The following is a 57,671-nucleotide window of genomic DNA, read 5'->3' as shown; positions in this document are numbered from 1 at the left end:
ATATTCTATAGAGATTATTTAAATCAATTTTTACCTGAAAATACTAACTTAGTAGATGGAAATATTGGAACTTGTAGACATCTAAAAGAAGTATTAGAAGACAAGAACGAATTAAATACAAGAGATAATATTGGAAAGATAGAAATTTACAACTCAAGTAAAGATCAAAAATATATGAGACTTTCTAATAAGTTATTAGCTAGATAGATTTGAATTTATTTTCAAATCTATTTTTTTTCTAAAAAATGTTAAAAATCATGGTATTATAAAATTATCTAAAAAAAGTAAATTTAAACTATTGAGGTGAAAGTTTTTCGAAAAAGTGTAGATAATACAAATATTAAACTAAAAGATATAGAAGTAAATTACAATAATAGGAGGAATTATAATGCAAGATTTAATAAATAGATTTATAAAATATGCAAAAGTACATACAACAAGTAGCGAGTATTCAGAAAGTGTCCCAACTACAGAAATTCAAAAGGATTTAGGAAAGATATTAGTAGAGGATTTAAAGGAAATAGGACTAGAAGATGCTCATATGGATGAAAAAGGATATGTTTATGCAACCTTAAAATCCAATACAGATAAAAATCTTAATAAAATAGGATTTATAGCTCATATGGATACATCACCAGCAGCTAGTGGCGAAAATGTAAATCCACAAATACATAAAAATTATGATGGAAATGATATAGTAATAAATAGCGAAAAAAATATAATACTATCACCAAAAGAGTTTAATCTCTTAAAAGATAAAGTCGGAAAAACTATAATAACTTCTGATGGAACGACATTACTTGGTGCTGACGACAAGGCTGGAATAGCTGAAATAATGGAGTCATTAAAATACATAGCCAAACACCAAGAAATAGAGCATAGTGATATATATGTATGCTTTACACCAGATGAAGAAGTAGGAAAAGGTGCAGATTTCTTTGATGTTGATAAATTTAAAGCTGATTTTGCATATACAGTAGATGGTGGAGAAATTGGAGAATTAGAATATGAAAACTTCAACGCTGCTAGTGCAAATATAAAAATAATAGGAAAGAGCGTACACCCAGGTTATGCATATAACGTTATGATAAATGCTGCTAGTGTAGCATCAGAATTTAACTCTATGGTTCCAAACGAAGTGCCTGAAAATACACAAGGATACGAAGGGTTCTACATGCTTAATTCAATTAGTGGAGAAGTAGATAAGGCTGAAATATCTTATATACTTAGAGATTTTGATTTAAATGGATTAGAAAAAAGAAAATCTAAAATAAGAGAAATAGCGAAAACTTTACAGCAAAAATATGGTGAAGATAGAATAATTGTCGATATAAAAGATAGCTACTATAATATGAAAGAAAAGATAGAACCTGTAATGTATATAATTGATCTAGCAAAAAAAGCAATGGATGATGCTGATGTAGAAGCGAGAATAGTTCCTATTAGAGGTGGGACTGATGGTGCGAGAATTTCATATATGGGAATACCAACTCCAAACTTATTTACAGGAGGGTATAATTTCCACGGATATTATGAGTATGCAGTAGTTGAAGAAATGGAAAAAGCTAAATCAGTAATAATCAATATAGTTAAAAATAATAAAAATTATTAAATAATAATATAAAAATAAACTCCTTTTCACAAGGCATAAAAGCTTAGTTAAAGGGAGTTTATTTTTTTTAGAAAATTAAAAAAATAAAAAGTTACAAAAAAGTTACAGAAAATACTTGAAAAATAGTTACAAAAATGTAACAATATAACTATAAAATAAAAAAAAGTAAAAACGTGTCTAATTATCGGGAGGAATAGATATTATGAGTATAAATAAATCTTATGTATTAGCGGGAGCAGCGATTGCAGCGACCTCAATTGTGTCAATGACAAATATATCGACAGTAGAGGCTGCAAGTCAAATAGCAACAGTAACAGAAAATGTAAACTTTAGAACAGGACCATCGACAAGTTATTCTTCAATAACTGTAATCTCAAAGGGAAGTTCTATTGAAGTTTTAAGTACAAGTGGGAACTGGGTAAATGCAAAATATAACGGAAAAACAGGATATATATATAAAGATTATGTATCAAATTCAACTTCAACTTCAAATTCGGAAACTACTCAAACTACAAAATATGTAAATACAACAGCAGGACTAAATGTAAGAACAGGACCATCGACAAGTTATGCGAAGATAGCAACATTGTCATATGGACAAAGTGTAAACGTGCTATCTACATCAAATGGATGGTCAAAAATAAACTACAACGGAAGTACAGGATATGTAAGCAGTCAGTATTTACAATCTACAAAACCATCTTCAAGTTCAAGTTCGGAAACTAGCCAAACAGTAAAATATGTAAATACAACATCTGGATTAAATATGAGAACAGGGCCAGCTACAAGCTATGCAAAAATAACGACAATAGCATATGGGCAAAGTGTAAATGTGCTATCTACATCAAATGGATGGTCAAAAATAAACTACAGCGGAAGTACAGGATATGTAAGTAGTCAATATTTACAATCTACAAAACCGTCTTCAAGCTCATCATCAAATAGTGGAAGTACTTCAGTATCGTCAAGTGCAAGCTCAGTAATAGCATATGCAAAGACATTATTAGGAAAACCATATGTGTGGGGAGCTCAAGGGCCAAACAGTTTTGACTGTTCAGGTTTTACATATTATGTATTTAAAAATAAAGCGGGAATAGTTTTACCTAGAACTTCAAGTGCTCAAAGTAAATATGGAACATCTGTAAGTTGGAGCAACTTAAAAGCTGGGGATTTAATGTTTTTCGATACTAATGGTGCTAATAATGGACAAGTATCTCATGTTGGACTTTATATAGGTAATGGACAGATGATACATGCATCTTCTAGTCAACGTAAAATAGTAATAACAAGTGTAAATACAAGTTATTATAAAAATGCATTTGTAAATGCAAGAAGAGTTTTATAAATAATAAAATAAAAGCCAGAAGATAAGTTAGAACTTGTTTTCTGGCTTTTGAATAAATTCACTATTCTAAGCATAAAAATATAATAAGTGCTATTTATGTTTAGATCATTTCTAATATCAATTTATACGTATGAAAATATTAATAAACTTATCAAACTAAATCTTAATAAATTTTATTTCATATTAAAAAACAAGCTAATTTATAATTTTGAATCAATAATAGTCGAAAATGTTAAAATTTTGTAAAAAAACTAAATATAAGAAGGGTTTTTAAGAAAATAAATGGAATTATAAATTAAGTAGACAAAATATAGTGTATTTAAAAATACAAAATAAATTTAAGCAAAATCAACTAAAACAACTTATTATTTTATTAAATAAGAAAAGGGGGATAATAATGACAAGTAGCAGTAAAAATAAAACGTTATTAAATAATTTCCTTTCTTTCTTACTTATCACAGTTGGAGCTACACTTGCTGCAATAGCTCTAGAAATATTTTTGGTACCAAACAATATAATTGATGGTGGAATAATAGGTATATCCATTATGGTCAGTTATATAACTAAAATTAAATTAAGTGTTCTTACCTTTGTCTTAAATATACCGTTTTTAATTTTAGGATATAAACAATTAGGAAAGAGTTTTTTGATAAAAGCAGCTTATGCAATGATTGTATTATCTCTTTTATTAGAAGAACTTAAACCTGTACCTGAGCTAACGAATGATGTTCTTTTGGCAACAGTATTCGGTGGATTACTTCTAGGAATAGGTGTTGGATTTGTTATAAAATTTGGCGCGTGCTTAGATGGAACAGAAGTAGTTGCCATATTAATAAATAAAAAGACATCATTTTCTGTAGGGCAAGTAGTAATGTTTTTAAATTTCTTCATATATTCAACTGCAGGATTTTTATTTGGATGGGATAGAGCTCTTTACTCAATATTGACATATTTTATTACTTTTAAGATTATCGATATGGTATCTGAGGGATTTGAACAAGCAAAGGCGGCTATGATTATAACTAATCATGGAGAAGAAATAGCAAATAGTATATATAAACATTTGGGAAGAACAGTTACAATGCTAGAAGGCGAAGGATTGATAAGTGGGAAAAAGGTTGTATTATATGCAGTAGTAACAAGAATAGAAATACCTGAGCTTAAAAGAATAGTAGCAGCTGATGATTATTCTGCTTTTGTTACAATAACTGATGTAAATGAGATAGTTGGAAAACATATTAAAAAGAAAAAAGAAGAAACACAAACAAGTTAAATATATAAGGCTGTCGAATTAAAATAAATCGACAGCCTTTTTATGTTTATTCATTATATACAAAACTTATGATAAAATAGTAATTACATTTTTAGTAATTAGGAGGTAGTAATACATGGATGCAAATAATTTATTAATGACCGGATTTGTACTTACTGTAGGTGCAATGGCAATTTTAATAAGCATAATAAGTTTTGGATTTATGATAATGTATCAAGTTAGAAATAAAGTTAAAGTTAACAATTATGTAAAAATGATAATTTTAATAGCTTTTATAATAGGAGTTGTATTAGTTCTTGTATCAGCTAGTAAATTAGACTTAAAATCTTTGGGATTTTAAGTAAATACAGAATATATTATATTTATACATATAAATAAGATATTTAAAGTAAAATATTAAAATTTGGAGGAGAAATGGATAAAAAAATTGATTTGACAGAAGGTGGGATAGTCGAAAAACTAGTGAAAATAGCTATCCCTATAATGGCTACATCATTTATTCAAATTGCATACAATTTAATCGATATGATGTGGGTTGGAAAAAATGGTAGTAACTCGGTAGCAGCAGTTGGAACAGCAGGGTTTTATCCTTGGCTTGCAATGGCATTTGTTATGTTTTCAAAAATTGGTGGAGAAGTAAAAGTAGCTCAAAGTATGGGAGAGAAAAATACAAAGGAAGTTAAATCTTACATAAAATCATCTATAGAGTTAAATGTATTTTTATCAATAACTTATACTTTAGTATTAATTCTATTTAATAAGCAATTAATAGATATATTTAATTTAGGCGATTTAGAAGTAATCACAATGTCTAGACAGTATTTAGTTATACTTGCTATAGGAATGATTTTTTATTTTATAAATCCTGTATTCACATCGATCTTTATAGGTCTTGGAAATAGTTCTATACCATTTAGGATTAACACAATAGGACTTATAGCTAATATTATTTTAGACCCACTGCTAATTTTCGGATTTGGACCTATTGATGCTTTAGGAACAAATGGAGCAGGTATTGCTACAATAACAGCACAAATAATCGTTACTTGTGTATTTGTAGGGTATATAATAAAAAATAAAATAGAGTATTTTAAAGTTAAATACTTTAGAAATATAGAGTTAGAATACTTTAAAACTTTATATAAGCTAGGTTTGCCAGTAGCTATTCAAAATGCATTATTCACTCTTATATCTATGGCTATGGGAGTAATTGTTGCATCTTTTGGACCAGTAGCAGTAGCTGTTCAAAAGGTAGGTTCACAAATAGAATCTATATCTTGGATGAGTGCTGATGGATTTGCCTCAGCATTGTCTACTTTTACAGGACAAAATTATGGAGCATATAAATTTGACAGAATAAATAAAGGAAGTAAAATCGGATTAATAGGCGCTTTAATATGGGGAAGTATAACTACATTAGTTTTAGTATTTTTAGGCGATATAATATTTAGAGCATTTATAAATGAGCCAGATGCAATAATAAAAGGTGTAGATTATTTAAAAATCCTTGGATATTCTCAACTATTCATGTGTATAGAAATAACTATTACAGGAATACTTAAGGGGTTAGGAAGGACATATATACCTTCAGTAACAAGTATAGTATTAAATTTAGCTAGGATACCTATGGCAATTGTACTTAGTAAACCAGATATACTTGGAATAAACGGTATATGGTGGAGTATAAGCATAAGTAGTATTTTTAAAGGTATAATACTGCTTTCAATTTTTGTTATTTTAAATAAAAGTAAAAAACTTTATAAATCAAATAATAAAAATAATTTAGGTGTAAAAGACGAGTTATGTTCTTAATATAAATATTAAAAAAAGTAAGGATGATCATAAAATTGTGATTATCCTTACTTTTTTTGTTTATATATAGATAATATGGAAATTACGACTTAGGTAAATGATGGAATTAGTTATTTCCTATTGAATTAGTAGGAAATTTTGATATAATCTAACCATAGGGATTGAGAATTATTATCAATCTCCATTCATCACTAATTTAATCATCATGGAGGGAAAAATGAGAAAACTTAAATCATTAGTGTTAATGTTAGTAGCAATACTATCATTATCAGTATTAACAGGTTGTTCAAGTAACAACGAATCAGCAGACAAAGCTGAAACAAGAGTTGTAAAAACTGAAAAAGGAGATGTAGAAATACCTGCAAATCCAAAACGTATAGTTGATATTTCAGGAAGTAGTGAAGAATTAGCTATATTAGGATACGTTCCAGTGGCAACTGCTAACGTAGATTCTTACGATACAGAAAATGTACCATCATACATGAAAGAAACTTTCAAAGATACAAAAGTAGTTGGACATTCAATGATGGATACTATGGATATAGAAGCTATAATAGAAGCTAATCCAGACTTAATAATAATGGCGCCAAGACAAGAAAAAATGTACGATGAATTAAAAGAAATAGCGCCAGTTGTAATGCTTAAAGATTGTTCAAATGATTGGGAAGCAAACTTAAAACAAGTAGCTGCATTATTTGATAAAGAAGATGAAGCACAAACTTGGTTAGATAACTATTATGCAGAAGCTAAAAAAATAGGAGATGAAATAAAGAAAGCAAAAGGTGACGAATCTTATGTAGTAGCTTTAGCATCTTCTGGACAATTTATGATATTCTCTGAAGGTGGAATGGGAACTATCTTAAAAGACGATATGGGGCTTAAACAACCAGCAAATATGCCAGAACAAGATAGTATAACACTTCCAACTGTAAGTATAGAAGGACTTTCAGAAATAGATGCAGATAACATAATAGTGATAGGTATGGCATCTGACAAACAAGATTTAGCTAAAAACAGCGTATTTAATGAAATAAGAGCTGTAAAAGATGGAAACTATGTATTCTTAGATGCAAGTCCATTCTTCTCACAAGCTTATAATCCAATGGGAAGAAAATTATTATTAGACGAAGTAAAAAATGCTTTAATGTAGCATAAAATAAAGATTATTTTTAGATTAGGTGGATAAATTATATTTATTCACCTAATTTGATTTTAAGATATAAATTAGAAAATTCAAAAAAAGGAGGGTTGAATTTGGCTAATTCAAATAGAAGAAATTCATATATTTTAATTATTTGTGGATTATTGTTATTGTCTCTAGGAATATTTTTATCAGTATCAATAGGGGCAAAAGATATAGATTTTTCAACTATGATAAATAGTTTATTTGGACAAGGAAACGATATAAATTCAAAAATTATACGAGATGTAAGAATACCAAGAGCACTTGCTGGTGTATTAGTTGGAGGATTTTTAGCAGTATCAGGTGCGATTATGCAGGGGATTACTCGAAATCCTATAGCTGAACCATCAGTTATAGGTATAACTCAAGGTGCTACATTTATGGTAGCAATAGCTCTAGTATTACAACAAGTAAATTCAAATATAGTTATAGGTGGATTTTCACTTATGATATTTGCATTTTTAGGAGCTAGTATAAGTGGGTTATTTGTTTATTTTGTAAGTTCGAGATCTATGGGGAAAACTGACCCAGTAAAACTTACATTAGCAGGGACAGCACTTGGAACATTATTAATATCACTAGCTACAGGTGCAGCGATGTACTTTAACTTATCTCAACAATTAAGTTTCTGGATAAATGGTGGATTTATCGGTGTTAATTGGGAAGGTGTTAAATTATTATTTATCGTCGGCATAATCGGTATGGTATGTGCGATGGTTATGGCAAAGAGAATAACAATCCTTAGCTTAGGAGAGGATGTTGCCATTGGTCTTGGAGAAAATACAAATCGCACAAGATTTATATCACTTGTAATAGTAATATTACTTACAGGAGCGTCAGTTTCTGTAGCTGGAAATATAATATTTGTAGGTCTTATAATACCTCAAATAGCTAAAAAATTAGTAGGTGTTGATTTTAAATATATAATACCATGTTCATTTGTACTTGGTTCTGTATTAATAGTCTACAGTGACGTAATATCAAGACTTATAAATCCACCTTATGAAACACCAATAGGATCACTAACTGCTTTATTAGGTGTGCCAGTATTTATATATCTTATTAGAAAGGAAGTGAAATAATATGAAAAAAAATAAAAAATTTGCGATTATATCACTAGTTCTAATAGGTCTTATATTTGCAACATTTGTAATAAGTTTAAACATGGGTTCTTCAAGTTTAACTCCAATGGACGTAATTAAAACATTAGTCGGACTTGGAACAAAAAATCAAGAGATAGTAATATTTAGACTTAGACTGCCAAGAATACTTATGGCTTTACTAATAGGTATAGCATTAGCAATTGCAGGTACTATATTACAAGGTGTCACTAAAAATGATTTAGCTGATGCAGGTATATTAGGGATAAATTCAGGTGCTGCATTATTTGTAGTTATGTATATATATTTCTTAAACGGAAATGTATATGACGGAATAAGCAATTTTACGATATATACAATGCCATTTGTTGCACTTTGTGGTGCATTATTTGGCGCATTTTTAATATATGCATTGGCGTGGAATAAAGGTATAAATTCATCTCGTTTATTATTAATCGGGATTGGAATAAATACTGCATTTCTAGCATTACTTACAGTTTTCCAATTAAAATTTACTACACAAGAATTTAATAGAGTTGTAGCGTGGACAAACGGTAGTATATGGGGAGCAACATGGAAATACGTTTATATAATTGCTCCATTTGTAATTTTATTTGGTTCTTTTGCATTTTATAAGTCAAGAGATTTAGATGTATTAAATCTAGGAGATGAAATGTCGACAGGTCTTGGACTTGAAGTTGAAAAAGAAAGAAGAATAATGATAGTAGTTGCAGTTGTTTTAGCAGGTGTTGCTACATCAGTTGCAGGAAGTATAGCATTTTTAGGGCTAGTATCTCCACATATTGCACGTAAATTAGTTGGACCAGCTCATAAAAAGTTAATACCTGTTGCATCATTAGTAGGTGCGTTTATTTTATTAGCATCAGATACAATTGCTAGAAATATATTTGCCCCACTTGAAATACCAGTTGGACTAGTTGTTTCAGTAATTGGTGTACCTTATTTCATCTACTTAATGTTAAAAGCTGATTAAGTAAATGAATATTTAGAAGGAGGAATATAACTATGAATTCAATAGAAACTAAAAATGTAAATATAGCTTATGGCAATGTAAATATAGTTGAAGATTTAAATTTAGAAATACCAAAAGGAAAGATTACTACAATCATTGGAGCAAATGGATGTGGTAAATCTACAATTCTTAAAACAATAGCTAGAATTTTAAAAGCAAAGAGCGGAGACATATATATAAATTCTAAAAATATAAATGAACAAAGTTCAAAAGAAATAGCAAAAAATATGGCTGTTTTACCTCAAAGCCCACAAGCACCAGGAGGACTTACTGTTGAGGAGTTAATAGCTTACGGAAGATTTCCACATCAAAGTGGATTTAAAAACAACAAACAAGAAGATAAAGAGATAGTAGACTGGGCTTTAAAAGCGACAGGAATATCAGAATTTAGAGATAGAAAAATAGAAGATTTATCTGGTGGCCAAAGACAAAGAGCGTGGATTGCTATGGCTTTAGCACAACAAACAGATATACTTCTTTTAGATGAGCCTACAACTTACTTAGACTTAGCTCATCAATTAGAAGTATTAGAAGTGTTAGATGAATTAAACAAAAAATACAACACGACAATAGTTATGGTTATACATGAGCTTAATAATGCTGCTAGATTTGCAGACCATATGATAGGTGTTAAAAAAGGTAAAATATGCTGTAAGGGTACGGCTGAAGAAGTTATGACAAAAGAAAATCTTAGAGAATTATTCAATATAGATAGTGAGATTGTTACAGATCCTAGAACTAAAAAACCAGTTTGTATAACTTATGATATGGTTAGATAGGAGATAAGATGGAGAATTTAGCAAAAGACAATATAAGTAAATTATTAGTTAAATACTCAATTCCTGCTATCTTGGCTATGCTTGTAACTTGTTTATACAATACAGTCGATAGAGCATTTATAGGCTCTATGGATGGAGTTGGAGCATATGCAATATCAGGTTTAGGGGTGACAATGCCGCTATTTACATTAATCGGTGCATTTGGTGTGGCTGTATCTGTCGGAGGAAGCACTAATATATCGATAAAATTGGGAGCAAAGGACAAAGAAGAAGCTGAAATACTTCTTGGAAATACATTTGCGCTAGAGCTTTTAGGTGGATTTGTAATTATGGTCTTAGGTTTAGTCTTTATAGACCAAATTTTATATGCATTTGGCGCTAGTGCAAAAACTCTACCATATGCAAAAGACTACATGGGCGTAATTTTATTAGGTGCTGTAGTAAATTTATCTGGATTTAGTTTAAATGGAGCGATAAGAGCAGATGGCAGACCAAAACTAGCTGCTACAATTATGATAGTCTGTTCTTTATTAAATTTAGTATTTGATCCATTATTTATATTCTATTTTGGATTTGGAATAAAAGGAGCGGCAATTGGAACAGTTATATGCCAGCTTATAAACTTTATATGGACAACTTATTACTTTACAAAAGGTAATTCAAATCTAAAACTTAGACTTAAAAATATAAGATTAAAAAAAGAAGCGGTAATTGCAATATTAACTATATCAATAACTCCATTTTGTATGGAAGTTGTAACAGGTTCTATACACCTTGTTACAAATAAATTCTTACAAAGTTATGGTGGAGATTTGGCAATAGGAGCAATGACTACAATAACTTCTATAAACTTAATGTTTTTAATGCCTATATACGGACTTAGTCAAGGTATACAAACTTTAATCGCGTATAATTTTGGAGCAAAAGAATACGAAAGGACGAAGAAAATACTACTTCAAGGAATGTTTGCAGCATTTGTATTTTTATTTGGAGGATTTTTACTTACTAGATTTTTCCCAAATATGTTTGTAAATATCTTTACTAAAGATGCAGTATTAGAAAAAATATGTTTAGATGGAATGAAAATATATCTTATGACATTACCACTTCTAGGAGTATGTGTGCTAGGACCAATATATTTCCAATCTATCGGAAAAATAAAACAATCAATGTTCCTTACATTACTTAGACAAGTTATACTGTTTATACCTATAATAAGCGTAGTTCCTAGATTTATGGAGATGAAAGGTGTATGGATGAGTCAACCTATAGCTGATATTTTGGCGGCTATAATTATAACTGTATTTTTAGTTAGAGAGATAAAGTCTAGTACTAAAAATAATGAAATTCAAAAAGAAATAGCGTAAAAGTAAAAAAATACGAATAAAAATTTTATTACAATATAAAAATAAAATATAATAAAAATAAGAAATTATCCTAATAAGTAGTAATAATACATATTAGGATAATTTTTTTAGGGATTATAAATTATAAAGTTTGTAGGAGGGTATATGAAATTAAGAATTATTGACAAAGAATTTGCAATATGCAAGGTAAAAGATTTTTCACAAATTAACTTAGAAGATGAATTTTTATTTATAGGAAAAACGGATGACGAACATTCAATAGTTTGTGAAATGCAATCTATACCAAATAATTGTACCGATATTGATGAGGGGTGGATTGCATTTAAAATAGAGGGACAAATTGATTTTTCACTTATAGGGATAATATCTAAATTATCTACAATACTTGCAGAAACTAAAGTCGGCATTTGTGCATTGTCTACATACGATACTGATTATATACTAGTAAAAAAAGAAAATTTAGAAGATGCAAAAAATGCATTAAGAGAACATGAGTATATTGTAGAGTAAAATATTAGAAATTAAGGTTAATTTAAGTTTTTTATTATACTATTATCTCATAGTAAATAATAAGAGCTAGTTAATTTGTAAAAAGTTATTTGAATTTAAATAACTAATACTTAAAATAATTTTTTTGATGATTTTTTTAGTAATAACTCCCCGAAAAAAGGATGTGGCGGCGCATCCTTTTTTCATGTTTAAATTTACTTTTAAGAAAATTTTAATGAATATATATATACAATAGTTTATAATTAAGAAGAAGTTAGACAATGGAGGAAGAGTTATGAGACTTTTACAAGTAATTAACTTAGCTAGAGATTATTTGGGGTTAGGCGTAATAGGCTTAATTTTTATAGGGATAATATATATTTTATTTTTTAGAAAATTTTTAAAAAATCATGTTAAAGCTAACATAAAAAAAGTAATAGTATTTTGCATTTTATTTTGCTACATAGTAATCGTAATCGGTGCAACTATTTTTATAAGAGCAGGAGTATATGAACATGCAAATTTACATTTATTTAGCTCATATATAGAAGCGTGGAATAATTATTCAAAATCATATTGGAGAAATATAATTTTAAATATTTTAATGTTTGTTCCATTTGGATTTTTACTCCCACTTTTTAGCGAAAAATTTAAAAAATGCTACATAACTCTTAGTTTAGGATTTTTGTTTACTTTAGGAATAGAGACAACTCAATATATAACAAAAAGAGGAATTTTTGAAGTGGATGATATAATGAATAATTTTATAGGAGCTCTTATTGGATATAGTTTAGTAATGTTTATTTTATTAATTATATCTAAAGAAAAGACAAAACTTAAATCATTAAAATTAATCATATATATCTTACCAACACTGATAGCTATATTTGCTGGATATAAAATAAATAATGCTTATAACATGCAGGAGTTTGGAAATTTAAGTAGCAATTATAATTATAAATATGATATGTCAAAGGTTTCACTAAAAAGTAATGTAAAAATATATGACAATGAAGATAAACAGAAGATGGTTTATAAATTAAAGAGGTTGAGTGCAGATGAAGCTTTAGAATTTGCAGAAAACTTTTTTGAAAAATTAGAAACAGAAGTAGATAAATCTAATATAGTTATTCATAATAATGAAATAATGTATAGCTCAATTGATGATAGATACAAGATGACTGTATATTTAAATGGTGGAGTATATAATTTTACTGATTATAAATGTAATGATAAATTGATAAACCAAGATATGGATGAAGAAAGTGTTAAAAAAGTATTAAATGATTATAATGTAGGGCAATATAATCATTCTCAATTTGAGCAAGAAATAGAAGATAGAGAGAAATTGTCATCTTATAATTTTAGAGTTGATTTAGACGAAAAAGATAATAAATTAATTGATGGATATTTAAATATAAATCAATTTAATAAAATACTGAGTATATACAATTATATATATACTTATAATCCATATGGCAAGTATAAAATCATAAGCGAGAAAGAGGCTTATAACAAGTTAAAAGAAGGAAAATTTAATTCTTATGAACTTTACAATATAAAATCAATATTGATTAGAAGTATTAAGTTGTGTTATCAGCTAGACAGCAAAGGATATTATCAACCAGTATATAGGTTTGAATGTACGATAGATGGAGATGGAAGGTCTATATTTATACCTGCTTTAGAAGATATAAAATAATATTTAATATTGTAGATAAAAGAGTGTATTTTAAATTATAAAATTTTTAAATACACTCTTTTTAATTTTAATCTATAATAGCGACTGCTCTAACTGACGCTCCATCGGAATTTAAAAATTTGAGTGGAAGGGCACAAAATGTAAATAATTGACTATCGATTTGATCTAAATTACAGAGATTTTCGATTATAACTAAATTGTTTTTTAATATTTTATGGTGTATAGGCAAATCTTCGCTATCAATAGATTCTATAGAAATTACATCTAGACCAATTCCTTTTTTATTAGTTTTTATTAGATAATCGGCAACTTCTTCACTTATAACTGGAAATTTATCGAAATATTTTGGAGTATCCCAGTATTTGTCCCAATTAGTTTTAAACAATACAAAGTCAGCATATTCTATCATCACTTTATATTTATCTATATAAGATATATCGATAATGTCTCCTTCTGATAAATCGCTACAATCAATAACTATAGCCTTTCCGACGAATTTATCTGCAGGAAATTTATCTAAAGTAATGCCGTCTTCTCTTACATGAGCAGGAGCATCCATATGTGTTCCAGTATGAGAAAACATTGTAAGTAGAGTTTCTCTAAACCCATCTGTTTCAAATGTACTAGCTGGGGCTAATTTTGGTGGCTCTGTCCCAGGAAAGACGGGTATATTTTCTTTTATAGTATGAGTTAGATCTATAACTTTCATAATGACCTCCTTATAATAATAGAATTTAATAAAATTATACTAAATTTTATTATAATCTATATAATGATTTATATAAATTTATTTGAAAAGGGGAGAAGCTTAATTGTTAAAACAAAGTGTTATAAAAAGGGGAAAAGAAATATCTGATTATTTGATAGATATTAGAAGAGATTTGCACAAAACACCAGAGTTGGCTATGGAGGAATTTGTAACAAGAGATAAGATAAAAAAATATTTAAATGAAATAGGAATTGATTATATTGAGTTTAAACATCATAGAGGGATAATGGCGTATATATACAAAGAAAATGCAAAGACGACTATTGGTATAAGAGGAGATATAGACGCACTTCCTATACAAGAAGTAAAAGAAAGTGAGTATAAATCCCAAAATGATGGTGTTATGCATGCTTGTGGACATGATGCACATACTACTATGTTAATTGGAGCTTGTAGATTACTATATGAAATAAGAGATAAATTAAATGTAAATATAAAATTTTTCTTTGAACCAGCAGAAGAAAAAGATGGAGGGGCTAAGTTCTTTGTAGAAGATGGGCTTATGGAAAATCCAAAAGTTGAGCATATGTTTGGGGCACATGTCCAAGGTTATTTGGATACTAAAGTTATAGAATCAAAATATGGGACATTAAACGCAAGTACTAATTCCATTTCAATCGAGGTAAAAGGAAAGAAAGGTCATGGAGCATATCCGCAAAACGGAGTAGATGCATTAGTTGCAGCAGCGCAGATAATAACATCACTACAAAGCATAATTAGCAGAAATTTAGCTCCACAAGATATGGCAGTTTTAACCCTTGGAAAAATCCAAGGTGGAGATGCTGGTAATGTTATTTGTGATGAAGTCAAAATAAGCGGAACACTCAGAACTTTAGACAGCTCACAGAGGGAGTTTATTATAAAAAGAGCAACAGAAATAGTAGAAAATACTGCTGCTGCATATAGATGTCGTGCTAAATTCAATATAAATGAAAATGGATATGATGCGCTTATAAATGATAAAGATTTAGTAGATGTAGTCAAAAAAAATGCAGAAGAATTTTTAGGAGAAGGAAGCTTTATATTTAAAGATTATCCATCTATGGGAGGTGAAGACTTTTCTTTTTTCACAGAAAATTGTAAAGGTGCATTTTTCCATGTTGGATGCGCAAATAAAGAAAAAGGAATAACATCTCTTATACATACTGCTGATTTTGATATAGATGAGAGATGTTTAAGTATAGGAGCGATTATGCACACATTAAATGTGCTGTATTTTAATTAATTAAAATTATAATAAACAGAAATTTTTAGGTCGAAGTTATATATGCGGCCTATTTTTATATACAAAACGATATAAACTATATGTATTTTGATAAGCATAATTTAAGTAAATATATTTAAATTCAAATTACATGATTATATGATATATAAAATTATAATTTATACAAATGTGCAAATAATATAAAAGAAAACTGCTATTTAAAATAACAAATATTGAGTTTGATAATATATACATTTATAAATTTATCAAGGAGAGTAAAATGAAAAAGAATACATTGAGAGTAATCCCTTTAGGCGGATTAGGTGAAATAGGAAAAAATATAACTGCAATAGAATATGAAGATGAAATAATAGTGATAGATTGTGGAGTTTCGTTCCCAGATGACGATATGTTGGGGATTGACTTAGTTATACCGGATATAACTTATTTATTAGACAACAAAGAAAAAGTAAAAGGGCTATTTATAACTCATGGACATGAGGATCATATAGGCTCAATTCCGTACATTTTAAAACAACTAAATATGGATATATATGCGACAAGATTGACAATAGGACTTATCGAAAGTAAATTAGAAGAACACAAAATAGATAAAAGAAATTTAATTCCTGTAAAAGCAGGAGATGTTATAAGATTTAATAAACTAAGTGTAGAATTTATTAGAGCAACTCACAGTATAGCAGATGCTTGCTCTTTAGCTATTTTTACACCACTTGGCACAATTGTTCATACTGGTGACTTCAAGATAGATTATACTCCTATTGATGGAAGAGTTATGGACTTAAATAGATTTTCGGCATTGGGAGAAGAGGGTATATTATTATTAATGGCAGATAGTACAAATGTCGAAAGAAGCGGCCATTCACTTTCTGAAAAGACAATAGGTGAAACTCTAAATAGAATTATAAGAGGGGCTACAGGTAGGGTTATAGTAGCTACATTTGCATCTAATATACATAGGATGCAACAAGTAGTAGATGCATCACTAACACAAAATAGAAAGATTTGCTTTAGTGGAAGGAGTATGGAAAATGTAAGTAAGGTGGCTATGGAGCTTGGCTATTTACATATACCAGATGACGCAGTAATAAACGTAGATGAACTAAATAATTATGATGACAATATAACTATAATTACAACAGGAAGTCAAGGAGAACCAATGGCTGGGCTTTCGAGAATTGCATATGGAAATCATAGAAAAATAAAGTTACAAGAAAATGATTTATTTATAATTTCTGCCTCACCAATACCGGGAAATGATAAAATGATATCAAAGGTAATAAATCAACTTTATAAAAAAGGTGCAGAAGTTATATATGAAGATTTAGAAGATGTTCATGTTTCTGGACATGCATATCAAGAAGAATTAAAACTTATTCACTCTATAACTAAACCTAAATATTTCTTGCCAGTTCATGGTGAATATCGTCACTTAAAACACCATGCCGACTTAGCTAAAAAAATGGGTATGTCGGGAAATAATATATTCACAATGGAAACAGGAGATGTACTTGAGATAACAGAAGATGGTGCAAGAGTAGCTACTAAGGTGCGCACAGGTGTACTTTATGTAGATGGGATAGGAGTAGGTGATGTAGGAAATATAGTTTTAAGAGACAGAAGAAATTTAGCTCGTGATGGTATGGTGATAATAGTTTTTGCAATAGACAGAGAAAATTTATATCTAGCATCAGGACCAGATGTAATAACAAGGGGATTTATATATGCACGAGAAAGTGAAGAGATTATAAACGAAATAAAAGAAGTCTCTAGACAAAAAATAGAAGAGTGCTTAGAAGATGAAACAATAGGATGGCAAGTTTTAAAAGGAAGTGTAAGAAAAGCTGTAGAAACATTATTATTTGAAAAAACAAAGAGAAGACCGAGCGTATTTCCTATTATAATGGAAATATAAGAAGAAATTTTAGGGGGAATTAAATTGAGTAAATATATTGAATTTAAAAATGTGAAAAAGGTCTATAAAATGGGGGAGGTAAATATAGAAGCATTAAGTGGAGTGAATTTTTCTGTAGATAAAGGTGAATTTGTGGTTGTGGCAGGTGCAAGTGGAGCTGGAAAAAGTACAATACTAAATATATTAGGTGGAATGGATAGTCCAACTAGCGGAGAAATCATAGTCGATGGAAAGTATATAAATGATTATTCTAATAAAGAGCTAATAACATATAGAAGATATGATATCGGATTTGTATTTCAATTTTACAATTTAGTGCAAAATTTAACTGCAAAAGAAAATGTAGAGTTGGCAACTCAAATCTGCAAAGATCCACTAAATATAGATGAGATTATGGAAGCTGTTGGACTACAAGATAGAAAAAACAACTTCCCAGCACAATTATCTGGAGGTGAGCAACAAAGGGTTGCAATAGCAAGAGCGCTTGCCAAAAACCCAAAGATACTTTTATGTGATGAACCTACAGGTGCATTAGATTATAATACAGGAAAATCGATTTTAAAATTATTACAAGATATGTGTAGAACTATGGAGATGACAGTAATAATAATCACACATAATTTGGCTTTAACACCTATGGGAGATAAAGTAATCAGAGTTAAAAATGGTAAAATAGAAAGTGTAGTAATAAATGAAAATCCAACTCCTGTGGAAAGGATTGAGTGGTAATATGAAAAGTGCACTTAATAAAGATTTTATCAGAGATATAAAAAATTCAAAGGGAAGATTTATTTCTATTTTACTAATAGTTGCATTGGGGGTAGCTTTCTTTTCTGGGATTAAGGATGCACCTCTAGTTATGAAAAAAACATCAGATTCATATTATGATGATTATAATTTAATGGATATAAGGATAACATCTACTTTAGGGCTTACTGATAACGATGTAGATGAAATTAAAAAGATAGAAAAAGTAGATGGCATAAAAGGAACATACGCTATAGAAGCAATATCAACTTATAAAGATAAAGACAGTGTAGTTCAAGTACAAAGTATAAATTTAGATGATTACAAACAAAACAATAAAAATTATATAAATAGACTCAAAGTAGTCAAAGGTAGATTGCCACGAAATAGTGGCGAATGTGTAATTGAAAAATCTAAATATCAATTTTTAGGATATCCTATAGGAAGTAAGATAAAAATAGAATCTGGAGTAGATGACGATATTGGAAATAGCCTCAAAAAGAAAGAATATACAGTCGTGGGATATGTAAATACTCCATATTATTTGTCTCATGAAAAAGGAAATGCCTCTATAGGTGGAGGTAGAATACAAGGGGCAATGATGATTTTAGATAGTGATTTTAACTTGGATGTATACACAGATATTTACTTAACTGTAAAGGGAGCTAAAAACTTAGATACTTATTCAGAAAAGTATCAAAACTTAATAGATTCAGTTACAGAAGATATTGATAAAATAAAAGAAAATCAAATAGAAACTAGATATAATCAAGTAATATCAGAAGCCAAAAAAGAGTTAGATAAGGGAGAAAAAGAATATAACGAAAATAAAGAAAAAGCTGAAAATGAAATTAAAGATGCACAAACTAAAATAGATAATTCAAAATTAAAATTACAAAATAGTAAATTACAACTCGACTCACAAAAACCAAAGACTCAAAGTGAAATAATAAACAGCAAGAAGCAAATACAAAGTGCAAAATCACAGCTTGAATATGGAAAACAACAGTATCAAAATTCACTTAAAGAATTTCAAACTCAAAAGAAAAACGCAGAAGCTGGATTTATACAAGCAGAATCAAAGATAAAACAACTACAATCGCAACAATATCAACTACAACAACAATCAAGTGAGTTAAATTCACTGCTTAATAATCAAAATCTAACTCAAGAACAAAAATATTACTACCAAAATCAATTAGAATCTATAAATCAAAATTTATCACAATTAACATCAAGTATATCATATGCTAAAAATGAATTAGAAAATCAAAAGCAAGCTCTTAAACAAGCTGAAAATAAATTAAATCAGACAAAGCAAACTCTAGACACAAACGAAGCTAAGATAAAGCAATCAGAAATTACATTACAAAACTCAGAAAAAAGTGCAAATATCCAAATTTCACAAGCAGAACAAGAAATAAAAAATGGACAAGCTGAAATAGAGCAAGCGCAAAAAACTTTAGACGAAAAGAAAAAAGATACAGAAAGCCAGCTATCAGAGGCTAAAAAGAAATTGGAAGATTCTAAAGCTCAGATAAAAAATATTGAACGTCCAACATGGTACGTTTTAGATAGAGATAGCCATAGATCTTTCGTCGAATATGAAGGATGCGCCAATAGCATAGATGCACTTGCAAAAATATTCCCTGTATTTTTCTTTGCAGTGGCGGCTCTTGTATGTTTGACAACTATGACGAGAATGGTAGATGAACAGAGAATAAATATAGGTACTTTAAAAGCGTTAGGATATACTGTATTTGATATAGCTAAAAAATATATATTATATGCATTTACAGCTAGTATAGCTGGTAGTGTGCTTGGTTTATTGATAGGATTTTCTGTATTTCCAATAGTAATTTTTTATTCGTATGGAATGATGTATACTCTTCCAGATATGCAAGTAGCTATCGATATAGTACTAGCTATAGGAATTACTATAGTTGCAGTACTAATAACAACATTATCAGCTTATATAGCTTGTAAAAAGGAATTGATGGAAGAACCATCAGCACTTATGAGACCGAAAGCGCCAAAAAACGGAAAGAGAATATTATTAGAAAGAGTAGATTTCATATGGAAGAGACTTAGTTTTATAAGTAAGGTAACTCTCAGAAATATATTTAGATACAAAAAGAGATTTTTTATGACAGTATTGGGGATAGCTGGATGTACGGCACTTTTAGTTACTGGATTCGGTATAAAAGACTCTATCCAAATGATAGTAAGCGGACAATATGGCGAAATATTAAAATACGATATGCAAGTATCACTTACAAATAAATTAACAGATAAAGAAATAGAAAATATAGATAAAGAATTAGATAAAACTCAAAATATTAAATCATATGAGTTTTTTGTATATGAAAATGGAGAAGTCAGAACTAAAAAAGGCAATGAAGAAGTGAATATAGTTATTCCAGATAACCTAGATAAATTAAATAAATTTATTCATCTTAGAGAGAGAGTTAGCCATAAGAAGATAAACTTAGATAATGACGGTTTAGTACTTAGTGAAAAAGCAGCTAGAGTTATAGGCGCATCAGTAGGAGATACAATAAAATTAAAAAATAGTGATGATATAACTGTAGAGGCAAGAGTAAGCGCCATAACAGAAAACTATATATCTCACTATGCATATATGACTAAAGATTATTACAACAAACTATTTAATAATATACCTCAAAATAATAAAGTTTTAGGTATTTTAAATAGTACATCATCAAAACAAGAAGATAAATTATCTGAAGAGATAATAAATGTAGATGGAATATCAGGCGTCACATTTAATACAATATCAAAGCAGACATTTAGCAATACGATTAAAAATTTAAACTATGTAGTTTTAGTTATGATAGTTTCTGCCGGTTCTTTAGCATTTGTAGTTTTATATAACTTGACGAATGTAAATATCTCAGAGAGAATTAGAGAAATTGCAACGATAAAGGTTTTAGGTTTTTATGATGGAGAGACAGCAGCTTATATTTATAGAGAAAACATCATACTTACAATAGTGGGAATGATAGTAGGGCTCGTATTAGGTAAGTTTTTACACCAATATATTATGATCACTGTAGAAATAAAATCTATGATGTTTGGAAGAATAATAAGTTTGAAAAGTTATATTATAGCAGCTATTTTGACAATATTACTTTCACTTATAGTAAACATAGTAATGTATTATAAGTTGAAAAATGTAAAAATGGTAGAGTCGTTGAAATCAATCGATTAAAAATTTATGAAAAAGTTTTGGAAATTTAATGTCAAAAATATTATATTCAACATAGTATAATTTAGAAATAAAAATTATCAGCAAGGGGGAACAATATAATGTTAGAAAGATTTTTCGGCGGTTGCGACGGTGGATTCTTTGGTATGGGATGGTGGATAATAATATTATTCTTCTTATTCCTAGCATTTGGAGAAACTTGGGTTGATATAGATATTTGTGCATGGATACCATTCTTAATATTATTATTAATAGTTTGTGCAAGTACTGGCATAGATGGTGTTGATGACGGCTGTGGATGTGGCTGCTAATATTAAATAAAACAAATTATAATTAATTAATAGGGCATATAAAATAGTTTTATAAATTATTTTATATGCCTTTTTAATATTTAAGGAGATTATATCTAATAGCAAAGACTGATACAATACTTACGCAGGGATTTAATTATGTTAGGACTGTTTTTGAAAGTAAAGATATACCGCTTGAAGTAGCTTTATCAAATAAGAATAATATAACTATTTATGTAAATGGAAGTATACTCACAAATCAAAATGTAAATATCAAATCAGCAAGAGGATTAAATAAAAACTACAAAACAGATTCTAATGGAATGATTTCTAACTTAAAAATAAGAGATTTAAGACAGGGAATAACAGTCACTTATAATGCAGGAAATAATCAAACCTATGTATGCTCTTATATAGTTGAGTCTAATAAATTATTTACACCACTTTACTTTGAAGCACAAAAACCGATGTTATATTGTTGTTTATTATCAGCAGTACTTATGAAAGATGTATATGTTGCCAAATATCCTCAATTTAATGGCTCAATTGGTGCGGCAATAATGGCAAAAGAAAGAGGAGAAGTTATATGATAGGGACAACGCTGATATCTTGCATAACGGGAGGATTTTCAATTGGACTTGGATGTGGTACTTGTTGTAGTCCAGCTATAGGTGTATTTTTATCGACTTATATAGTTTCACATTCACAAAATATGAAAAAGGCGTTTATTACATTTTTTAGTTTTTTCTTTGGAAAAATTCTCTCTGTAATAAGCCTTTGTATGATTAGCTCATATCTAGGAAATAAATTTTTATTTAAAGATGGACATATTGGCTCAATCGACTTGAGTAAAGTAATGAGTATAACATTTATAGTTTTAGGTTCATTTTTAATAGTGAAGTATTTCTATAATAGACAAAAAAGCGACAGATCATGTAAGTCTTGTAGTGGAAGTTGTGGGTCTAATTTAAAAAATAAAGATTGGCCACCTTTAATAATAGGAATAGCTTACGGTCTTACACCATGTGCACCTCTTCTTTTAATAATTGGGTATGCAAGTACAATATCTATTACAAATGCGATATTACTTGGACTTTGTTTTAGTATGGCAAGTATAATTTCACCTATGATAGTAGTTGTATTGCTTTCAGGCATAATTTCAAATAATTTATATGAAGAATTGCCAAAGTACATAGATTTATTTAAATTGATGTGTTATGGAGTATTGATATTTATAGGAATAAAAACTTTATAATTAAAAAATAAAAGTCAGCTTATAACTTTTTGTACTTTTTTTAATAATATTATTAGATATTATAAGGAAAAATACAGTATATAGGCTGGCTTTTTTGAATTTAAATTTTATTAAAATAAAATCTTGAAATAATTTTAACTGGATTGTATAATATAACCTTAGTGATAAATAAGTATTTGTGTAATTAGTATTTTTTTAGTATTTGCCCATAAGGCGAATATAATTTTTTTTATGTGTAGAAAATTTATTTTAAAGACGGAAAATTAGAGAGGTGTTAAAGTATGAAACAAGGTTTTGATGCAAAAAAATATTTAGAACAACAATCTAAATATATATTAGAAAGAGTTAATAATTTCGACAAACTTTACATAGAGTTTGGTGGAAAACTTATCGGAGATTTACATGCAAAGAGGGTTTTACCTGGATTTGATGAAAATGCTAAGATAAAAGTATTACAACATATCAAAGATCAATTAGAGGTTGTAATCTGTGTTTATGCTGGAGATATCGAAAGAAACAAAAAAAGAGGCGATTTCGGTATAACTTACGATATGGAAGTTCTAAGATTAATAGATGATTTAAGAACTTATGAATTAGATGTAAACAGTGTAGTTATAACAAGATATGAAGGACAACCTGCAACTACAGTATTTATAAATAAATTAGAGCGTCGTGGTATAAAAGTTTACAAACATGCTCCAACTAAAGGGTATCCATCTGATGTAGATACAATAGTTAGTGATGAAGGATATGGTGCAAACCCATATATAGAAACTACTAAACCAATAGTTGTTGTTACAGCTCCAGGACCAAACAGTGGTAAATTGGGAACTTGTTTAAGCCAATTATATCATGAACATAAAAGAGGAAATTCTGTAGGATATTCAAAATTCGAAACATTCCCAGTTTGGAATCTTCATTTAAATCATCCAGTAAACGTAGCATATGAAGCTGCAACTGTAGATTTAAAAGACGTAAATATGATAGATTCATTCCATTTAGATAGATATGGAGTAAAAGCTACAAACTACAACAGAGATTTAGAGTTATTCCCTGTTCTTAAAAAGATAATAGAAAAAATAACAGAAGAAGAGTCAATATTCCAATCACCAACAGATATGGGTGTTAATAGAGTAGGATTCGGAATATATGATGATGAAGCAGTAAGCGAAGCATCAAGACAAGAAATAATAAGAAGATACTTTAAAACTGGTTGTGAATACAAAAAAGGTGAAGTAAATAAAAGTTCATATGAAACTATGTCTTTAATAATGGAAAAATCAAACTTAAAACCTGAAGATAGAAAAGTTGTTATACCAGCTAGAGAATACAGCGAAAAATTAAAAGCAGCTGGAGAAAAAGATGAATTATGCACAGTAGTAGCATTAGAATTAAATGATGGAAATATAATAACAGGAAGAAGCTCAGAATTAATGGGAGCTAGTGCAGCAGCAGTATTAAATGCAGTAAAAGTTCTAGCTAATATTCCAGATGATATGTTATTAATATCACCAGTTATATTAGAACCAATCATAAAATTAAAAACTGATACTTTAGGAAGTAGACAAGTTTCATTAAGCTTAGAAGAAGTATTAACAGCACTTTCAATATGTGCAGTTACAAATCCAGCAGCTCAAATGGCTATGGATCAATTAGTAAAATTAGAAGGAGCACAAGCTCATTCAACTACTATGCTTAGCAAAGATGATGAACAAACATTTAGAAAATTAGGTATAGATGTGACTTGTGAAGCAGTTTACCCTTCTCAAAATTTATACTATGTGTAAATTGTATTTGATAGGAAAATAAATTGTAGATAAATTTTTATATATAGAAAATGAGCCTTCTATCGTAGATAGAAGGCTATAAATTATTTTTATTCGTATAATTTTTTGTGTAAGTATTTTGTGTAAGTATTAAGTATTTTAAAGACCTCAAATTTTTGAGGTGGAATATTATTGTATAATTTTTTTATAGAAAAGTCAATGTATTTTTCATAAAAAATTATATTATAAATGTAAGTTAATATTTGTGATATATTTTTGTTGAGAGAGTGTAGTAGTGTTAAACTGCTACACTCTCTTTTTATAATATATAAAAGTAAATCTAAAGAATGAACAAAGTCGACCGCGAATGGCTGCAGTGAATCTTTGAGCAACGGACGAAGTCGTTGGCGATATGAACGCAGTGAATCTTATAAATAAGTTATAGAATGGTTGTAATTTAAGATTTCATCTAATTTATTTTTATCTAATAATCCTCTTTCTAAGACGATTTCTTTTACCTTTTTAGGATCATTATTGCTTTTAGATACAATTTCGCAAGCCATATCATAACCTATGTAAGGAACTAATGCAGTTGCGAGAAGAACGATTGAATTATCTAGATGTTTTTTGCAATTTTCCTCATTGGCAGTAATAGTATTAATACATTTTGTTCTAAATATTTTTAATGTTTCTGTAAGCAATGTTAAACTTTCAAGTATACTATCTGCAATTAAAGGCATAAATGCATTTAATTCAAAATTACCGTTCGCTGCACACATACTGATTGCACTGTCATTTGCCATGACTTTTATTGCTACTTGTGTTACCATTTCTGGAATTACAGGATTTACTTTACCGGGCATAATCGTACTTCCGGCTTGCATATCAGCAAGATGTATTTCATTAAATGGTTTTGAATTCATTATGCGTAAATCTGTAGATATTTTCATAATATTTACCGCTAATGATTTTAGAAGTCCTGATACTTCAACAAATACATCATTGTTTTGAGTTAAATCTATAGGATATTCAGATTTTGCAAGTCCAATTCCTGTTAAATCTCTAATTATTTCAATAACTCTAAAAGTATATAATCTATTTGCATTACTTCCTGTGCCTATAGCAGTTCCACCTAAGTTTACTTGTCTTAGTCTTTCTTCAACTTTATAAATTCGCCACCTATCTCTAGCAATTGCCTGAGCATATGCTCCAAATTCTTGTCCTAAAGTTATGGGAAGGGCATCCATCATTTCAGTACGTCCTAGTTTAACTACAAATTCAAATTCATTTTCTTTTCTTTGTAGTGCTTCTTGCAACTTACTACATTCATCACTAAGAGCTCTAACTAAGTTAATACATGCAATCCTTAAAGCTGTTGGATACACATCATTTGTAGATTGCCCCATATTTACATGGTCTAAAGGATGAATATAATCGTAATCGCCAGGTTCTTTCCCAAAAATTTTTAATGCTAAGTTAGCTATAACTTCATTTACATTCATATTAGTGGAAGTTCCAGCACCACCTTGAAGGGCATTAGTTATAAAATTTTCATCATACTTTCCAGATAAAATTGCATTACATGCTTCAACTATTGCATTTGCTCTTTCTTTATCTAATGTTTTAACTTTTTCATTTGCCATAGCAGCAGCTTTTTTAACAGTTACCATAGCATAAATAAGTTCTTTTCTTACTTTTGAATTGCTTATATTAAAATTTTCAAAAGCACGGGCAGTTTGAATTCCATAAAGTAGGTCTTTATCAATACTTACTGTCCCTAACTTATCTTTTTCAATTCTTTTTTTAGGATTATTATTTGTTTTGTCAGTTTGATTTATTGTAATATTGTCCATAAAATCACTCCTGTTCTTCTAATAAGTAAGATACATGAGGAAAGGCTTCTACTGTTCTATGTAAAATTCCCTGCATATATGCTATTAAAATACCATAATTAGTTATAGGAATATTTTGATCTTGTGCACATTTTATTCTATATTTCATCTCTCTAGCATTTAGAGTACATCCACCACAGTGAACTATCATCTTGTACTTTGATAAATCGTATGGGAATTCTACGCCACTTGAAAATTCAAAATTAAGTCTTTTACCACAATGTTGCATTATCCATCTCGGTATTTTTACACGACCGATATCATCACATTGTCTATGGTGTGTACATCCTTCAGAAAGTAAAACAGTATCACCATCGTTTAAACTTTCTATGGCTTTTGCACCTTTTACTAATTCTTCTAAATCGCCTTTATATCTGGCAAATAGAATTGAAAAGGAAGTTAATAAAATATCTTTTGGAGTATCTGCTGAAACTTTAGCAAAAACTTGAGAATCAGTTATTACTATTTTAGGCTTTTTACCTAAGCTAGCTAAAGTATCTCTAAGTTCATATTCTTTTACAACAATTGCAGTTGCATCTGATTCTAATATATCTCTTATTGTTTGTTGTTGAGGAAGTATCAATCTTCCCTTTGGAGCGGCTTTATCTATAGGGACTACAAGGACTACAAAATCAGAAGGGTCTAATAAATCGCCTACAATTTGAAATTTTGATTCATCTGAAGGTGCTTGTTTGGCTATAAGTTCTTTTAATTCATATATATTTTCTTTTGTTATAGAGCTGACCCACATAGTATTAGGAGAGTCTTCTAGAGGTAAGTCTAAATTTTTTTCTTTTACTAAGTCTAATTTATTCATTACTACTATATACGGAATTTTTTTTTCTTTAAATTTTTCTATTAAAGCGTTGTCTTGTGGAGTTACCCCGATTAATCCATCGACAACTAATATGCCTATATCGGTTTTATTTAAAACTTGATAACTTTTTTTAACACGCATTTTACCAAGTTCCCCAGTATCATCAAGACCAGGAGTATCAATTATCATTACAGGACCTAAAGGCAACAGTTCCATAGCCTTTGAAACAGGGTCAGTAGTTGTACCTTTTACATCAGATACTATTGCTAAATCTTGATCTGTTATTGCATTTATTACACTTGATTTTCCAGCATTACGTTTCCCAAATATACCTATATGCACACGTTCTGCAGAAGGTGTAGAGTTTAAGCTCATCTAAATTTCCCCCTTAAAATAAAATTACCTTGCAAAAAGCAAGGATATTAAAAAATATTTTGAAACCTTATACTTTTTCCTCGGAATAACCTCTGAATCAGTTTGGTCTTTTATATTAGTTATAACAAAAATAATTTCGGTTACAACTTTAATAAAATTATATCATAATAAGTTTTTAATTATCAATAAATGGAAAAATTAATATGAAAAGTGTCAAAGATTGGTGTTTTTAGGTTGGAAAATTTATAAATTAACAATATAATTTAAGTAGAAGACAGAATTAGGGTTTATGTGTAATTTTCAAAATTGAAATATAAATAAAAGAAGGTTATTAATATGGATAAAAAACAAATACAAAGAGAAAGTCTAAAAAATATACTATATAGTATATTTGATAATTATGGAGATTTATCAAAAAAGATATACATAGTAATTAGTGATGTAGAAAATAATAAACATATTTGTGAAGAAATTTTAAAAATAATAAACAAAAATACACCATCATTTATTAGAAAAATATTAGTTGGTTATAATGATGATAACAAAAATGTCGCGGTTAAATTAAAAAGAAGAAATGAAAAATTTAATATAGTAGAAAAATATGATTTAAATAGCAAAGATGACGTAGTAATAGATATATATAATATGGATTTATCTAAAGAAAAGTACAGTTATGAAAGTAAATTTATTGTAGGTTATATTGTAAGTTTAGATGATATTAAAAAGACTAAATTCTTTAAAGAGATAAAAAAGAAAATTATATCTAATAGAGAAGTTAAAAGTGAAAATCAAATAGCTTTAAATCTAAATGATTTATATAATATCTGTATAGAGCAGACAGTATGGAAAAATGAAGATGATATAAGTAAAATGAATAATTGGATTTACAATATAATAAATCCACATGCTTTAAATAGTGAATTGCTTAATAAAATGCTAGATACAATAAATGAACAATTAGACAATCTAAAATTTTCTTCATACTTAGAATATATTTTATCTAAAAGCGAAAATAAAACACTAGAATATATTTCACCATCAGGAGATTTATACAAACTACTGCTTTTTGAAGATATACTTAGAATAGATTATAAAGATAAGTGTAAAGTAAAAATTGATTTAGATGTAGACTATATAGGCACATGGTGGAGCGAAAATATCTTACCTCTATTTAAAGCAAAATATAATAAAGAAGATTTAGTAAACGAATTACAACTAGAAATTAAAAAGAATGAAATAATAGATTTTCATGGGAAAAATTTTGAAAAGTTCAAAAATAAAATAATAAGTGAGATACAAAAAGAATATAGCGAACTTGAAGTTTTAGAAGATAATTCTGAAAAAGATGAGAAAATATCTTTAGAGCAAAATATAAAAGAACTGAAGACTGAAAATATATCGGATTTAGAACATACAATTGAGCAAAGTCATCTAAAATATCAAGGAAATAGGGAACTTTTAAAAGAATATTGTAGCGATAAATTTATAGATATATTAGAAAACAAAGAAAAAAGTTATAGCCTAAAAGAATTAGAACAATTTCTAAGAGAAAATGAAGACTACTTCAATGATAAAGCATATGTATATTTTGAAATATGTATACAAAAGAAAATTCAAAACTTAGAAGAAAATCTTTTAAATGATATTTGTGATGTAAAAGATTTACAAGACCTTGAAAACTTACATAATAAAATTTTAGAAAATGGTGACTTTGTAAAATGTGAAGATTTAGAGAGTATTATTTTTACAAAAATGGAGTCAATCATAAAAAAACTAAATTTAGCAGAAATAAACGACGAGGACAATATAAGAATAGCAAATAATATATATGATAATACTGAATCAATTAATTTAGAAAAATATCCTGTTGCTGAATTGCTTATCTGCAGAGATATAAATATAGACTTAGACAACGTAATGGATTCCATAAATTATTTGAAAGATACAATAGACGAAATCAAAGAAACTGTAGTAGATAACTGTATTTTTAATTATGAATATTACAATATGAATATACAAATAAATGGAACAGATAATTACTATACTATTAAATTTAGATACTTAAATGATTTAGTAGACTATATAAAAATAAAAGAGGGAAATAAATTTTTACTTAATTTAAAAAGCATAAATAAAGATGTAAAATATAAGAAAAGAGTTTTTAATAAAGGTAATACTGAAATAATAAAAGAAATAGATAATTTCTATTTAGAAAAACAACTTGCTAAAAGTAAATAAAAATATACTAGAAACTTTATTCGAGGTTATATATTAAAACATATAAAGACAATTATAAAAATATTTGATATACTTAACAGTGAATTTAAATTTGGGAGGGAAAATATGAACAATAAGGAAATAAGCATCACCCCATCTAACAGCAAGAAAGTTTCATATGTAGTAGTTTTTGCAATAGTTGCATTAGTATATCTAGTAATGATGAAATTTAACTGGATTACACGTGAACTTGGAATAGGGTTAGTAGCATTTTGTGCATGTGTATCACTTTATTTTTTATATAGCTTATGTTTTCCAAAAGCATCTCTTGTTATCAATCAAGATGGTATAAAAGAAAAAGCTATAAGAGGTAAAGGTCTTATTAAATGGGAAAAAATAAGTGAAGTGTATATATGTATAATTCCAAAGAAAAAATACGATACATATTACTTAGGTATTAAATACCGTAAAGATGAAAATGATAAAAGAAAAGTTAAATTTAAAGGTAAAGTCAACGAACGTATAGGAGATGTTGTACTTACTTTAGATGAACTTGAAATGGAGCCTTATGAAATTTATAATAATATTCAAAAATACTATAGCAAATTTATAAAAAGATAGTAAAATTATTATAATATAAGAAACAAAAAAGGGAGTCTTAAAAATAGAAATAACTATTTTTTAGTCTCCCTTATATAATTTCACAAAAAGAAAAGACCTATTTAATGAAACGGTCTTTTTACAATAAAGTAAATAAAATAATTTGGTTATGAGTAAGGAATTCTTAATTCCCTGGATAATTTAATTTTATATTATTTTTATTATGATTTCAATATATATAACAAAAAATAATCATATGAAGAGGAATAATGTATATAAACAATAAGAGAAATATTTTAACTTATAATAAATTAAAAAACTATAAAAAAGGTGATTTAAATGGAGCAAATTAGGAAAATAATACATATAGATATGGATGCCTTTTTTGCATCTGTAGAACAAAGGGACAATCCAAATTTAAAAGGGAAACCAGTTATAGTAGGAGGAAGCCCAAACAGTAGAGGAGTAGTGGCGACTTGTTCTTATGAAGCTAGAAAATACGGTATTCATTCCGCAATGCCATCAAAAATAGCTCAAAAAAGATGCCCCTATGCCGTTTTTGTAAGACCTAGATTTGATACTTATAGACAAGTATCAAATCAAATAAGAGATATATTTCATAGGTATACAGATTTAGTAGAGCCGTTATCATTAGACGAAGCTTTCTTAGATGTGACTAATCCCAAAATACCTATAAAATATGCTACAACTATTGCAAAGTTTATAAAAAGAGATATCTTAATGGAGACAGGACTTACTGCTTCTGCGGGTATTTCATACAACAAATTTCTGGCTAAGTTAGCATCTGATTATAATAAACCAAATGGATTTACAGTAATAATTCCAGATAATGCTCAAGATTTTTTAGATAAATTACAAATACAAAAGTTTTTTGGTATTGGAAAGGTAACTGCTAAAACACTAAAACTTATGGGAATAAATAATGGATATGATCTTAGACAACTTAGTTTATATGAATTAGAAAAATTGTTTAAAAGCAGAGGATATATTTATTATAATTTTGCGAGAGGAATAGATAATAGACCTGTTGAACCATATAGAGAACGTAAATCTGTAGGTTCAGAAACAACACTAGACCACAATTACAGATTAGATGAAGAAGAACTTGTAAATATATTAGATGAATTATGCCTAGATGTAAGCAATAGAATTATGTATTTAAATAAATTAGGCAAAACAGTCACACTTAAGATGAAGTTTGAGGATTTTACACAAATAACGCGCAGTACAAGTCTAGAATACGGAATAAACTCACATAAAGATATAAGAAAAAATATATACAATCTATTTAGAAATATACAGTGTAATAATCTACAAATACGTTTAGTCGGTGTAACTTTATCAAATTTAATAGATATAAATGAGAGTACACACAATATAACACTATTTGAATATATGAAAAATATAAGCACTGATAAAGATGATTAAAATAAATTTATTTAAATATTGTATAATAAAATAGCATATCATAAAGTATTATAATTTATTGAAAAAATTGTAAAATAAGGATATAATTAAGTATACACATTGTTGTATAGATTTTTTGAATAAGATTCACGAATTGAATATTGTTCAAGGTGTATTTAAAACAATACTTAAAAGGGAATGTGGTGAAAAGCCACAGCAGCCCCCGCTACTGTAAGAATGACGAAAGCTTAAGGTTTTGGAGAACTTAACCTCCACTGTTAAATCGGGAAGGAGAAGCAAGTAGGATGATTTCAAGCCAGGAGACCTGCCTAAAATAATACATGCTCTTTCGGAGGGAGAGAAATACTGTAATATGGGTTATTTATAATCGCGCGGAAAATAGACAATATACATATTATAGATTTTTTTGGGACCGAAGAAAATGGTTCTTTTTTTGTGAATAATAAAAGAACATTAATTCAATTTGTGAGTCTTATTTTATTGGATAAATTTAATAAAAAGAAAGTGTAATATTTAGTAACTTAGATATTTAAAGTTAAACATATTAGTAAGATTTTAAAATAATAAAAAATATATAATAAACCATTTTTTGAAATATGAAAATGAATAATTTTTAGGAGTTAAATTTACACTTTTTTAATGATATAATAATATATATCACTAATAAGAGGTGTTAAATAATGAGTGAAAAAAAATTGGCTAAAGGAAATGACAAAGCTGCACTAAATAGAAGGCTTAAGAGAATTGAAGGACAAGTAAAAGGAATTCAAAAAATGGTAGAAGATGATAGATATTGTGTAGATATATTAGTTCAAATATCAGCAATTAGATCTGCTATAGATAATGTAGGCACAATGATACTAGAAAACCATATTAAGGGCTGTGTTTCTAATGATATAAAATATGGAAATGAAGAAGAAAGTGAAGCGGCAATTAAGGAATTAATGGATACAATAAAAAAATTCACAAAATAGGGGGGGCTATTATGAATCAACAGGGGTTTATAGTTGAAATAGTAGATGATAAAACTGCTAAAATGCGTATGCAAAGACATTCTGCATGTGCTTCATGTGGTAAATGTGCAAAATTAACTTCAGAAAGTCAAGATTTAATAGTAGAAGTCGACAATCAAATTGGAGCAAAAGTAGGGGATCACGTAGAAGTTAGTATGGATAGTGTAAAAGTAATGAAAGCAACTATGTTGGCATATATGTTGCCACTAGTATTTTTAATTGCAGGGACAGCTATATGCTTTTTTGTACTTAATAATATAAACTTTAACGGTCCAATAGAATTATTAAGTGGACTATGTGGATTATTATGTACATTTTTAAGCTATCTTTATCTAAGAAAAAACGATAAAAAATATAGAGAGAGCAGAGATTATATTCCTATAGTAGTGAGAATAATTTAAATATAAGGGGTTTTGTAGCTGTGATTAATAAACCACAGCCACAAAACCCCTATTTTTCTAACTTTTCTTCAAGTTTTTTTAAATGCATCTTTTTAACAAGTATATAATAAGTTTTTGTAAAAGATGTAATTATAAGAATTCCGATTGCTATTCCAGTACTTTTAAATAGAGAATCCGTTCCAGTAGATACAGCAAGTGCATAATCTTTTTGAACTAATGAATACATAGTATTATATAATCCAAGACCAGGCACAAGTGGAAGTATTCCAGGTATTATAAAGTTTATAGCTGGATATTTTAATTTACGAGCTAAAATTTCACTAAATAATGAAACAACAGCAGATGCTATAACCATAGAAAATACATTTGAAATATATTCTGAGTTAGCCATAACAACATAAGTACACCATCCTATACCACCTACTATACCACATGGAATAAGTGATTTTTTAGGTGCATTAAAGAATATAGAAAAACCTGCTGTAACTGCAAATGAAAATATAAAGTTTATTATTAAATCTTTAATAGTCATTTAATCAACCTCCAATTTTAATCCAAAAATCAAGTACAACACCGACTCCTACAGCTATAGCTCCTGCTGTTAAAAATGCTTCAAATACACGAGAAACACCAGAAACTAAATCACCAGATATTAAATCCCTAAGCCCTTTTACGAAAGCAACTCCAGGAAGTAGAGGCATTATAGAACCTACTATAAGCATTTTAGGGTCATGTAAAATTCCAATCTGACAAAAAGCAACCCCAAACGTAGCTATTGCAAATGAAGATACTAATGTAGCCATAAATGCCATAGAGTTAAGTTTCATTATTCCATTATATATAATAGTTCCAACAACTGAGATTATTAATGTAAGTAAAAAATCTGCTATACTTGTACCACCTATTAAATAAGCGAAACATGCAGAAGAAATTGCAGTCCCCGCATAAAAAGAAATTATTCCATATGGTGGAGGTAAAGTAGCTATTTTTTTTAGTTTATTAATCGCTTCATCAGTTGTCATTTCAGGGTTTTGAACAAAATCTCTAGATACAGTATTTAAAAGGTCTATTTTGTTTAAGTCGATACTTCTACGCTTTATAGTTCTCATAAATGACAATCCGTCGAACTTATCATCTGCAATTATTATACACGTAGGAGTTGTAAATACATTAATATGTCTGTATCCACGAGAAGTACAAACTCTTAAAACACTGTCTTCCGCACGAGATGTTTCTACACCATTAGTCAACATTAATTCTCCTAGAAAAAGAGCAAACCTAAGAATCTCTTTTTTCTGTATTAATTGATATTCTTCCCTCATAAAATCATCTTATTGTCAAAAATATAATTTTGACAGACTCCTTTCCTTTTTATTTAGTTTTTTCATAGTAATAATTAGACTATTATAATATGTTATTAAACATCTAATACTAATTAATTTAGTGAGAAATAGTCTAAATTGGATTTTTTACTTAAAAAACCTATGTATATATTTACTATATTATACTTGATTATATCAAAAAAATAAAAAATGTATATATATATTATTTTAAACTTAAATAATATATAGCGTTTCCGATATATTATAAAAAATTATTATACATAATTTGGCCAAAGATTTAAATATATATTTTTAATATATCCTCAAAAATTTAATTTATTATAAAGTTGTAGCAAAGTAATTATAAAAATACAGTTATTTATAATTAAATAAATAATTTATCATAAATACTTAATAAATTAAGAAATGTGCTTATTTTCATATGTTATATCAATGTAACCAAAATTTAACACAATCATATAATACTATTATCTAAAAATTGAAAAGGAGAATAAAGTATATGACATTAACAGGAGCGCATTATATTTATATTTTATTCATGGTTATAGTCCTTGTAACTATGATTATGAAAAAGGATGTTATAATTCCGTGTATCCTAGGAATCTTTTGTCTAGGATTGTTTTATACGCATAATATTGCAGGATCGTTAGGAGCAGTATTTAATTCATTTATTGTGTCTTTAAATGAACTCGGTTCCATAATTTTGATTATATCTATTATGGTTGCGTTGTCAAAAACACTGGAAACAAATAAAGCCATAAATTATATGGTTAAACCTTTTTCACGATTTATAAAGAATCCTACATCAGCATTCTTTGTAACAGGTTTAGTTATGTTACTACTTTCTTGGTTTTTCTGGCCAACACCAGCAGTAGCATTAGTAGGAGCGGTTTTCCTACCAGTTGCTTTAAATGCAGGTCTTCCAGCTATAGGTGTGGCAGTAGCGCTAAATCTATTTGGGCATGGTTTAGCATTATCTACTGACTTTGTAATTCAAGGTGCACCAGCTATAACAGCAGGAGCTGCAGGGATTGAAATATCTCAAGTAATTCAAGAAGGTATGCCTTTGTATTGGGTTATGGCAATAGTTACAATAGGTGTAGCTTTTTATGGACTTAGAAAAGATATCAAAAAAGGAAAATTTGATTTAGAATTACAAGCTGTAGAGCATGAAGAAATCACAGAATTTAATCCAAAAGCAAAAATAGCTGTATTTTTAGTATTAATAGGATTTGCTTTAGATATAGTAGCAATGTATGTATTCAAATTAACAGGTGGAGATGCAGCTGCATTATTAGGTGGAACTGCTGTACTTCTTATAATAATAATTAATATAATGAATTTTAATAAAAAATGTTTTGAACAAACATGTGATAATATTATAGAAGGATTTGTATTTGGTATTAAGATATTTGCAGCAATAATTCCTATAGCAGCATTCTTCTATATGGGTGAAGTTGCGCCAATAACTGCTGTATTAGGTGAAGTATTGCCAAGTGGCTCACAAGGTTTATTATCTGATATGGGTGTAGCATTATCAAATACAATACCACTTAACAAATTTGCAGTTTGTAGTATACAGACAGTAGTAGGTGCAATAACAGGTCTTGATGGATCTGGATTCTCAGGTATATCATTAGTAGGTTCTTTAGCTAACGTATTTGGTACAGCTGTAAACGGTAGCGTAGGAGCTTTATGTGCATTAGGTCAAATTGCAGGTATATGGACTGGTGGAGGATGTTTAGTTCCTTGGGGATTAATTTCAGCAGCAGCAATATGTGGTGTAAGCCCAATAGAACTTGCAAAGAGAAACTTAAAACCTATATTAATAGGATTTGCTGTTACTACAATAGTAGCTATATTTATAATTTAATATAACGTATTTATAAACTTAAAATAACATATATTTATCAATAAAAGAGTCACAATCCCTTTATTTTGTGAATATAATAAAATAAAGGGATTAGAGGTGACTTTATGGAGAGAATAATTAAATACGGAGGAAAATTATTTTTTGGCAGTTTAATTATATGTATATTGTCATTTTTTTATTTTAAGTTAATTCCTTATAGTCAAATAAGCAATTTAATTGGATATATATTTTTGGAAATATTCCTTATTTATAGTTTTTATATAGGTTATAGATATAAATTAAGTATAAAAGAATCTTTGATGAGTGGAATTTTGGGGTGCGGAGTTGGACTATTTTTGTTATTTTTTGCAACTTATACGTATTATATAATTGATACGTATTGGGGAATTTGGATGGTAGAATTCTATTTTATACCGACAATGTCACTTATAAATGATTTTTTTGAGAATATAACACTTAGTTATACAGTTGTTTTAATAATGCTTAATATATTTTTAGTATTATTAGGTTCAAGGGTAAGATTTATAAAAGAGAAAATAATTTCGATTAAACAAAAAAATAATTTATGTACAAAAAAAGACTTCTTATAATATGAGAAGTCTTTTTTTTATAAGAAAATTATATTGATTTATAATTTGATATAAGTTCAATAATAGAGTTTAATATATAATTATAATATTGAAACTATAAATTAATAGTTTAGTTGAGATTTATTTTATGATTTTATATCATTTTAGATAATTAATAATAATAATTTATTATCACAAGAAGATTATGATAAATAAAAAATATATTATAAAGTTTTGGAGGCTTAATATGAAGGTTATAGATATGCATTGTGATACAATGAAGGCGATTTTAGATAATCGAGATGAAAATAGATATGTTAATTTAAAAAAGAATGGTTTTAGTGTTGATATAGAGAAAATGAAACAAGGAGATTATATGTTACAAGTATTTGCAGCATTTACAAATATGGGCGAGGGCGATACACTAGTAAACTGTTTGAGAACTATTGATCTTTTTCACGACGAAATAAAAGCAAATTCACAAGATATAGGGATAGTTTTGAGCTATGATGATATATTAAAAAATATAGAGCAAAATAAAATGAGTGCGCTTTTATCTATAGAAGAAGGGGCGTGCTGTAAAGGTGATTTAGGTATTCTTAGAAATTTTTATAGACTGGGTGTTAGGATGATGACTTTAACTTGGAATTATGAAAATGAGCTTGGATTCCCAAATGAAATAATAAACAATAAATTAGTTTGTGATAGAGGATTAAAAGACAGAGGATTTGAATTTATAGAGGAAATGGAGAATCTAGGTATTATTATAGATGTATCTCATTTATCAGATGCTGGATTTTATGATATTTTAAATAATACTAAAAAGCCATTTGTTGCAAGTCATTCAAATGCAAGGAGCATTTGTAATCACCGTCGCAACATGACCGATGATATGATAAAAAAACTAGCAGACAGAGGCGGAGTTATGGGTCTTAATTTTTATTCTAACTTTTTAAATGAAAATACAAAGTTTAGCGACTTATCAAAATTAGACGATATGATAAAACACTTAAAACATATTAAAAATATAGGTGGAATAGAAGTTATAGGATTAGGAAGTGACTTTGACGGAATAGATTGTAAAGTAGAAATTGAAAATGCATCAAAAATGCAAATTTTAGCGGAAAAGATAAAAAAAGAAGGATTTACGGAAGATGAAGTAGAACATATATTCTATAAAAATGTTTTGAATTTATTCAAAGAAATATTATAATATATTTTAAACAAGAAAATAAATTTTTAAAAATATATAAAATTAAAGCTTGCTATATGCAGGCTTTAATGTTTTAAGAGAGGTGACAGTATGATTACTAAATTGCACGATAAAAATAAAATCTTAGATAAATATATAGAAATAATAAAACAAAATAACTTTAAATCAAGTGATATACTTGTGTTTGTGGATAATAATATAAATCGACTAGAGTATATAAAAAAGATAGAACTTAAAATAAGTGAAGAACTTAAGATATGTACATATAGTCAATTTGTAAGGGGCGAAATAATAACATACTGGCCGATTATTTTAAATGATTGCGAAGATATAATAAAAAAGAATTTGACGCCGACATTTATATCTAGTAATTTAAAGACGTATATATTTGAAAAAAAGGTAGAAATGAAGAGAAATAAGGAAAATTATTTTGACGATATTACGGGGACTAATAAATCAATAGCATCTAATATTATGAATAATTTAGATAATGCTATTTATAATCAAATAGATTATAAAAAAATAGGAAAAAAGATTTACAACTCAAAAGCTAATAAAGAGAATATCAAAGACAAATCTTATATTGAAATGGAAAAAATAATAGAAGAATATCTAAATGAAATGATAAGCAACTCCATGGTAGATGATAGTATAAGTATTTACCTATACAATCAATATCTATTAAAAAATAAATTATATAAAGAACAATTATTAAATAGATATAAATACTTATTTATAGACGATTTACAAAATATAAGTGTTAGTCAGGTAAACTTGATAAAAGAATTTGACAATAATGAAAAAGAAATATTTGTTTATTGCGATCACAGTAGGTATTTCTCTTCATTTATCAAAAATGATATTAACTATGTATATAAACAATTATTAGGACGAGATGAAACTTACAGCAATATAGGAGTTTTTGATTTAATTAATGAAAATGCAAGTATAGAGTTGGACCAAAGTAGTCAGCTATATGGCGAAATGATAGAGAATATATCACAAAAAATAGAAAGCTTAATTTCAAATGGAGTTTCTAAAAAAGATATTGTAGTAATAAATCCTATAAATACTCCAGTATTAGATTATGAAATTACAAATAAGTTAAAGGCTAAAGATATAGAGATATTAAATACAAAGAAAACAAGCAAAATAATAGATTACCCATATGGAAATTTATTATATGTTGCAGTCGCTATATATTGCGAACTTCAATCTCATATAAAAGAAGAAGAGTATATAAATTTTATTCAGATTTTATTTAATTTAAATAGGATAAAATCATATAAAATCTATAGAAATAGGGATAAAGAAGAAGATTATAAACAAATAATAAAATATATAGATGAAAAACGAAAAGAAAAGCTCAGTATAGGAGAGTTTCTAACTAAATTTTATATAGATAAAGTTTTAAATTTAAAAGATGGAAAAGAAAATGTATCTATTTGTAAAAATATAATTGAAGAAAGTGAGTCATTTATAGACTCTTTAGATAAATTAGATTTAAATAAAAATGCAGATGAAGTATTTATAATATCATTAAAAAAATTTATAAAAGACTACTTTAATGCAAGACAAATAGAAGAAATAAAAGATAGAGATGCAGTATTAATAACGACACCTTTTTCTTATATATCAAATAATATTAAAAGAAAGACTCAAATATGGGTAGATATAGGAAGTAATACTTGGAATATGAAGATAGAAAAAGATTTAGCAAATCCACTTGTCTTAAAAAAATCTTTTAGAGATGAAGATATATACACAAGTGATATGGAGGAAAGTTATAAAAAGTACTTCTTATACAACACTGTTTATAATTTGCTAAAATACGCTGAAAATGTATATGCATATAAAAGTGATTATTCTATAAATGGGTATATACAAGAAGGTGGATTATACAGCTTACTGCTTAGACTTATAAATAAAGGAGGGGACGCTCTTGAGTAAGATAAATTATAGAAAAGACCAAATACCAATAATGAACTATGAAAATGGGACGATGGCAGTGCCGGCAGTACCAGGAGCGGGAAAGACTTTTATAGTGACAAATTTAGTTACTAAACTACTAGCAGAAAATAAAAATGAAAAAGGGAAGATATTGATTCTTACATATATGAACAGTGCCGCAAATAATTTTAAAGGCAGAATAAAAAAGATTTTAGAAGAAAAGGGAATAGACTCTACTAACGGATTTGAAGTAATGACGATACATTCTCTGGCAGCTAAGATAATAAAAGAAAAGCCAGAAGTCATGATGTTGAGTGAAGACTTTAATATTGCAGATGATCTTCAAAAAACGATGATGTTAAATGACTGTATAAATACGTTTAGGGCTAGTGGAGGAGAAACTGCATATAGATATTTTTTAAAAGAGCAAAAAAATCAAATGTGGTACGATATACAACTTGAAGCGTGGCAAGATGGATTTTTTGAATTAGTAGCTAAAGCTATAAGTAGTTTAAAATACAACGATATAACCCCACAAAAGCTAGAAGAAAATACACTTAGCAACAAAGGTATTTTAAAAATGATAAGTTTTATATATAAAGATTATGATAAAAAATTAAAACAAAATGGTCTTTTAGATTATGATGATTTATTAATTTATGCTTATAAAACTTTGAGTATAGACGAGCAGCTAAGAGAAAAATTCCAAAATAGATATAAATATATATTTGAAGATGAATGTCAAGATTCTAATGAGATTCAAGGTAAGATAATAAAATTAATCTGTGAAAAAAACAATAACTTAGTTAGAGTTGGAGATGTAAATCAAAGTATAACAGGTACATTTTCTTCTTCTGATCCTAGATTCTTTAAGGAATTTATGGAAGAAGCTGATCATTGTTATGAAATGAATATGTCCAATAGAAGTTCAGCAGACATACTAGAACTTGCTAATAACTTAGTGGAGTTTGTATGTAATGATTTAGAAGAAACAGAATGTAGGGAAGCTCTACAACAAATAGAGATAGAAACAGTAGAAAAAGGACAAGGTTATAAAGAAAATCCTAATCCAGATAAATATCAAATAAATGCAATGTGGTATAAAACTTTTGAAGAAGAAATACTTCAAACAGTTAGATATGTAAAAGGATTAAAATTAAAATATCCAGAAAAGAGTATAGGAATTTTAGTTCCTTATAACTCACAATTAAGCCAAGTTTCAAAAGTTCTTGAACAAGAAGGACTAGAATTTGAAGAATTGGGGCCGAATTCAAAAAACAAAAGAAGGATAATCGATAATATAGCTAAAATAATAAATTTTATAATAAATTGTGACGATATAGAAGTTTTAATAGATGTCCTTTCTAGTGTGTTTATAAAAACAGACAACAGAGAAGGCAAAAATGACTTTTTAAATATATTAAGAGAGTACAGTGTAGAAGAGTTGTTATATAGCAATGTAAAAGATAAACCTCTTATAATAGACGACAAATGTGAGATGTATACAACTTTTAAACAAGGACTAAATTCTTTAGTTGAAATTTTAGAACATTCTACAACGAAAGTTGATGAGTTGATTTTATTTATTAAAGAAAAACTAGATTTAAAAGGCGAAGAAAAGTCACTAGTTGATTATATTGCATTTTATGTTAGATATATTACAAATGAAATGCCAAATATAACGCTTTGGGAGATATACGACGTTTTATCTGACAATAAAAGCAAAGTATTTAATTATATGATAGATGTAGTATACGAAATAAATGGATATGAACCACAACCGGGAAGCATAACAGTATGCAATTATCATAAATCTAAAGGGATGGAATGGGATTGTGTATTTTTACTTCAATTGACGCAGTTTCATTTCCCAGATAATATAAATCAGAAGTTTCAATGTGATAAATGGTACTTAAAAGATAAATATAAAAATACTGAGGCTTTAATCAACAATCAAATAGACTTAATAGTAAATGGGAAGTTGACACAAAATTATTATAAACAGACGAAAATAGATATTATAAATGAAAAAATTAGGCTGTTATATGTAGGTATTACAAGAGCTAAGGAAATGCTTATAATGATGGGAAGTAGTTATAAATCAGAAGAAGAATCAAAAAACACTAAGAAAAAACAAGAGCCTTGTTTATATCTTAAAATATTAAATCAATTAATAAAAGAAAAAAGGGAGATGAATAAATAATGGATCAAAAACTTAAATATTTTCTATACAGTCAAAATTCATTAAACACATTTAAATCATGTCCTTTAAAGTTTAAATATAAATATATAGACAATATAAATTGGAGATTCGATTCCATAGAAAGCCGAGATTATTATGAAGGACTAAAATCGGGGAGTGAGTTTCATTTATTATGCGAAAGATATTTTAAAAATATTCCAATTGGAGAAAATATAAGTGAAGAGTTTAAATTATGGATAGAAAAGATAAAGGACATAATTTATATAGATGAATCTAAAATATATTTGCCAGAATACGAAGTTAGAATTAAAATAGGAGAAAATTACTTAACTGCAAAATACGATTTAGTAATTATAGATGATAACAGCATCGAAATTTGGGATTGGAAGACAGAATCACAAAACTCAAGCTATAAAAACATAGAAAATAGAATGCAGACAATAGTGTATATGTATCTAGCAAAAGAAGTAATTCAAAAGATTTACAATTTAAATATTGATACTGAAAATATAAGTATGAAGTACTTTAGATTGAAAATAGATAACTACCCTATAACTGTAAAATACAATAAAGAAAAACATCTAAAAAGTAAATATATTATAGAAAGCTTTATAAACAATATAAGCAATTTAGATTTTGATGGATATATACAAAAAAATAAAAATCACTGTAAATACTGTGAGTTTAATAAACTTTGTAACAATAAAAATATAAACTACGATATTATAGATGAAAATATAGATTTTGATGAAATGATAGAGGAGGATGATTAATGGGACTTAGATTTGTATTTGGAAGAGGCGGAAGCGGAAAAAGTACATATTTGTTAAATGAAATAAAACAAAGAGTTCAAGACGATGAGACAACACCTGTAATATTATTAGTTCCAGAGCAGTATTCCTTCGAGATGGAGAAAAAAATAAGTTCTCTATATTTAGGAAAAGAAAAGGACAAGTATATGAGAACTAGAGTACTTACATTTAATACTATGAGTGCTCTTGTATTTACTAAAACAGGCGGTTTAACAGATGTAAATATAAATTCAAGTGGTAAAGCAATGATAACTTATAAAGCTATAGAAAAAGTAGCAAGTGAGTTAAATGTATTTTCAAAGGCAGCAGCACAAACTGGATTTGTAGGTTCAGTAAGTGAGATAATAAGCGAATTAAAACAATATAATGTAAATTACGATATGCTAGAGTATATAGCTGAAGATATTGAAAACGAAACACTTAGATTAAAATTAAAGGATGTAAGTAAAATATACGAAGCTTTTGAAAATGAGCTACACGAAAACTACGTAGACTCACAAGATATGCTTGGTTCTCTAGCTCAAAAGCTAGAAAATACTAGTTACTTTGATGGATGTTATGTATATATAGACGAATTTACAGGGTTTACACCAAAACAGTACTCTATTTTAGCAAAACTTCTTAAAAAGGCAAAAGAAGTTAGTATATCGCTTACTGTAGACAATGTAAACTACTTAAACTATAGAAAAAACGATCCATTCTCAAGAACTAAATACACTTATGAAAAGTTAAGAAAAATAGCTATGGATAATGGAGTAAAAATAAATCCATATATAGACTTAAATAAAGGTAAAATAAAGCGTTTTGAAAATAATAACGAGCTTTTACATTTAGAAAGATACTATAATGCTTATCCATACCATGATTATGAAAAAGAAGTTAATTATCTTAAGATAAAAGAATTTAACAACTTATATGAAGAAGTTGAACATATTGCAAAGGAAATAGTCAACTTAGTCAGAGATAAAAATATAAGATATAAAGATATAACTGTGGCGACAAGGGACTTAAATAGATATGACTTTTTAGTACATTCTATATTTAATGAGTACGAAATACCAAACTTTATAGATAAAAAAAGAGATGTCAAATCAAACCCAATAATAGTATTGATTACTTCAGCGCTTGAAATAAAAAATAAAAGATATTCATATGAAGTTATGTTTAGATACTTAAAAAGTGGACTTATAGGTCTTAGTGTAGATGAAGTCAGCTTAATCGAAAATTACGTAATATTAAACGGAATAAAAGGCAAGAAGTGGTTAGAAGAAAAATGGGAATATAGGGCTGTGAATAACTATAATTCTGATATAACAGAAGAAGAATCTCAAACTATACAAACTATAAATGAAATAAAAAATAGAGTTCTAAGTCCAGTTATAAAATTACAAAATAAATTAAAAGGTAAAAAAAGCTGTAGAGAGATCTGTAAAAATATATATGAATTTTTAGTAGAAATAGACATGGAACAAACTATTTACGACTTGGTTGAAGACTTTAAAGCTAAAGGTGAGTTGGAAGTTGCGAGCCAATACTCTCAAGTTTGGGATATAGTAATCGATATACTAGACCAAATTGTAGAGATAATGGGAGATGATGTCGTATCTATAGACAGATTTATTAAAATAATAAGCCTTGGATTTGAAGAATATGAATTGGGATTAGTCCCACCAAGTATAGACCAAGTTTTAGTCAGTAGTGTAGACAGAATGAAAAATCCAAACACAAAATACCTTTATTTAATAGGCGTTACTGACGGGATATTTCCACTAATAGCTAAAGAAAAGGGAATATTAAACGACAAAGATAGAAATACACTTATGGATAGAGGGGTTGAAATAGATATAGATAGTAAGACAAAGACTTTTGAAGAACAATTTTTAGTTTATAAGGCACTTACTTCAACTTCAGAAAATCTTATATTAACTTATCCAGTTGCTGATTCAGAGGGAAGAAGTTTGAGACCGTCTATTATAATATCTAGGGTTAAAAAGATATTCCCAAAACTAGAAGTAGAAAGTTATTTACTAGAAAATAAAAGAGAAAATGAAGAAGAAATGATGGACGATATAACTGTTAAATCTCCAACATTTAATAAAATGGTAAATAAAATAAAATCATTTGACAATGGTGAAGAAATCGAAAATTTATGGCTAGATGTATATAGATATTTTGCAAATGACAATAAATATAGAGAAATTACAAGAAAAATAATTTCAGGACTTACTTATACGAATATGGTACACAAGGTATCACAAGAAAAAATAAATAAATTATACGAAACACATAATTTAAGTGTATCTAAGTTAGAAAAGTATTCAGCTTGTCCATTTGCCTACTTTATTCAATACGGGCTTAAGGCACAAGAAAGAAAAGAATATTCATTTGCTGCACCGGATTTAGGAACATTTATACATAACATAATGTACGAGTTCTCAAAATCACTAGAAAAAGATGGTCTTCATTGGAACCAAATTAACGAAGCCTATATAGATAAAAAGGTAAACTCTATTGTGGATTTCATGGTTTTACAAATTCCAGGATTTATATTAAATAGTTCACCAAGATATAAATATCTATCTTATAGACTTAAAAAAATGCTTATGGCAGCTATAAATATAATTGCCAAACAAATTAAATCTGGAGAATTTGAACCTATAGATTATGAAGTTAACTTTGGTCAAACGGGAAAATATCCACCTATAAGAATAATATTAGAAGATGGAACACAGATAAATCTAATCGGTCAAATAGATAGAATAGATGAATTTGATGAAGGTGATGATAGATATATAAGAATAATAGATTATAAATCATCAGATAAAAATGTAAACCTTACAGAAGTATACTACGGATTGCAACTTCAATTATTAGTATACTTAGACGCGATAATTGAAAGTGCGATGAAAAAAGGAACAAGTATCCATCCAGCGGCAATTTTATATTGTAAGATTGACAATCCAATTGCAAAGTTTAGCGAAAATAAAGATGAAGAACAGATAGACGAAGAAATATTAAAACAATCTAAGATGAAGGGACTTCTTGCAAAAGATGCCCACATAATAAAGAAAATGGATAAGGCACTTTATGAAGAAGATGTTAAATCATCACTTATAGTTCCTGCTGGTTTAAATAAAGATGGAAGTCTATCAAAAAGTACAAATAGTGTAACATATCAAGAGTTTGAAATACTTAGAAAATATGTAAAACACGAGATAAAGGATTTATGTGAAGGTATGTTAGGTGGAGATATAAGTATAAGCCCTAATAAACATAAAGACAGGACTTCATGTGATTTCTGTATATATAACTCGATATGTCAGTTTGACCCTACACTTAAAGACAATAATTACAATATTATAAAAGATAAAAAGAACGAAGAAATTATTCAAATGATGGCAGAGGAGGTGGAATAATGAGTTCTCCAAAATGGACAAGTGAACAACAAAGTGTAATTGATAGTAGAGGTGGGAACTTATTAGTTGCAGCAGCTGCTGGATCTGGTAAAACTGCTGTTCTTGTAGAACGTATAATACAGATGATTTTAAATCCAGACTTAAAAGTAGACATAGATAAATTATTAGTCGTTACATTTACAAATGCAGCAGCATCTGAGATGAGAGAGAGAATAGGAGATGCTATATCTAAGAAATTAGATGAAAATCCAGAAGATGAACACCTTCAAGACCAATTAGTACTTTTAAATAAAGCTAGTATAACGACAATACATTCATTTTGTTTAGAAGTTATAAAGTCAAATTTTCATAAAATAAATTTAGATCCCAATTTTAGAATAGGTGATGAGACAGAGTGTTCTCTTATGAAATTAGAAGCTATAGATGAAGCATTTGATATTTTATATGAAGAACAAGACGAAGAGTTTTGTTATTTAGTAGATTGTTATGCCGAAAAAAGAGGAGATTCAAATTTACAAAACTTGATTTTATCTATTTATAGTTTTGTTATGGCATCTCCATATCCAAAAGAATGGTTAATACAAAGTGCAGAAGATTTTAATATAGATGAAAACTTTGATTTTGCAACATCAAAATGGGCTAAAGCTATACTTGAAACTGTAAAAATACAAGTTGAAGGTGTGGAGACATCTATGGCTAAGGCGATTGAAGATGTATCTGGGATAGAAGAGTTAGAGACTTTTATAGCTAAGTTAAAGATAGAGTATGAAAAAATAAAAGATATATTAGATGCATGTGATATATCTTGGAATGAGGCTTATTCAAAAATAGCGACTATGCAATTTGAAAACTATGCAAAAGGAGTCAAAAGAATTCCAAAAGATGCACCAGCTTATGTAAAAGAAGAAAAAGATAAAGCTAAAAACACTAGAGATAATGCTAAAAAATCTATAGAAAAAATAAAAACATCAGTATTTAGTAAACATTACGATGATTTAAAAGAAGAGATTAAATTTTTATATCCAGTAGTTAAATCACTATCAGATGTAGTTTTAATATTTGATAAAATCTATAGCCAGAAAAAACGAGACAAGGGAATTATAGATTTCCACGATATAGAGCATTTTGCACTACAAATTTTAACACAAACTGATGAAAATGGAGATTTCTTATTTGATAAAGATGGTAAAAATATACCTTCTGATATTGCGCTTGAATATAGAGAAAAATTCTATGAAATCTTTATAGATGAATACCAAGATAGTAACCAAGTACAGGAAGTTATCTTGTCTACAATAGCTAAACAAAATGAACCAAATAGGTTTATGGTTGGTGACGTTAAGCAGAGTATATACAGATTTAGACAGGCAAAACCAGAAATATTCCTTCAAAAATATGCGAATTATGATACTGATTTAAGCAGTAAATATAAAAAAATAATGCTTTATAAAAACTTCAGAAGTAGAAAAGAAGTAGTAGATAGTGTCAATTATATATTTGAGCATATTATGAGTAAAAATTTAGGTGAAATTGAGTATAACGAAGAAGAAAAACTAAACTTAGGGGCTAGTTTTGAAGAAGTAGATGACGAAAAAATAATACTAGGTGGGCCTACAGAAATTCATCTAATGGAAAAGAAAGTCGAAGAAGCTGAAAATCCAGAAAAGGATGAGGAAGAGTCAGAAGATCTAGATGCAAGTCAAATAGAAGCTAGAATGGTCGGTAAAATAATAAGAGATATTATGAGACCTAATGAAAATGGCGAAATAATGCAGGTATTTGACAAAAAAAGTGGAGAATATAGAAATATCGAATATAAAGATATTGTAATATTACTTAGAGCCACATCAGCATGGGCACCAGTATTTGCGGAAGAACTAATAAATATGGATATTCCGACATATGCAGATATGGGACAGGGATATTTTGAAACTATGGAAATACAAGTTATAATGTCTTTCCTAAAAGTAATAGATAATCCAATGCAAGATATTGCCCTTATTTCAGTACTTCGTTCTCCTATATATGGATTTACTCCAGAAGACTTTATAGATATAAGAACGGTAGATAAAAAGGTAAGTTTTTATGAAGCTATGAGAAAGTACGCTGGAGAAAGTATAGACTTAAGTATATCAGAAGAAGAAAATAGTGATGATGATAAAGATATAGATGAAGTTATAGACCAAGAAATTGAAAAGCTTAGCTCTACTATAATAACTCATATAGAAAATGAAGTTGATAATCAAAATATTCAAGATGAAATAGATGATTATTATCAAAATATAGACTACAGTGATTTTATATATGAAGATGAAGAAATAACATATAATGATGAGATTATATACGATCAAGATTATATAAACTATCAAGTAGATTCAGAAAATCAATACGATGAAGAGTTTAATAATCAATATAGCGAAGAATATATGTATCATAATCAAGATGATTCTATTTATAATATAGATTTAGAGACTCAAGATAAAAATCACCAAGAAGAAAAAACATTAAGTGAGCTTGATTTAAAAGTAAGAAGATTTTTAGATGATTTAAAAGAACTTCAAGAAAAATCTATGTATATGAGTACAGATGAATTTTTATGGTATATATATACAAATAGTGGATATTATGCATATTGTGGAGCTTTGCCAGGTGGAAGTCAAAGACAAGCTAATTTAAGAATTCTATTTGAAAGAGCTAAACAATTTGAAGAGACTAGCTTTAAAGGTATTTTTAACTTTATAAACTTTATAAGCAAACTTAAAAAATCTAATTCTGATATGGGAAGTGCAAAGACTTTAGGAGAAAATGCAAATGTAGTCAGAATAATGAGTATCCACAAAAGTAAAGGGCTAGAATTCCCAATCGTTATTTGCTCTGGCATGGGAAGAAACTTCAACACCATGGACTTTAGAAAAGACGTATTATATCATCATGAACTAGGGTATGGTCCACAGATTGTAGATTTTGAAAGAAGAATCTCGTATCCAAGTATTGCAAAAGAAGCTCTAAAATGCAAAATAAATATAGAAAATATATCAGAAGAGATGAGAATACTATATGTTGCACTTACTAGAGCGAAAGAAAAACTTATAATAACAGCATCTATAAAAGATATCGAGCAAACTATACATAAGTGGTCGTCAAATATATCTAATGAAAGAAGAGTTTCAAAATACGATATATTAAACGGTAAAAACTATCTAGATTGGATGATGCCAGCAGTTATAAAACATAGAGATTTAGAATCTATTAGAGAAAAATATAATATATGTACGAGAATATCACTAGAAGATGAATCAAGATGGTCTGTTAAGACTTGGGTTAGAGCTGATATAGATTTTGAAAAACATGAAAAAGAAGGCATCAGAGAAGTTTTAAATAATATTGATTTATCACAAAGTGATACACAATATTATGATCAAATACAAAATAAATTGAATTTTGAGTACCCGTATTTAGGTGTTGTAAAAAAAGCAGCAAGTATATCTGTTACTGAAATAAAAAAGAGACAAGAAGAATATGAAGAACAAGATGAATTATCAAATCTTTATAAAATGAAGACAACACTTAAAAAGCCAAAGTTCTTGAGTGAAGCTCAAACAAAAGAAAAAATAACAGGTGCGAGACGAGGTACAATAGTACACTTAATAATGGAGGTTTTAGACTTTAATAAAGTAAAAACAGAATCAGAGATAAAAGCTCAAATTGAAGATTTGATAAAACGAAGAGTTATAACAGAAAAAGAGTCTAAAGTTTTATCTCCTAGAAAAATACTTAAATTCTTTAAAAGCCCTATAGCGAAAAGAATATTATCATCAAACTTTGTCAAAAGAGAACAAAAGATATACACTCAGGTAAAAATGAATGATATATATTTAAATGACGATATTTTTAAGAATAATAGAGAAATATATGAAGATGAGTCTGTGATGCTTAGAGGAGTTATAGATTTATACTTTGAAGAAGATGATGGACTAGTAATTTTAGACTATAAGACAGATTGGATAGATAACAACAATAAAAAAGAAATTATCCATAAATATAAAAAACAATTAGAAATTTATGCAGAGGTACTTTCTACATTAACTGGTAAAAAAATAAAAGAAAAATATTTATATTTATTTAGTATAGATGAACAAGTAAAAATTGAGTAAAATAATCGGACACATATTAGTGGGCGAGGTATTAAAGGAGAGATAGATAAAACGATGAGATTTATTCATACATCAGATTGGCACTTGGGAAAAACATTAGAGGGAAATAGTAGACTAGAAGAACAAGAGATGTTTTTAAATGATTTTGTAAATATAGTCGAAGAAAATAATATAGATATGGTAATAATAGCTGGAGATATTTATGATACATCAAATCCTCCAGCTGCTGCTGAAAAATTATTTTATAAAACTGCATGCAGATTAGCTGATGATGGGAATAGATGCGTTATAGTCATTTCTGGAAATCATGATAATCCAGAGAGATTATCGGCGATTACACCTTTAGCAGAAGAAATGGGCATATTAGTATTTGGATATCCACTTAGCAAAACTAATAAAGCTAAATATAAAGGTTTTGAAATAACTGAAGCATTAGAAGGGTGTACAAAATTTGATTTTAAGGGTGAAAAAGTAACTTTAATTACTCTTCCTTATCCAAGTGAAAAAAGGCTAAATGAAGTTATAAAAGGAGATACTGATAGAGAGCAGCAGATATCATATAGTAAAAAAGTAGGTGATTTATTTAGAAAATTAGAGCAAAACTTTGAAGAAGGTAGTATAAATATAGCTACAAGTCATCTATTTGTTGTTGGAGGTGAATCTACAGATTCTGAAAGACCGATAGAGCTAGGTGGAAGTCTTCTTGTTCAAAAAAATGACTTACCACAAAACTCACAATATACAGCACTAGGTCATCTACATAAGCCTCAAAAAGCATCAGAGAGATTACATGCATATTATAGTGGTTCTCCAATTCAATACAGTAAAAGTGAAAGAGTATACTCAAAGGGTGCTAAAATAGTAGAAGTTCATCCAGGACAAGACGCTATAATAGAAGATATTTATTTTAAAAATTATAAACCTATAGAAGTATTTAAATGTAAAGGAATAGAAGAAGCAATAAATATATGCGAAGAAAATAAAGACAGAAATATATGGTCTTATTTTGAAATAGTTACTGACGAAGTAATAAATCAAAAGAATATAAAAACAATGAAATCTCTATTAAAAGATATTATAGAAATAAAACCTATAATAAATCAGAAGTTTGAGTATGAACATGTAGATATGAGAGAAAAAACGATGAAAGAATTATTTATCGAATACTATAAATTTAGAAACAAAGTAGAGCCAAAAGGTGAATTATTAGATTTATTTTTAAACATAGTTGAAAAAGAGGGTGACAATAATTGAGACCAATTAGATTGGAGATAAGTGGATTAAATAGTTATATAGAAAAACAAGTTATTGATTTTAGCGAGTTAACATCGAGAGGTCTATTTGGTATATTTGGAAAGACTGGTAGCGGAAAATCCACTATACTAGATGCTATAACTATAGCTATGTATGGAAATATATCTAGAGATACTAAAGAGTATATAAATACATCGTGCAATAGCGCTAAAATAAAATATATATTTGAAATAGGCAATAAACACAATAAAAGAAAATACTGTGTTGAGAGAATATTAAATAAAAACAAATCAGGAAGTGCTAATTCATATAGGGCTATATTGACTGAAATTCATATGGATGGCAAAGAAACTGTTATAGCAGAGCAAAAAACTAATGTAGATAAAGCTATTATAGATATAGTAGGTCTTACAGCATCTGATTTTACAAGATCAGTTGTTTTGCCACAAGGTAAATTTAGTGAGTTTTTACAATTAGACGACAGTAAAAGGCGTGAAATGCTTGAAAGAATTTTCAATCTTGAAAAATACGGTAAAGTTCTTACAGATAAAATAAAAGGCAATAGAGATAATAAAAAGATAGAAATAGACAAACTAGAAAGCAACCTTTTACAATATGATGGAACTACACAAGAGATATTTGATGAAACGTATGAAAAACTTATACAGTTACAAGCTACATCTAGAAGTATGAGACAAGAGTTAGAAGATACTGAAAAAACATACAATCAATATAAAGAAACTATAGGATATCAACAGTCATTAGAAGATAAAGAAAATAAAAAGAGAAAGCTAGATGAAAAAGAGCCAAAAATAAATGAAAATAGAGTTAAAGTAGAGCGTTCTGGTCATGCAAAGATAGTAAACCCACATATAAAAAATGTGCAGGAATTTGAAAAATCTATAGAAGAGTATAGTATGGAATTAGCTACTTTAGAACATGATTTTACATCATTAAATAGAGAGTATGAGTCTACTAAACTGAAATATGAGCATGCACAAAAAGAAAAAGATACTAAATTAGAAGGACTAATTTCTAGCAAACAGAGATTTGAAAGTGCAATAAAAATAGAAGAAAAAATAAAAGAAATAATAGAAGAAATAGATGATTTAAAATCTAAAATATATGATTTTGAAAAAGAAAAAACTACTTTAATAAAAGAAATTAATGGGTTAGATGAAGAAAATAATAAAGTAAATAACTCTATAAAAGAAAATGAAGCTAAAATAGCTGAACTTAGAACGAGTGAAGATTTTAAAGAAAAAGTATACAAGGCGTTTGAGATAGAAAAAGAATATTTGAGAGTTAAAAAAGACCTTGAGGAAAATAGAAAATATATTCCAGAGTTGACAAAAGAGCTTGAAACATTAAAAAGTAATTTTAGATATGCAGAAAACTCTACAAAAGAAGTAAATACAGAGCTTAAAAATATTAATGATAAGTACTCAATATTACTATCAAAATCACCTGGAACTAATGATGAGGTTGTGCTTATGTCCACTAAACTTTCATCATTAAAATCACTTTATGAAGCTACAAAACAAAATGAAACAAAATTAAACTCATTACAAGATAAGCTTAATAAAGATAAAGAAGAAAAATTTAAGTTAGATAGAAATGTAAAGAATTTAGAACAACAACTTGAAAGATATAAAAATGAAAAAAATAGCTTAGAAAAAAATCTAAATGAAGAAAAGTTTTTAAATTTGGCAAATGAATTGAGAAGCGAACTACAAGATGGGTGTCCATGCCCAGTATGCGGTTCAACTCATCACCCAAATATAGATAAAATAAATAATAATGACAAAATTTTATATATAGAAAGTCAAATTAAAAAAATAGATGAGAAGATAAGCTATGCAACAAAAGACTATGATGAATCTATACGTTCTCAAAGTCAATTATTGAGTACAATAAGTATAACAGAGCAATCAATAGCAGAGATAAAGCAAGAAATTGGGGGTTCAAACTCATATGAGATTGACGAAGAATTCAATAAACTCTCAAAAGAAGTTATTTCGCTTAGAGAGAAGATTGCTGATTGGACTAAAAATAAAGAAGACTTAGAAGAAGAGATCAAAGAATTAGAGAAGAGTAAAAATAAAAAAGAAAAAGAAGAAATAGAATTAAGTAAAGATATTTTAAATAAGACTGAAAATCTAAATGCAATCAAAGAAAATGTAGAAAAAATAACTAAACAATTTGATTCTATAAAAACAGAGTATTTATACTTAAGTTCTAGCTTGAAAATAGATGATTTAAAGTCAAAGGTAGAAGAAATAAATAAAAATTCTAGAATTGTTGAACAAATAGAAGAAGAAAATTCTTCACTAAAGCTTAAAAAAGAAGAAATAGATTCTAATTTAAACCAAAAGAGAAATGCTTTTATAGAATTAGACAAAAATATATCTAGTTTAAATAAAGAAAATGAAAGCAATCAAAAAGATAAGGTTGAAAAAGAAACTGAATTTAATTTAATAACTAAGGGGCAAAACCCAAAACATCTTTTAAATAATATAATTGATGAAATAGATAGCATAACTTCGACAGAAGCTAAACTTAGAGTTGAAGTAGAAGAAGAAAAATATGCAACTGAAAAATTAAAATCAAAAATAAGCCAAGTAAAAGGTAAGCTTGAAGAGTCAAAAGACAAGTATAAATCATCTAAAGAAAATCTAAAAGAGTTATTATTTGAATACAAATTTGAAAGTATTTATGCAGTTAAAAATGCTCTAATAGATGAAACTGAAAGAGAAAAATTAAAAGATGAGATAGAGTTCTTTGAAAAAGAAGAAAAAACTCTTTCGGCTGAAATAAAAACATTAAAAGAAAAACTAGATAAAAAGACAGTAAATTTAGATGAGTTTTTAAATCTTGAAAAAAATAAATATAAATTAGCACATGATATTGATGAAATAACAAAAGAAATAGGTGCAAAACAAAATGAAGTTATGACATTAGAAAAGAACTTAAAAAAGGTTAAAGAACTTCAAAAGCAATTAGATGAATCTGAACATAAATTAGAATTATTAAAAGAAATAGAAAAATTATTGCAAGGAAAAAGATTTGTAGAGTTTGTAGCTAAAAATCAACTTGAGTACATAGTCATAGAGGCATCTAAAAGACTTGATATAATGACGAAAGGTAGATATGTACTAGAGATAGACGATAATCTTAATTTTGTTATAAGAGATAATTATAATGGTGGGTTGAGGAGAAGTATCAAAACTTTATCTGGAGGAGAAACTTTCTTGACATCATTAGCATTGGCGCTTGCACTATCTTCACAAATTCAATTAAAGGGAAGTGCGCCGTTAGAATTCTTCTTCTTAGATGAAGGATTTGGATCTTTGGACAATGAGCTTTTAGATATTGTTATGGAATCATTAGAAAAACTTCACAGCGAACAGTTAAGCGTAGGTATTATAAGCCATGTTGAAGAACTTAAAAATAGAGTACCAGTTAAACTTATTGTAACTCCTAATGATGGAGGAAATGGCTCAAAGATAAATATTGAATATAGTTAAAATAAATTTAAAAAGCATCTATAGTAAAAATAAAACTATAGATGCTTTTTGTTATATATGGTGAAGACTTAAAATTAACTTATAATAAATATTTATTTAAATTTTTATATCAAAATTTATCAAAATAATACGATAAAAGAGTAGATTTAAAAATTTAAGTAGATTAAATGAAAATAATGTTGAAATTTAATTAATAAAAAAAGAGGCACCTACAAGGGGGAAAAAATTGTAGATGCCTTAAAATATATACTTATTAGGGGGATAAATAAATAAGGTTTAATAGAGCTATATTAAATGCAATAAACGTTGAAAAATAGCTATTTAATTAAATGGTATAAAATGGAATTGGTGACCAAAAAGTGACCAAATCCTATTACAAGTGACCAAAAAGTGACCAACAAAAATATAATTATAGTAACAATTTTTCTATATTATCAGATGCTTTTTTATCCATTTCTTTCAATACGTGAGAATAGGTATCCATAGTTATTTCAATTTTACTATGGCCCAATCTTTCACTTACTGTTTTCATATCTACACCAGACATTAACAATAATGTGGCATGAGCATGACGTAATTTATGAGGACGGATATATCTTATATTAATTTTTTTTAAAAATCTTTTGTAACTTTGTACAAACCCTGTTAAACTTAAATATTTTAATTCACTATTTAAACAAACTACATCAAAGTCATTTTTTTTATATAATCCTTGTAATACTAATTTATTTTGTCTTATTTTTTCTGACCTTAGCATATGGATAATAGCATCTGGAACAATTATATCTCTTATTCCGTTTTCAGTTTTAGGTCGTCTCATATAATATTGTCCATTTTCATAGATTAAATTTTTATTTATATGCAGAGTATTATTTTGAAAATCTATGTCTTCCCAACATAGCCCAGCAATTTCTCCGAATCGCATACCAGCAAATAAAAATAAATTAATAGGTATATCTAAAAATTTAGTATATTGGCAATTATCAAGTATAGTACGTATTTCATTAAGAGTATATATATCAGTATCTGGTGTAGAAAGTGTTTTAGGTTTAGTTACAAACTCTGGAATGTTTGTGTTGATTTCCTGTAACCTATAACACTCTCTTAAAACAGCATTACTTATTTGATATATTTTTTTCTTGGTTGCATCACTAAGATCTAAACGACCTACATAATTCATGAAATCTTGATACATACTAATTGTAATATCAGTTAATTTTACATTTGAAAAAAAAGATTTAATGTGCTTATTTATTATGGCATAAGCATTATTTAGAGTTTTTGGACTATATTCGTGTGACTTATCATCATAGTATTTAATACATCTATCTACGAATGTAAAATTTTTAGGAAGCTTAAATCTATCGTTGTTTATAGCGCTCTTTAATTCAACAACATATTTTTCTGCTTCCCTTTTTTTATTAAATTTTTCATATATCTTTTGATGTTCTTTTCCATCTTCCCCAATATATCTAACACAAACTTCATACATATTACGGCGTTTTCTAGTTAATACACTTATTATATTATTTTGCATAAGAACCTCCTAATGTCATTTTTAAATGAAAAAAATTTTGTTATTTATTATATATAAAATTTCAAAAAATAAACTTAAAAATATATTGAATAAAAAACCATCAATTGTAAAAACAATGAATTTAAATCTATTTAAACAAGAAACATATTGAATTTGTTTAATATA

42 protein-coding genes and 1 riboswitch (1 of these 43 running past the window's edge) are annotated in these 57,671 nt (G+C 27.9%); of the genes, 36 read left to right on the top strand and 6 right to left on the bottom strand.

The window, feature by feature from the left end; all coding sequences use genetic code 11:
- The 13 genes from murI to RDX53_RS01440 all read left to right on the top strand — a co-directional run.
- Window positions 1–207, top strand: partial view of a glutamate racemase gene (murI, locus tag RDX53_RS01500; RefSeq protein ID WP_195931775.1) — the 3' end only. Its footprint begins 570 nt before the window's first position; only the last 207 of its 777 coding nucleotides appear in the window; its start codon lies beyond the left edge, outside the window; it ends in the stop codon at window positions 205–207.
- A gap of 181 nt (window positions 208–388) precedes the next feature.
- Window positions 389–1,612 carry a peptidase T gene (pepT, locus tag RDX53_RS01495; RefSeq protein WP_195931774.1) on the top strand — a complete coding sequence of 408 codons (1,224 nt, stop codon included), beginning with the start codon at window positions 389–391 and terminating at the stop codon, window positions 1,610–1,612.
- A 202-nt stretch (window positions 1,613–1,814) separates the two neighbouring features.
- A complete protein-coding gene (locus tag RDX53_RS01490; protein ID WP_295732904.1) occupies window positions 1,815–2,957 on the top strand; it encodes a C40 family peptidase in 1,143 nt (380 codons plus the stop codon).
- Between the two features lie 397 nt (window positions 2,958–3,354).
- Window positions 3,355–4,230 carry a YitT family protein gene (locus RDX53_RS01485; RefSeq protein WP_195929597.1) on the top strand — a complete coding sequence of 292 codons (876 nt, stop codon included), beginning with the start codon at window positions 3,355–3,357 and terminating at the stop codon, window positions 4,228–4,230.
- Window positions 4,231–4,345: 115 nt separating this feature from the next.
- Window positions 4,346–4,570 (top strand): hypothetical protein, encoded by a 225-nt coding sequence (locus RDX53_RS01480; protein ID WP_195929596.1) that lies wholly within the window; start codon window positions 4,346–4,348, stop codon window positions 4,568–4,570.
- Between the two features lie 74 nt (window positions 4,571–4,644).
- Window positions 4,645–6,042, top strand: coding sequence for an MATE family efflux transporter (locus RDX53_RS01475; protein WP_295675722.1), 1,398 nt, complete (start codon window positions 4,645–4,647; stop codon window positions 6,040–6,042).
- Between the two features lie 217 nt (window positions 6,043–6,259).
- On the top strand, window positions 6,260–7,192 hold the full coding sequence (locus tag RDX53_RS01470) for an iron-hydroxamate ABC transporter substrate-binding protein (protein ID WP_195929594.1): 933 nt from the start codon (window positions 6,260–6,262) through the stop codon (window positions 7,190–7,192).
- A gap of 104 nt (window positions 7,193–7,296) precedes the next feature.
- On the top strand, window positions 7,297–8,307 hold the full coding sequence (locus tag RDX53_RS01465; RefSeq protein ID WP_295762195.1) for an iron ABC transporter permease: 1,011 nt from the start codon (window positions 7,297–7,299) through the stop codon (window positions 8,305–8,307).
- A gap of 1 nt (window position 8,308) precedes the next feature.
- The gene (locus RDX53_RS01460; RefSeq protein ID WP_307993579.1) at window positions 8,309–9,319 is read left to right on the top strand and encodes an iron ABC transporter permease; all 1,011 of its coding nucleotides are present in this window, start codon (window positions 8,309–8,311) and stop codon (window positions 9,317–9,319) included.
- 32 nt (window positions 9,320–9,351) lie between these two features.
- Window positions 9,352–10,137: an ABC transporter ATP-binding protein gene (locus RDX53_RS01455; RefSeq protein WP_195929591.1), complete on the top strand. Its 786-nt coding sequence runs from the start codon at window positions 9,352–9,354 to the stop codon at window positions 10,135–10,137.
- A gap of 8 nt (window positions 10,138–10,145) precedes the next feature.
- Entirely contained in the window at window positions 10,146–11,504 is a 1,359-nt protein-coding gene (locus RDX53_RS01450) for an MATE family efflux transporter (protein WP_307993578.1), read from the top strand.
- A gap of 144 nt (window positions 11,505–11,648) precedes the next feature.
- Complete coding sequence (locus RDX53_RS01445) at window positions 11,649–12,014, top strand: ACT domain-containing protein (RefSeq protein WP_195929589.1); 366 nt, start codon at window positions 11,649–11,651, stop codon at window positions 12,012–12,014.
- Between the two features lie 274 nt (window positions 12,015–12,288).
- Complete coding sequence (locus RDX53_RS01440; RefSeq protein WP_307993576.1) at window positions 12,289–13,695, top strand: VanZ family protein; 1,407 nt, start codon at window positions 12,289–12,291, stop codon at window positions 13,693–13,695.
- A gap of 67 nt (window positions 13,696–13,762) precedes the next feature.
- Here the strand turns inward: RDX53_RS01440 and RDX53_RS01435 are convergent, their stop codons facing one another.
- Window positions 13,763–14,404, bottom strand: coding sequence for a cyclase family protein (locus tag RDX53_RS01435; RefSeq protein ID WP_307993575.1), 642 nt, complete (start codon window positions 14,402–14,404; stop codon window positions 13,763–13,765).
- A 103-nt stretch (window positions 14,405–14,507) separates the two neighbouring features.
- Here RDX53_RS01435 and RDX53_RS01430 point away from each other — a divergent pair, with 103 nt between their 5' ends.
- The 8 genes from RDX53_RS01430 to RDX53_RS01395 all read left to right on the top strand — a co-directional run bounded on the left by RDX53_RS01430 (window position 14,508) and on the right by RDX53_RS01395 (window position 24,912).
- Window positions 14,508–15,689, top strand: a complete 1,182-nt coding sequence (locus tag RDX53_RS01430) for a M20 family metallopeptidase (RefSeq protein ID WP_307993574.1) — start codon at window positions 14,508–14,510, stop codon at window positions 15,687–15,689.
- 259 nt (window positions 15,690–15,948) lie between these two features.
- Complete coding sequence (locus RDX53_RS01425; RefSeq protein ID WP_195929586.1) at window positions 15,949–17,604, top strand: ribonuclease J; 1,656 nt, start codon at window positions 15,949–15,951, stop codon at window positions 17,602–17,604.
- Window positions 17,605–17,628: 24 nt separating this feature from the next.
- Window positions 17,629–18,333: an ABC transporter ATP-binding protein gene (locus RDX53_RS01420; RefSeq protein ID WP_279325545.1), complete on the top strand. Its 705-nt coding sequence runs from the start codon at window positions 17,629–17,631 to the stop codon at window positions 18,331–18,333.
- Window position 18,334: 1 nt separating this feature from the next.
- Complete coding sequence (locus RDX53_RS01415) at window positions 18,335–21,583, top strand: FtsX-like permease family protein (protein WP_307993573.1); 3,249 nt, start codon at window positions 18,335–18,337, stop codon at window positions 21,581–21,583.
- A gap of 98 nt (window positions 21,584–21,681) precedes the next feature.
- Window positions 21,682–21,891, top strand: a complete 210-nt coding sequence (locus RDX53_RS01410) for a hypothetical protein (protein ID WP_195929584.1) — start codon at window positions 21,682–21,684, stop codon at window positions 21,889–21,891.
- A gap of 302 nt (window positions 21,892–22,193) precedes the next feature.
- The gene (locus tag RDX53_RS01405; RefSeq protein ID WP_295574920.1) at window positions 22,194–22,460 is read left to right on the top strand and encodes a hypothetical protein; all 267 of its coding nucleotides are present in this window, start codon (window positions 22,194–22,196) and stop codon (window positions 22,458–22,460) included.
- The gene (locus tag RDX53_RS01400) at window positions 22,457–23,125 is read left to right on the top strand and encodes a sulfite exporter TauE/SafE family protein (RefSeq protein WP_307993572.1); all 669 of its coding nucleotides are present in this window, start codon (window positions 22,457–22,459) and stop codon (window positions 23,123–23,125) included. The genes RDX53_RS01405 and RDX53_RS01400 overlap by 4 nt, the downstream gene beginning before the upstream one ends.
- Window positions 23,126–23,406: 281 nt before the next feature.
- The gene (locus RDX53_RS01395) at window positions 23,407–24,912 is read left to right on the top strand and encodes a DUF1846 domain-containing protein (RefSeq protein ID WP_307993571.1); all 1,506 of its coding nucleotides are present in this window, start codon (window positions 23,407–23,409) and stop codon (window positions 24,910–24,912) included.
- 407 nt (window positions 24,913–25,319) lie between these two features.
- Here the strand turns inward: RDX53_RS01395 and RDX53_RS01390 are convergent, their stop codons facing one another.
- Complete coding sequence (locus tag RDX53_RS01390; protein ID WP_295574911.1) at window positions 25,320–26,744, bottom strand: aspartate ammonia-lyase; 1,425 nt, start codon at window positions 26,742–26,744, stop codon at window positions 25,320–25,322.
- A gap of 4 nt (window positions 26,745–26,748) precedes the next feature.
- Window positions 26,749–27,975, bottom strand: coding sequence for a [FeFe] hydrogenase H-cluster maturation GTPase HydF (hydF, locus tag RDX53_RS01385; protein ID WP_307993570.1), 1,227 nt, complete (start codon window positions 27,973–27,975; stop codon window positions 26,749–26,751).
- 336 nt (window positions 27,976–28,311) lie between these two features.
- Between hydF and RDX53_RS01380 the strand changes: the two genes are divergently transcribed.
- The 5 genes from RDX53_RS01380 (at window position 28,312) to RDX53_RS01360 (ending at window position 33,655) form a co-directional block, all read left to right on the top strand.
- Window positions 28,312–30,213 carry a hypothetical protein gene (locus tag RDX53_RS01380; RefSeq protein WP_307993569.1) on the top strand — a complete coding sequence of 634 codons (1,902 nt, stop codon included), beginning with the start codon at window positions 28,312–28,314 and terminating at the stop codon, window positions 30,211–30,213.
- Between the two features lie 105 nt (window positions 30,214–30,318).
- A complete protein-coding gene (locus RDX53_RS01375) occupies window positions 30,319–30,813 on the top strand; it encodes a hypothetical protein (RefSeq protein WP_295574904.1) in 495 nt (164 codons plus the stop codon).
- Between the two features lie 318 nt (window positions 30,814–31,131).
- A complete protein-coding gene (gene dinB, locus RDX53_RS01370; RefSeq protein WP_307993568.1) occupies window positions 31,132–32,241 on the top strand; it encodes a DNA polymerase IV in 1,110 nt (369 codons plus the stop codon).
- A gap of 130 nt (window positions 32,242–32,371) precedes the next feature.
- Window positions 32,372–32,568, top strand: a riboswitch (cobalamin riboswitch).
- A 353-nt stretch (window positions 32,569–32,921) separates the two neighbouring features.
- On the top strand, window positions 32,922–33,215 hold the full coding sequence (locus RDX53_RS01365; protein WP_195931864.1) for a metal-sensitive transcriptional regulator: 294 nt from the start codon (window positions 32,922–32,924) through the stop codon (window positions 33,213–33,215).
- Window positions 33,216–33,226: 11 nt separating this feature from the next.
- A complete protein-coding gene (locus RDX53_RS01360) occupies window positions 33,227–33,655 on the top strand; it encodes a SoxR reducing system RseC family protein (protein ID WP_195931865.1) in 429 nt (142 codons plus the stop codon).
- Between the two features lie 49 nt (window positions 33,656–33,704).
- Here RDX53_RS01360 and RDX53_RS01355 read toward each other — a convergent pair whose 3' ends face one another.
- Together RDX53_RS01355 and RDX53_RS01350 are read right to left on the bottom strand one after the other, a co-directional pair.
- Entirely contained in the window at window positions 33,705–34,187 is a 483-nt protein-coding gene (locus tag RDX53_RS01355; RefSeq protein ID WP_195931866.1) for a threonine/serine exporter family protein, read from the bottom strand.
- A 4-nt stretch (window positions 34,188–34,191) separates the two neighbouring features.
- A complete protein-coding gene (locus tag RDX53_RS01350) occupies window positions 34,192–34,977 on the bottom strand; it encodes a threonine/serine exporter ThrE family protein (RefSeq protein WP_195931867.1) in 786 nt (261 codons plus the stop codon).
- Window positions 34,978–35,497: 520 nt separating this feature from the next.
- Here RDX53_RS01350 and RDX53_RS01345 point away from each other — a divergent pair.
- The 10 genes from RDX53_RS01345 (at window position 35,498) to RDX53_RS01300 (ending at window position 55,969) form a co-directional block, all read left to right on the top strand.
- A complete protein-coding gene (locus tag RDX53_RS01345; RefSeq protein ID WP_295574889.1) occupies window positions 35,498–36,871 on the top strand; it encodes a hypothetical protein in 1,374 nt (457 codons plus the stop codon).
- A 392-nt stretch (window positions 36,872–37,263) separates the two neighbouring features.
- A complete protein-coding gene (locus tag RDX53_RS01340) occupies window positions 37,264–37,461 on the top strand; it encodes a hypothetical protein (protein WP_295732889.1) in 198 nt (65 codons plus the stop codon).
- A 226-nt stretch (window positions 37,462–37,687) separates the two neighbouring features.
- Window positions 37,688–38,653: a dipeptidase gene (locus RDX53_RS01335; RefSeq protein ID WP_295574885.1), complete on the top strand. Its 966-nt coding sequence runs from the start codon at window positions 37,688–37,690 to the stop codon at window positions 38,651–38,653.
- Window positions 38,654–38,743: 90 nt separating this feature from the next.
- Window positions 38,744–40,603 (top strand): UvrD-helicase domain-containing protein, encoded by a 1,860-nt coding sequence (locus RDX53_RS01330; RefSeq protein WP_295574883.1) that lies wholly within the window; start codon window positions 38,744–38,746, stop codon window positions 40,601–40,603.
- The gene (locus RDX53_RS01325; RefSeq protein WP_295574881.1) at window positions 40,596–42,806 is read left to right on the top strand and encodes an ATP-dependent helicase; all 2,211 of its coding nucleotides are present in this window, start codon (window positions 40,596–40,598) and stop codon (window positions 42,804–42,806) included. Before RDX53_RS01330 ends, RDX53_RS01325 begins: the two co-directional genes overlap by 8 nt.
- Entirely contained in the window at window positions 42,806–43,579 is a 774-nt protein-coding gene (locus tag RDX53_RS01320) for a PD-(D/E)XK nuclease family protein (protein ID WP_195930714.1), read from the top strand. Before RDX53_RS01325 ends, RDX53_RS01320 begins: the two co-directional genes overlap by 1 nt.
- Window positions 43,579–47,034, top strand: a complete 3,456-nt coding sequence (gene addB, locus RDX53_RS01315; protein WP_307993567.1) for a helicase-exonuclease AddAB subunit AddB — start codon at window positions 43,579–43,581, stop codon at window positions 47,032–47,034. The genes RDX53_RS01320 and addB overlap by 1 nt, the downstream gene beginning before the upstream one ends.
- Window positions 47,034–51,188 carry a helicase-exonuclease AddAB subunit AddA gene (gene addA, locus RDX53_RS01310; RefSeq protein ID WP_295574879.1) on the top strand — a complete coding sequence of 1,385 codons (4,155 nt, stop codon included), beginning with the start codon at window positions 47,034–47,036 and terminating at the stop codon, window positions 51,186–51,188. Before addB ends, addA begins: the two co-directional genes overlap by 1 nt.
- Before the next feature lie 54 nt (window positions 51,189–51,242).
- Window positions 51,243–52,442, top strand: coding sequence for an exonuclease subunit SbcD (locus tag RDX53_RS01305; RefSeq protein WP_295574877.1), 1,200 nt, complete (start codon window positions 51,243–51,245; stop codon window positions 52,440–52,442).
- The gene (locus RDX53_RS01300) at window positions 52,439–55,969 is read left to right on the top strand and encodes an AAA family ATPase (protein WP_307993561.1); all 3,531 of its coding nucleotides are present in this window, start codon (window positions 52,439–52,441) and stop codon (window positions 55,967–55,969) included. Before RDX53_RS01305 ends, RDX53_RS01300 begins: the two co-directional genes overlap by 4 nt.
- Before the next feature lie 409 nt (window positions 55,970–56,378).
- Here RDX53_RS01300 and RDX53_RS01295 read toward each other — a convergent pair whose 3' ends face one another.
- Window positions 56,379–57,506, bottom strand: a complete 1,128-nt coding sequence (locus tag RDX53_RS01295) for a tyrosine-type recombinase/integrase (protein WP_307993559.1) — start codon at window positions 57,504–57,506, stop codon at window positions 56,379–56,381.
- Between the last annotated feature and the right edge of the window lie 165 nt (window positions 57,507–57,671).

This window comes from uncultured Intestinibacter sp., assembly GCF_902468165.1.
Lineage (GTDB): Bacteria > Bacillota > Clostridia > Peptostreptococcales > Peptostreptococcaceae > Intestinibacter.
Note: the sequence above shows the minus strand (reverse complement) of the source record. Positions and strands in the feature narration are given on the sequence as shown.

Excerpts from the sequence above, each read along its gene's own strand:
- pepT (WP_195931774.1), top strand. The coding sequence starts at position 389 with ATGCAAGATTTAATAAATAGATTTATAAAATATGCAAAAGTACATACA.
- RDX53_RS01490 (WP_295732904.1), top strand. The coding sequence starts at position 1,815 with ATGAGTATAAATAAATCTTATGTATTAGCGGGAGCAGCGATTGCAGCG.
- RDX53_RS01485 (WP_195929597.1), top strand. The coding sequence starts at position 3,355 with ATGACAAGTAGCAGTAAAAATAAAACGTTATTAAATAATTTCCTTTCT.
- RDX53_RS01480 (WP_195929596.1), top strand. The coding sequence starts at position 4,346 with ATGGATGCAAATAATTTATTAATGACCGGATTTGTACTTACTGTAGGT.
- RDX53_RS01475 (WP_295675722.1), top strand. The coding sequence starts at position 4,645 with ATGGATAAAAAAATTGATTTGACAGAAGGTGGGATAGTCGAAAAACTA.
- RDX53_RS01470 (WP_195929594.1), top strand. The coding sequence starts at position 6,260 with ATGAGAAAACTTAAATCATTAGTGTTAATGTTAGTAGCAATACTATCA.
- RDX53_RS01460 (WP_307993579.1), top strand. The coding sequence starts at position 8,309 with ATGAAAAAAAATAAAAAATTTGCGATTATATCACTAGTTCTAATAGGT.
- RDX53_RS01455 (WP_195929591.1), top strand. The coding sequence starts at position 9,352 with ATGAATTCAATAGAAACTAAAAATGTAAATATAGCTTATGGCAATGTA.
- RDX53_RS01450 (WP_307993578.1), top strand. The coding sequence starts at position 10,146 with ATGGAGAATTTAGCAAAAGACAATATAAGTAAATTATTAGTTAAATAC.
- RDX53_RS01445 (WP_195929589.1), top strand. The coding sequence starts at position 11,649 with ATGAAATTAAGAATTATTGACAAAGAATTTGCAATATGCAAGGTAAAA.
- RDX53_RS01440 (WP_307993576.1), top strand. The coding sequence starts at position 12,289 with ATGAGACTTTTACAAGTAATTAACTTAGCTAGAGATTATTTGGGGTTA.
- RDX53_RS01435 (WP_307993575.1), bottom strand. The coding sequence starts at position 14,404 with ATGAAAGTTATAGATCTAACTCATACTATAAAAGAAAATATACCCGTC.
- RDX53_RS01425 (WP_195929586.1), top strand. The coding sequence starts at position 15,949 with ATGAAAAAGAATACATTGAGAGTAATCCCTTTAGGCGGATTAGGTGAA.
- RDX53_RS01415 (WP_307993573.1), top strand. The coding sequence starts at position 18,335 with ATGAAAAGTGCACTTAATAAAGATTTTATCAGAGATATAAAAAATTCA.
- RDX53_RS01410 (WP_195929584.1), top strand. The coding sequence starts at position 21,682 with ATGTTAGAAAGATTTTTCGGCGGTTGCGACGGTGGATTCTTTGGTATG.
- RDX53_RS01405 (WP_295574920.1), top strand. The coding sequence starts at position 22,194 with ATGATTTCTAACTTAAAAATAAGAGATTTAAGACAGGGAATAACAGTC.
- RDX53_RS01400 (WP_307993572.1), top strand. The coding sequence starts at position 22,457 with ATGATAGGGACAACGCTGATATCTTGCATAACGGGAGGATTTTCAATT.
- RDX53_RS01395 (WP_307993571.1), top strand. The coding sequence starts at position 23,407 with ATGAAACAAGGTTTTGATGCAAAAAAATATTTAGAACAACAATCTAAA.
- RDX53_RS01390 (WP_295574911.1), bottom strand. The coding sequence starts at position 26,744 with ATGGACAATATTACAATAAATCAAACTGACAAAACAAATAATAATCCT.
- hydF (WP_307993570.1), bottom strand. The coding sequence starts at position 27,975 with ATGAGCTTAAACTCTACACCTTCTGCAGAACGTGTGCATATAGGTATA.
- RDX53_RS01380 (WP_307993569.1), top strand. The coding sequence starts at position 28,312 with ATGGATAAAAAACAAATACAAAGAGAAAGTCTAAAAAATATACTATAT.
- RDX53_RS01375 (WP_295574904.1), top strand. The coding sequence starts at position 30,319 with ATGAACAATAAGGAAATAAGCATCACCCCATCTAACAGCAAGAAAGTT.
- dinB (WP_307993568.1), top strand. The coding sequence starts at position 31,132 with ATGGAGCAAATTAGGAAAATAATACATATAGATATGGATGCCTTTTTT.
- RDX53_RS01365 (WP_195931864.1), top strand. The coding sequence starts at position 32,922 with ATGAGTGAAAAAAAATTGGCTAAAGGAAATGACAAAGCTGCACTAAAT.
- RDX53_RS01360 (WP_195931865.1), top strand. The coding sequence starts at position 33,227 with ATGAATCAACAGGGGTTTATAGTTGAAATAGTAGATGATAAAACTGCT.
- RDX53_RS01355 (WP_195931866.1), bottom strand. The coding sequence starts at position 34,187 with ATGACTATTAAAGATTTAATAATAAACTTTATATTTTCATTTGCAGTT.
- RDX53_RS01350 (WP_195931867.1), bottom strand. The coding sequence starts at position 34,977 with ATGAGGGAAGAATATCAATTAATACAGAAAAAAGAGATTCTTAGGTTT.
- RDX53_RS01345 (WP_295574889.1), top strand. The coding sequence starts at position 35,498 with ATGACATTAACAGGAGCGCATTATATTTATATTTTATTCATGGTTATA.
- RDX53_RS01340 (WP_295732889.1), top strand. The coding sequence starts at position 37,264 with ATGGTAGAATTCTATTTTATACCGACAATGTCACTTATAAATGATTTT.
- RDX53_RS01335 (WP_295574885.1), top strand. The coding sequence starts at position 37,688 with ATGAAGGTTATAGATATGCATTGTGATACAATGAAGGCGATTTTAGAT.
- RDX53_RS01330 (WP_295574883.1), top strand. The coding sequence starts at position 38,744 with ATGATTACTAAATTGCACGATAAAAATAAAATCTTAGATAAATATATA.
- RDX53_RS01320 (WP_195930714.1), top strand. The coding sequence starts at position 42,806 with ATGGATCAAAAACTTAAATATTTTCTATACAGTCAAAATTCATTAAAC.
- addB (WP_307993567.1), top strand. The coding sequence starts at position 43,579 with ATGGGACTTAGATTTGTATTTGGAAGAGGCGGAAGCGGAAAAAGTACA.
- addA (WP_295574879.1), top strand. The coding sequence starts at position 47,034 with ATGAGTTCTCCAAAATGGACAAGTGAACAACAAAGTGTAATTGATAGT.
- RDX53_RS01305 (WP_295574877.1), top strand. The coding sequence starts at position 51,243 with ATGAGATTTATTCATACATCAGATTGGCACTTGGGAAAAACATTAGAG.
- RDX53_RS01295 (WP_307993559.1), bottom strand. The coding sequence starts at position 57,506 with ATGCAAAATAATATAATAAGTGTATTAACTAGAAAACGCCGTAATATG.